The sequence below is a fragment of the Aeromonas sp. TECH754 genome (assembly GCF_056279295.1).
The window spans coordinates 2854442-2911483 of the sequence record NZ_JBWBRA010000001.1 but is presented as its reverse complement, the minus strand read 5'-3'; the positions used below and the strand labels follow the sequence as shown (position 1 = coordinate 2911483).

At 63.3% G+C, this 57042-nt stretch carries 51 protein-coding genes and 1 pseudogene (1 of these 52 running past the window's edge); 30 read left to right on the top strand and 22 right to left on the bottom strand.

Going from position 1 to position 57042, the window contains the following annotated elements; all coding sequences use genetic code 11:
* Nucleotide 1: 1 nt before the first annotated feature.
* From ACZ9IL_RS13090 to ACZ9IL_RS13015, 16 genes are all read left to right on the top strand, one after another.
* On the top strand, nt 2-715 hold the full coding sequence (locus ACZ9IL_RS13090; protein ID WP_476003901.1) for a beta-ketoacyl synthase chain length factor: 714 nt from the start codon (nt 2-4) through the stop codon (nt 713-715).
* Nucleotides 700-1458 carry a lysophospholipid acyltransferase family protein gene (locus ACZ9IL_RS13085; protein WP_476003900.1) on the top strand — a complete coding sequence of 253 codons (759 nt, stop codon included), beginning with the start codon at nt 700-702 and terminating at the stop codon, nt 1456-1458. Before ACZ9IL_RS13090 ends, ACZ9IL_RS13085 begins: the two co-directional genes overlap by 16 nt.
* Before the next feature lie 17 nt (nt 1459-1475).
* On the top strand, nt 1476-1730 hold the full coding sequence (locus tag ACZ9IL_RS13080) for a phosphopantetheine-binding protein (protein WP_476003899.1): 255 nt from the start codon (nt 1476-1478) through the stop codon (nt 1728-1730).
* Between the two features lie 26 nt (nt 1731-1756).
* Nucleotides 1757-2005 carry an acyl carrier protein gene (locus ACZ9IL_RS13075; protein ID WP_476003898.1) on the top strand — a complete coding sequence of 83 codons (249 nt, stop codon included), beginning with the start codon at nt 1757-1759 and terminating at the stop codon, nt 2003-2005.
* A 42-nt stretch (nt 2006-2047) separates the two neighbouring features.
* The gene (locus ACZ9IL_RS13070; protein ID WP_476003897.1) at nt 2048-2527 is read left to right on the top strand and encodes a COG4648 family protein; all 480 of its coding nucleotides are present in this window, start codon (nt 2048-2050) and stop codon (nt 2525-2527) included.
* An 84-nt stretch (nt 2528-2611) separates the two neighbouring features.
* A complete protein-coding gene (locus tag ACZ9IL_RS13065; RefSeq protein WP_476003896.1) occupies nt 2612-4375 on the top strand; it encodes an ApeI family dehydratase in 1764 nt (587 codons plus the stop codon).
* Nucleotides 4372-6057, top strand: coding sequence for a glycosyltransferase family 2 protein (locus ACZ9IL_RS13060; protein ID WP_476005351.1), 1686 nt, complete (start codon nt 4372-4374; stop codon nt 6055-6057). The genes ACZ9IL_RS13065 and ACZ9IL_RS13060 overlap by 4 nt, the downstream gene beginning before the upstream one ends.
* Nucleotides 6044-7648, top strand: a complete 1605-nt coding sequence (locus ACZ9IL_RS13055) for an HAL/PAL/TAL family ammonia-lyase (RefSeq protein ID WP_476003895.1) — start codon at nt 6044-6046, stop codon at nt 7646-7648. Before ACZ9IL_RS13060 ends, ACZ9IL_RS13055 begins: the two co-directional genes overlap by 14 nt.
* Nucleotides 7638-8063, top strand: a complete 426-nt coding sequence (locus ACZ9IL_RS13050; RefSeq protein WP_476003894.1) for an acyl-CoA thioesterase — start codon at nt 7638-7640, stop codon at nt 8061-8063. Before ACZ9IL_RS13055 ends, ACZ9IL_RS13050 begins: the two co-directional genes overlap by 11 nt.
* On the top strand, nt 8060-8689 hold the full coding sequence (locus ACZ9IL_RS13045; RefSeq protein ID WP_476003893.1) for an outer membrane lipoprotein carrier protein LolA: 630 nt from the start codon (nt 8060-8062) through the stop codon (nt 8687-8689). The genes ACZ9IL_RS13050 and ACZ9IL_RS13045 overlap by 4 nt, the downstream gene beginning before the upstream one ends.
* The gene (locus ACZ9IL_RS13040) at nt 8679-11024 is read left to right on the top strand and encodes an MMPL family transporter (RefSeq protein WP_476003892.1); all 2346 of its coding nucleotides are present in this window, start codon (nt 8679-8681) and stop codon (nt 11022-11024) included. Before ACZ9IL_RS13045 ends, ACZ9IL_RS13040 begins: the two co-directional genes overlap by 11 nt.
* Before the next feature lie 64 nt (nt 11025-11088).
* On the top strand, nt 11089-11643 hold the full coding sequence (locus ACZ9IL_RS13035) for a DUF3261 domain-containing protein (RefSeq protein WP_476003891.1): 555 nt from the start codon (nt 11089-11091) through the stop codon (nt 11641-11643).
* The gene (locus ACZ9IL_RS13030; RefSeq protein WP_476003890.1) at nt 11640-12890 is read left to right on the top strand and encodes a beta-ketoacyl-[acyl-carrier-protein] synthase family protein; all 1251 of its coding nucleotides are present in this window, start codon (nt 11640-11642) and stop codon (nt 12888-12890) included. The genes ACZ9IL_RS13035 and ACZ9IL_RS13030 overlap by 4 nt, the downstream gene beginning before the upstream one ends.
* Complete coding sequence (locus tag ACZ9IL_RS13025) at nt 12880-13338, top strand: hotdog family protein (RefSeq protein WP_476003889.1); 459 nt, start codon at nt 12880-12882, stop codon at nt 13336-13338. Before ACZ9IL_RS13030 ends, ACZ9IL_RS13025 begins: the two co-directional genes overlap by 11 nt.
* A gap of 80 nt (nt 13339-13418) precedes the next feature.
* Nucleotides 13419-14144, top strand: a complete 726-nt coding sequence (locus ACZ9IL_RS13020; protein WP_476003888.1) for a 3-ketoacyl-ACP reductase FabG2 — start codon at nt 13419-13421, stop codon at nt 14142-14144.
* 55 nt (nt 14145-14199) lie between these two features.
* Complete coding sequence (locus tag ACZ9IL_RS13015; protein ID WP_476003887.1) at nt 14200-15426, top strand: beta-ketoacyl-ACP synthase; 1227 nt, start codon at nt 14200-14202, stop codon at nt 15424-15426.
* Between the two features lie 69 nt (nt 15427-15495).
* On the opposite strand, the gene mog is transcribed toward ACZ9IL_RS13015, so the two are convergent.
* Nucleotides 15496-16026, bottom strand: coding sequence for a molybdopterin adenylyltransferase (gene mog / locus ACZ9IL_RS13010; RefSeq protein ID WP_476003886.1), 531 nt, complete (start codon nt 16024-16026; stop codon nt 15496-15498).
* A 400-nt stretch (nt 16027-16426) separates the two neighbouring features.
* On the opposite strand from mog, the gene ACZ9IL_RS13005 reads away from it, so the two are divergent.
* From ACZ9IL_RS13005 to proX, 7 genes are all read left to right on the top strand, one after another.
* The gene (locus tag ACZ9IL_RS13005; protein ID WP_476003885.1) at nt 16427-16765 is read left to right on the top strand and encodes a DUF3135 domain-containing protein; all 339 of its coding nucleotides are present in this window, start codon (nt 16427-16429) and stop codon (nt 16763-16765) included.
* A 212-nt stretch (nt 16766-16977) separates the two neighbouring features.
* The gene (locus tag ACZ9IL_RS13000) at nt 16978-17778 is read left to right on the top strand and encodes a threonine/serine exporter family protein (protein ID WP_476003884.1); all 801 of its coding nucleotides are present in this window, start codon (nt 16978-16980) and stop codon (nt 17776-17778) included.
* Between the two features lie 58 nt (nt 17779-17836).
* Nucleotides 17837-18304: a threonine/serine exporter family protein gene (locus tag ACZ9IL_RS12995; protein ID WP_476003883.1), complete on the top strand. Its 468-nt coding sequence runs from the start codon at nt 17837-17839 to the stop codon at nt 18302-18304.
* A 24-nt stretch (nt 18305-18328) separates the two neighbouring features.
* Nucleotides 18329-18823, top strand: coding sequence for a type 3 dihydrofolate reductase (gene folA / locus ACZ9IL_RS12990; protein WP_476003882.1), 495 nt, complete (start codon nt 18329-18331; stop codon nt 18821-18823).
* A 464-nt stretch (nt 18824-19287) separates the two neighbouring features.
* The gene (gene proV / locus ACZ9IL_RS12985) at nt 19288-20484 is read left to right on the top strand and encodes a glycine betaine/L-proline ABC transporter ATP-binding protein ProV (RefSeq protein WP_476003881.1); all 1197 of its coding nucleotides are present in this window, start codon (nt 19288-19290) and stop codon (nt 20482-20484) included.
* Entirely contained in the window at nt 20481-21665 is a 1185-nt protein-coding gene (gene proW / locus ACZ9IL_RS12980) for a glycine betaine/L-proline ABC transporter permease ProW (protein ID WP_476003880.1), read from the top strand. Before proV ends, proW begins: the two co-directional genes overlap by 4 nt.
* On the top strand, nt 21662-22648 hold the full coding sequence (gene proX, locus ACZ9IL_RS12975; RefSeq protein WP_476003879.1) for a glycine betaine/L-proline ABC transporter substrate-binding protein ProX: 987 nt from the start codon (nt 21662-21664) through the stop codon (nt 22646-22648). The genes proW and proX overlap by 4 nt, the downstream gene beginning before the upstream one ends.
* Nucleotides 22649-22767: 119 nt before the next feature.
* Here the strand turns inward: proX and ACZ9IL_RS12970 are convergent, their stop codons facing one another.
* Genes ACZ9IL_RS12970 through ACZ9IL_RS12960 form a run of 3 tightly spaced genes read right to left on the bottom strand, consistent with a single transcriptional unit; the run spans nt 22768 to nt 27081 of the window.
* Nucleotides 22768-23574 carry a phosphoadenylyl-sulfate reductase gene (locus tag ACZ9IL_RS12970; RefSeq protein ID WP_476003878.1) on the bottom strand — a complete coding sequence of 269 codons (807 nt, stop codon included), beginning with the start codon at nt 23572-23574 and terminating at the stop codon, nt 22768-22770.
* Complete coding sequence (gene cysI / locus ACZ9IL_RS12965) at nt 23564-25276, bottom strand: assimilatory sulfite reductase (NADPH) hemoprotein subunit (protein WP_476003877.1); 1713 nt, start codon at nt 25274-25276, stop codon at nt 23564-23566. Before cysI ends, ACZ9IL_RS12970 begins: the two co-directional genes overlap by 11 nt.
* Nucleotides 25276-27081 (bottom strand): assimilatory sulfite reductase (NADPH) flavoprotein subunit, encoded by a 1806-nt coding sequence (locus ACZ9IL_RS12960; RefSeq protein ID WP_476005350.1) that lies wholly within the window; start codon nt 27079-27081, stop codon nt 25276-25278. Before ACZ9IL_RS12960 ends, cysI begins: the two co-directional genes overlap by 1 nt.
* A gap of 186 nt (nt 27082-27267) precedes the next feature.
* On the opposite strand from ACZ9IL_RS12960, the gene ACZ9IL_RS12955 reads away from it, so the two are divergent.
* Nucleotides 27268-28074: a PhzF family phenazine biosynthesis protein gene (locus ACZ9IL_RS12955; protein ID WP_476003876.1), complete on the top strand. Its 807-nt coding sequence runs from the start codon at nt 27268-27270 to the stop codon at nt 28072-28074.
* 119 nt (nt 28075-28193) lie between these two features.
* Here the strand turns inward: ACZ9IL_RS12955 and lysS are convergent, their stop codons facing one another.
* A complete protein-coding gene (gene lysS, locus ACZ9IL_RS12950) occupies nt 28194-29732 on the bottom strand; it encodes a lysine--tRNA ligase (RefSeq protein WP_476003875.1) in 1539 nt (512 codons plus the stop codon).
* A 19-nt stretch (nt 29733-29751) separates the two neighbouring features.
* Nucleotides 29752-30850 (bottom strand): peptide chain release factor 2 gene (gene prfB / locus ACZ9IL_RS12945; protein ID WP_476003874.1). Its coding sequence is split into 2 segments (ribosomal slippage): nt 29752-30774 and nt 30776-30850, totalling 1098 coding nucleotides; the frame shifts between segments, so codons are not numbered across the junction.
* A gap of 248 nt (nt 30851-31098) precedes the next feature.
* Between prfB and ACZ9IL_RS12940 the strand changes: the two genes are divergently transcribed.
* The gene (locus ACZ9IL_RS12940; RefSeq protein ID WP_476003873.1) at nt 31099-32970 is read left to right on the top strand and encodes a methyl-accepting chemotaxis protein; all 1872 of its coding nucleotides are present in this window, start codon (nt 31099-31101) and stop codon (nt 32968-32970) included.
* 154 nt (nt 32971-33124) lie between these two features.
* Here ACZ9IL_RS12940 and gltS read toward each other — a convergent pair whose 3' ends face one another.
* Nucleotides 33125-34324 carry a sodium/glutamate symporter gene (gltS, locus tag ACZ9IL_RS12935; RefSeq protein ID WP_476003872.1) on the bottom strand — a complete coding sequence of 400 codons (1200 nt, stop codon included), beginning with the start codon at nt 34322-34324 and terminating at the stop codon, nt 33125-33127.
* A 465-nt stretch (nt 34325-34789) separates the two neighbouring features.
* On the opposite strand from gltS, the gene ansA reads away from it, so the two are divergent.
* Nucleotides 34790-35797 carry an asparaginase gene (gene ansA / locus ACZ9IL_RS12930; RefSeq protein WP_476003871.1) on the top strand — a complete coding sequence of 336 codons (1008 nt, stop codon included), beginning with the start codon at nt 34790-34792 and terminating at the stop codon, nt 35795-35797.
* A 253-nt stretch (nt 35798-36050) separates the two neighbouring features.
* Here ansA and ACZ9IL_RS12925 read toward each other — a convergent pair whose 3' ends face one another.
* Both ACZ9IL_RS12925 and ACZ9IL_RS12920 read right to left on the bottom strand, forming a co-directional pair.
* A complete protein-coding gene (locus ACZ9IL_RS12925) occupies nt 36051-36329 on the bottom strand; it encodes a YeaC family protein (protein WP_476003870.1) in 279 nt (92 codons plus the stop codon).
* A 37-nt stretch (nt 36330-36366) separates the two neighbouring features.
* Nucleotides 36367-37800: a glyceraldehyde-3-phosphate dehydrogenase gene (locus tag ACZ9IL_RS12920; protein WP_476003869.1), complete on the bottom strand. Its 1434-nt coding sequence runs from the start codon at nt 37798-37800 to the stop codon at nt 36367-36369.
* A 271-nt stretch (nt 37801-38071) separates the two neighbouring features.
* Between ACZ9IL_RS12920 and ACZ9IL_RS12915 the strand changes: the two genes are divergently transcribed.
* Entirely contained in the window at nt 38072-38626 is a 555-nt protein-coding gene (locus ACZ9IL_RS12915; protein WP_476003868.1) for an NUDIX domain-containing protein, read from the top strand.
* A 66-nt stretch (nt 38627-38692) separates the two neighbouring features.
* On the opposite strand, the gene sppA is transcribed toward ACZ9IL_RS12915, so the two are convergent.
* Nucleotides 38693-40537 (bottom strand): signal peptide peptidase SppA, encoded by a 1845-nt coding sequence (gene sppA, locus ACZ9IL_RS12910; protein ID WP_476003867.1) that lies wholly within the window; start codon nt 40535-40537, stop codon nt 38693-38695.
* 221 nt (nt 40538-40758) lie between these two features.
* Between sppA and ACZ9IL_RS12905 the strand changes: the two genes are divergently transcribed.
* Entirely contained in the window at nt 40759-42786 is a 2028-nt protein-coding gene (locus tag ACZ9IL_RS12905; protein ID WP_476003866.1) for an oxidoreductase, read from the top strand.
* Nucleotides 42787-42947: 161 nt separating this feature from the next.
* Nucleotides 42948-43496: an NAD(P)H nitroreductase gene (locus ACZ9IL_RS12900; RefSeq protein WP_476003865.1), complete on the top strand. Its 549-nt coding sequence runs from the start codon at nt 42948-42950 to the stop codon at nt 43494-43496.
* Nucleotides 43497-43819: 323 nt separating this feature from the next.
* On the opposite strand, the gene ACZ9IL_RS12895 is transcribed toward ACZ9IL_RS12900, so the two are convergent.
* The 3 genes from ACZ9IL_RS12895 to ACZ9IL_RS12885 form a co-directional block, all read right to left on the bottom strand.
* Nucleotides 43820-44383 (bottom strand): sugar O-acetyltransferase, encoded by a 564-nt coding sequence (locus ACZ9IL_RS12895; protein ID WP_476003864.1) that lies wholly within the window; start codon nt 44381-44383, stop codon nt 43820-43822.
* 378 nt (nt 44384-44761) lie between these two features.
* Entirely contained in the window at nt 44762-45640 is an 879-nt protein-coding gene (prmA, locus tag ACZ9IL_RS12890) for a 50S ribosomal protein L11 methyltransferase (RefSeq protein WP_043140108.1), read from the bottom strand.
* A 499-nt stretch (nt 45641-46139) separates the two neighbouring features.
* On the bottom strand, nt 46140-47156 hold the full coding sequence (locus tag ACZ9IL_RS12885; protein ID WP_476003863.1) for a zinc-binding alcohol dehydrogenase family protein: 1017 nt from the start codon (nt 47154-47156) through the stop codon (nt 46140-46142).
* A 100-nt stretch (nt 47157-47256) separates the two neighbouring features.
* Between ACZ9IL_RS12885 and ACZ9IL_RS12880 the strand changes: the two genes are divergently transcribed.
* Entirely contained in the window at nt 47257-48129 is an 873-nt protein-coding gene (locus ACZ9IL_RS12880) for a LysR family transcriptional regulator (protein WP_476003862.1), read from the top strand.
* 6 nt (nt 48130-48135) lie between these two features.
* On the opposite strand, the gene ACZ9IL_RS12875 is transcribed toward ACZ9IL_RS12880, so the two are convergent.
* The 9 genes and pseudogenes from ACZ9IL_RS12875 to torD all read right to left on the bottom strand — a co-directional run.
* Entirely contained in the window at nt 48136-49554 is a 1419-nt protein-coding gene (locus ACZ9IL_RS12875) for a PTS transporter subunit EIIC (protein WP_476003861.1), read from the bottom strand.
* Between the two features lie 88 nt (nt 49555-49642).
* Nucleotides 49643-51100 carry a sodium/pantothenate symporter gene (gene panF / locus ACZ9IL_RS12870; protein ID WP_476003860.1) on the bottom strand — a complete coding sequence of 486 codons (1458 nt, stop codon included), beginning with the start codon at nt 51098-51100 and terminating at the stop codon, nt 49643-49645.
* Between the two features lie 86 nt (nt 51101-51186).
* Nucleotides 51187-51435: a YhdT family protein gene (locus ACZ9IL_RS12865; RefSeq protein WP_476003859.1), complete on the bottom strand. Its 249-nt coding sequence runs from the start codon at nt 51433-51435 to the stop codon at nt 51187-51189.
* Between the two features lie 115 nt (nt 51436-51550).
* Entirely contained in the window at nt 51551-52891 is a 1341-nt protein-coding gene (gene accC, locus ACZ9IL_RS12860) for an acetyl-CoA carboxylase biotin carboxylase subunit (RefSeq protein ID WP_476003858.1), read from the bottom strand.
* Nucleotides 52892-52906: 15 nt separating this feature from the next.
* Nucleotides 52907-53368, bottom strand: coding sequence for an acetyl-CoA carboxylase biotin carboxyl carrier protein (accB, locus tag ACZ9IL_RS12855; protein WP_476003857.1), 462 nt, complete (start codon nt 53366-53368; stop codon nt 52907-52909).
* A gap of 36 nt (nt 53369-53404) precedes the next feature.
* The gene (aroQ, locus tag ACZ9IL_RS12850; protein WP_033132428.1) at nt 53405-53854 is read right to left on the bottom strand and encodes a type II 3-dehydroquinate dehydratase; all 450 of its coding nucleotides are present in this window, start codon (nt 53852-53854) and stop codon (nt 53405-53407) included.
* Between the two features lie 263 nt (nt 53855-54117).
* A complete protein-coding gene (gene acs / locus ACZ9IL_RS12845; RefSeq protein WP_476003856.1) occupies nt 54118-56064 on the bottom strand; it encodes an acetate--CoA ligase in 1947 nt (648 codons plus the stop codon).
* Between the two features lie 256 nt (nt 56065-56320).
* Nucleotides 56321-56690: pseudogene (locus ACZ9IL_RS12840) on the bottom strand (hypothetical protein).
* A 48-nt stretch (nt 56691-56738) separates the two neighbouring features.
* A protein-coding gene (torD, locus tag ACZ9IL_RS12835) for a molecular chaperone TorD (protein WP_476003855.1) crosses the window boundary here: on the bottom strand, nt 56739-57042 show its 3' end. It continues 365 nt past the right edge of the window; the window shows 304 of its 669 coding nt (coding positions 366-669); the start codon falls outside the window, past its right edge; it ends in the stop codon at nt 56739-56741.

Below are 57042 nucleotides of genomic sequence, written 5' to 3'. Positions count from 1 at the left end.
CATGCTCTCATTTTCACTCCTTGATGCACAGGCGCTTTCCCCCGGTCTGGATGACCTCGACCAGTGGCGGCAGTGGGCCGAGCAGGGGCACTGGCCCGCGACCAGTATGCTGCCAGCGACTCCGTTGCTGCCGATGATGATGGCTCGCCGCCTCAGCGCCGGTGCCCGGCTCGCGGTACAGCTGGGGTTGGCGATGCTGGCTCGTCATCCCATCGACAGCGTTATCTTCGTCAGTCGCCACGGCGAGCTGGCCCGCTCCATGAGCCTGCTGCAAGGGTTGGCGGCGGGCAAGCCGCTCTCTCCCACGGATTTTTCCCTGTCGGTGCACAACACGGCGGCCGGGATCTGCTCCATTCAGGGCAAGGCGGCGCTGCCCATGAGCTCGCTGGCCGCGGGGGAGGGCAGCCTGATGGCGGGGCTGACCGAGGCGATTGCCAATCTGCGCGTCAACTCTGGTCGTGTGCTGCTGGTGGCTTTCGAGGGAGAGATACCGGCCTTTCATCGGCCCTGGCTCCCGGCCACCCCCCCCTATGCGGTCGCGCTGCTGCTCGGTAACGGTCCGGCTGGAGAGCGCTGGCACTGCGAGCGCCAGCAGGCGACGGCCAAGCCTCCGGCGTTGGCCCAGCCGCTGGCATTCTGGCGAGCGCACCTGTTGCAACAACCGGAGTGTCTGCTGGGAGACGGGCGCCAGGAGTGGGCATGGCGGCGCGACTGAACCGGCTCTGGCGGCTGCTTGGTACCGCCCTCGGCTTCACCCTGTTTGGGCTGGGAGGGCTGCTGCTCAGCCTCTGCTGGTTCCCGCTGCTGGCGCTCTGCCTGCGGGGGGAGCGGCGTCGCACCCTGACCCAGGCGAGCATCAAACAGAGCTTTCGGCTGTTCATGGGGTTGCTCAAGGGGCTGGGGGTGCTCGACTACCGGGTGAGCGGCATGCCGCCTTCCCTGCACGGTGCCCTGGTGGTGGCCAACCATCCCAGCCTGCTCGACTACGTGATGCTGGCCGCCGAGCTGCCGGCGTGCGACTGCATCGTCAAGCAGGCTTTGTGGCATAATCCTTTCCTCGGTGGCGTGGTGCGCGCCGCCGGCTACATTCCCAATGTGGAGGCCGAGCGCCTGCTGCCGCGCTGTATCGAGCGGGTACGCCAGGGGGGTCTGTTGCTGGTGTTCCCGGAAGGTACCCGCACCACCCCGGGTCAGCCGCTCCGGCTGCAGCGCGGCGCGGCGCAGCTCGCACTGCGTGGACAGCTGCCGTTGCAGCCGGTGCGTATTCATTGCAGCGAGCGCTTCCTCACCAAGCAGGACAAGTGGTTCCAGACCCCGGCCAACAAGCCCTGCTTCACCCTGGAGTTTCTGCCGCAGATCGTTGCCGCAGAGGTGGTCGACGGCTCGCGACACAGTGCCCTGGCCGCCCGCCAGTTAACCCGATTTCTCACCAAGGTCCTGCAACCCGGGACCCAATGACAGCGTATGGAAGAGCAATGCAAGATCTGCAACAAGAGATAAAACAACTCATCATCGACAGCCTCAACCTGGAGGGGTTGACCCCGGACGACATCGACAGCCAGGCCCCCCTGTTTGGCGATGGCCTGGGGCTGGACTCCATCGATGCGCTGGAGCTGGGGCTCGCCATCAAGGGCCGCTACGGCATTGTGCTCTCCGCCGATGATGAGAATACCCGTCGCCATTTCGCCAGTGTCGATGCCCTGGTTGCGCTGATCCAGGCGCAAGCCTGATCCCGTCCCTTTTCGGAGAATCCCTGATGAACAGAGACGATATTTTTGTGCAAGTGAAGACGACCCTGGTCAACTTGTTCGAAGTGGATGAGGCCGCGGTCACCCCGGATGCCCAGCTCTACCAGGATCTGGAGCTCGACAGCATAGACGCCATCGATCTGGTGGTGCATCTGCAAAAGCTGACCGGCAAGAAGATCAAGCCCGAGGAGTTCAAGTCGGTGCGCAGCGTGGCCGACGTGGTCGACGCGGTCGAACGGCTGATGCAGGATGCCTGAGTTGTCTGTGCCCCGTGACACCACGCTCTGGCGGACACGGCCATGATGCGTCTGCTCTCCTTGCTGGCGGGCGGCCTGTTGCTGCTCTATCCCCTGGCGGTGTACTGGGGGCTGACCCATTGGGGCGGCTCCGCCCTGCTCATCCTCTTGCTGGTCACCTTCGCCCTGCGCCTGCTGCCCGGGGCTGCCCCGGTGCGCGAGTGGCTGCTGCTCGGTCGCCTGCTGGCCTGCATCGGTCTGCTGCTGACCGGCTTGAGTGCCCTCTTCTCGGCCCAGCACTGGCTGCTTTACTATCCCCTCGCCGTTTCCCTGGCGCTGCTCAGCCTGTTTGGCTGGAGCCTGGGCCAGCCCATGAGCCTGGTGGAGCGGCTAGCCCGCCTGACCGATCCCGGGCTGCCACCGGCCGGGGTGCGCTACACCCGCACCGTAACCCAGGTCTGGTGCGGCTTCTTCGTGCTCAACGGTTCGCTTGCCGCCGCCACCATCTGGCACTGGGGATCTCGAGCTCTGGAGTCTCTATAACGGCCTGATCAGCTACTTGCTGATGGGGCTGCTGATGGGCGGGGAGTACCTGGTGCGCCTGCGAGTCAAGCGGAGCTTTGCAGCATGAGCGAACCAACGAACCTGCTCGCCGCCATCTGGGCGCGGGCAGATGAAGAGGTGGTCGCCTTTGGCCCGGCGGGAGATCACCGCTTCGGTGAGCTCAGGCGCGGCGCCCAGGCGCTGGCGGCCCGGCTGGCGGCCCTGCCCGCCCGGCGCTGGGCGCTCTGTTTTGACGACAGCCTGTTGTTTGCCGAAGCGCTGCTCGCCTGCGCCCTGACCGGGCACGAGGTGGTGCTGCCGGGTCATCAACGCCCGGCCGCCCTGGCCGAACAGCGTGGTGACTTCGACGGGGTGCTGACCGACAGCCCGAGTCTGGGGGAGGGGAGCCCCGGCCTCTGGCTGCAACTGCCGCTGGTTGACACCCCGCCTCATGCTATGCCAGTCCATGATTGGCCGGCCCCGCAGGCTATGTCGCTGACCCTGTTTACCTCGGGCTCCACTGGGGTGCCCAAGGCGATCCCCAAGGCCTGGCACCAGCTCGAAGCCGAGTTGCGGGTGCTGATGGCGCTTTGGGGGGATAGGCTTGATGGCGCTCGTCTGCTGGCGAGCGTCAGCCATCAGCACATTTACGGCCTGCTGTTTCGGATCCTGCTGCCACTGGTGCTGCGGGTTCCCTTCGCCCGCACCCTGACCCTCTATCCGGAACAACTGCTGGAGCTGCCGGGCCGCTGGGCGCTGATCGCCTCGCCCGCTTTCCTCAGCCGGCTCGATCCCGGTCTTGAGACGGCGGGGTGCGGTCTCGTCGTCTCCTCCGGCGGCCCGCTGGCGCTGGCGGATGCGACGAGAGCCCGTCAGCTGTTGGGTCAGTTGCCCGTGGAGGTGTTTGGCAGCAGCGAGACCGGCGGCATCGCCTGGCGCCAGAGTGCGGCGCCAGAGATCCCCTGGCAGCCCATGCCGGGGATCCGGGTCGAAGTGGCGAGCGAAGCACGCTTGCTGTTGCGCTCCCCCTTCCTGCCCGATGCCGAGCCGTTGCTCTGCGCCGATCGCATCCGGCTGGCCGGGTCCGGCTTTCACCTGCTGGGGCGCGGGGATCGGCTGGTGAAGATCGAGGAGAAACGCATCTCCCTCGATGAGGTCGAAGCCAGGCTTACCGCCTTGCCCTGGGTGCAGGCGGCGGCCGTGCTGCCCCTGACCATGGCGTCCCGGCAGGCGCTCGGTGCCGTGCTGGTGCTGACTCTGGAGGGACAGAGTCAGTGGCAGGCCCTGGGGCCCGGCCGTTTTCTCATCGCCGTGCGCGAGCGGCTCAGACCCTGGCTCGAGCCGGTGGCACTGCCGCGCCGGGTACGGCAACTGCCAGCATTGCCCTTCAACAGCCAGGGCAAGCGGCCCTGGTCCGAGCTGAAGGCCCTGTTTGACGAGGCTCCTGTGGCGGGGACTGGCTGCCTTGCCGCATCGGCAAGAGAGGGAGCAACCCCCATGCCGATAACTGGGCTGCCCAGCCTACTCGAACAGAGCCAAGACAGCGACAGCCTGGTGCTACGCCTGCGGCTGGACCCCGAGTTGCCCTGGTTTGCGGGGCATTTTCCGGGAGCCCCCTTGTTGCCGGGTGTCACCCAGGTACATTGGGCCATGCACTATGGCCGCACGTTGCTCGGTCTGGAGGGCACCTTTGGTGGCATGAGCCAGCTCAAGTTCCAGCGCCCGCTGCGACCGGGGCAGGAGTGCAGCCTGCACCTGAGCTGGCAGGCCGACAAAGGCCAACTGCTGTTCAGCTATCGGCTCGCGGATGAGCCCGCCAGTAGCGGAAAGGTACGGCTATGCCCCTGACTCCTTGCATCCTCATCCCCTGCTACAACCACTCGGCCCCGCTGACCGGGGTACTGGCGCGATTAAAGCCCTTGGGGCTGCCCTGCCTGCTGATCGACGATGGCAGCGAGCCTGCCGCCGCCGCCATCCTCGACGCCTTGGCCGAGGAGCATGGGGACTGGCTCAGCCTGCTGCGCCACCCCAGCAACCTTGGCAAGGGGGCTGCGGTGATGACCGGGCTCAAGGCCGCCCAGGCTCAGGGTTTCAGTCATGGGGTGCAGATAGACGCCGATGGTCAGCACGATCTGGCCGATGTGCCACGGCTGCTGGCCGAGGCCGAGCGTCAGCCCGATGCCCTCATCTCTGGGCAACCCCTCTACGACGATTCCGTGCCCAAGGGGCGGCTCTATGGCCGCTATATCACCCATGTCTGGGTCTGGATAGAGACTCTGTCCTTGACCATCAAAGACAGCATGTGCGGCTTTCGGGTCTACCCGCTGGCGGCGAGCTGTGCCCTGCTTGAGACGGTGCGACTCGGCCGGCGGATGGATTTCGATACCGAGGTGATGGTGCGCCTCCATTGGCGCGGGGTGCCGATGCGCTTCGTGCCAACCAGGGTCATCTACCCCCAGGATGGCAGCTCCCACTTTCGGCTCTGGCAAGACAATCTGGCCATCTCCTGGATGCATACCCGGCTGGTGTGTCGCCTGCTCTGGGATCTCACCCGCAAGCTGGTGAGCTGGCCTGCCCGGCTCTGGCGCCAGAGCAAGGCACATTGGTCTCGTACGCCAGAACGAGGCAGCTTGCTTGGCCTGCAAATTATGCTGGCCAGTTATCGGCTGCTGGGGCGGAGCGGCTTCAAGGCGCTGCTGTACCCGGTGATCGGTTACTTCTGGCTGACCGGGCGTCGGCAGCGCGCCGCCTCGGAGCAATATCTGGCGCGGCTCGACGCCTTCGCGATCGCAGCGGGCGTCTCATTACCCCCGGAGCCCAGATCCAGCTTTCGCCACTTCCTGCGCTTTGGCGAGGCGGCGCTGGACAAGCTGGCGGGCTGGCGTGGCGACATTTCGCCGGAGCAGGTCGAACTGGTGGGACGCGAGCACCACGAAGCGGCCATCAACGGCGGCAAGGGTGTGCTGCTGCTCGGCTCCCATCTCGGGGATCTCGAACTGTGCCGGGCGCTGGGTACCCAGGCGGGCCAAGTCACCATCAATGCCCTGGTGTTCACCCGCCATGCGGCGCGTTTCAATGCCCTGCTCAAGCAGATCAACCCGGGATCCAGACTCAATCTCATCCAGGTACAGGAGATGGGGGCCGACACCGCCATCTTGCTCAAGGAGAAGATAGAGGCGGGGGAGTGGGTGGTGATCGTCGGGGATCGCACCTCGGTCACCAAGGAGAAGCGAGTGGTCTGGGCCGATTTTCTCGGTGTTCCTGCGCCTTTCCCACTGGGCCCCTTCGCCCTGGCAAGCGTCTTGGCCTGCCCCGTCTACCTGATGTTCGGCCTCAAGGAGCAGGGTCGGTTCCGGGTGCATTTCGAACCCTTTGCCGAGCGGCTGCTGCTGCCACGGGCGGAGCGGGAGGCGGCGCTGCGCCACTGGGTGCAGGCCTATGCCGACCGGCTGCAGCATCACTGTCTGCGAGCCCCCCTCGACTGGTTCAACTTCTTCGATTTCTGGCGGCTAACCCATGATAAACAGTGATTTGCACAGGTCCCACGAGCACAGGGCCGAGGTCGGCCTGGATCAGGTCATCTTCGGGGCTGCGCGGCTCACCATAGAGCAGGTTGTCGCCCTGGCCGAAGGGCGCGCCACACCCAGGCTGAACCCGGATCCCGCCTTCCTGGCCCGGATCCAGCGCGGCGCAGACTTTCTCGACAGGCTGTTGGCCGAAGAAGGCGTCATCTACGGGGTGACCACGGGGTATGGCGACTCAGTCACCCGGGCCGTGCCCCCCGCATTGGTGGCCGAGTTGCCGCTGCACCTGACCCGCTTTCACGGCTGTGGGCTGGGGGCCGATCTCGATGTAGCGGCCGGCCGCGCGGTGCTGGCGACCCGGCTCTGCTCTCTGGCGCAGGGGGTCTCCGGGGTCAGTCCGGCGCTGCTTGCGCGGCTCTGCTGGTTGCTGGAGCAGGATCTGATCCCGCGCATCCCCGAGGAGGGCTCGGTCGGTGCCAGTGGCGATCTGACGCCGCTTTCTTATGTGGCCGCCGTGCTGGTGGGGGAGCGCGAGCTCTATCGGGACGGCCGGCTAGAAAATACGGCCGAGGTTTATCAGGAACTCGGTGTCACGCCCTTGACCCTGAGGCCCAAGGAGGGGCTGGCGCTGATGAACGGCACTTCGGTGATGACGGCGCTCGCCTGCCTGGCCTATGCGCGCACCGAGTACCTGATGAAGCTGGCGACCCGGATCACGGCGCTGGTCAGCATCGCCATGGAGGGCAATGCCTTCCACTTCGATGAGCGGCTGTTTGCGGCCAAGCCCCACCCCGGCATGCAGGGCATCGCCGGCTGGCTGCGGGCCGATCTGCAAAGCGGCGAGCTGCCGCGCCACAGCGATCGCTTGCAGGATCGCTATTCCCTGCGCTGTGCCCCTCACGTCATCGGGGTGGTGGCCGACAGCCTGCCTTGGTGGCGCCAGCTCATCGAGAACGAGCTCAACAGCGCCAACGACAATCCGCTGATCGATGGCGACTTCGAACATGTGATGCACGGCGGCCACTTCTATGGCGGCCACATCGCCATGGCCATGGACAGCATGAAGACGGCGGTGGCCAATCTGGCCGATTTGCTCGACCGGCAGCTGGCCCAGCTGGTGGATACCAAGTTCAACGGCGGCCTGCCGAGCAACCTGTCGGGCGCCAGCGGTGAGCGGCGGCTGATCAACCACGGCTTCAAGGCGGTGCAGATCGGCGTCTCCGCCTGGACCGCCGAGGCGCTCAAGCTGACTATGCCCGCCAGCGTCTTCTCCCGCTCCACCGAGTGCCACAACCAGGACAAGGTGAGCATGGGCACCATAGCGGCGCGGGACGCCTTGCGGGTGCTGACCCTGAGCGAACAGGTCGGCGCCGCCTGCCTGCTGGCGGCGGTGCAGGGAGTCGAGCTGCGGCTCGGCCTGCAGCAACGGGGGCTGGCATCCTTGAGCCAGCCGTTGCAAGCGATGGTGCTGGCGGTGCGAGATCAGCATCCGCCCCTGACGGAGGACAGGCCGCTGGAGCAGGAGCTCAGGGCGCTGATCGCTCGCCTGCAGACCCACCATTACCCCCTCTATGAGGAGTGCCCGGATGCGAAATGAAGCCTGGATGATCAGTCACAGCATCGAGATCGAGATCCCGTTTCACGATGTCGACATGATGGCGGTGGCCTGGCACGGCCACTACGTGCGTTACATCGAGCTGGCTCGTTGTGCCCTGCTCGAGCAGATCGATTACAACTACCCCCAGATGGATGAGTCCGGTTACTTCTGGCCCGTCATCGACTTGCGGCTCAAATACATGGCGCCGCTGCGTTTTGGCCAGAAGGTGCGGGTCGAGGCCCGGCTCTGCGAGTATCAGAACCGGCTCAAGATCGAATATGAGCTGTTCGATGCCGGCAGCGGGGTGCGCACCAGCAAGGGCTACAGCATCCAGGTGGCGGTGTGCAAGGAGAGCGGCGAGATGTGCCTCGCCTCGCCCAGGGCGCTGCTCGACAAGCTGGGGGTCGATGAATGAGGCTGGCCTTGAGGGGGCGAATACGTGGCTGGCTCTGCGCCTGCCTGCTGTTGGGCGCGTTGCCGGGAGCGGTGCAGGCTGCGGCCATGACCCAAGCCGAGGTGCGCCAGCTGCTGAGCGAGCAACCGGCTCAGCGGGCCCGCTTCGTGCAGGAGAAACAGGTGGCCGGGCTGAGTCAGCCCCTGCGTGCCAGAGGCGAGCTGCTGCTGGTGCGCGGTCAGGGGCTTTGGTGGCATCAGCAGGCGCCCTTTGAGCTCGCCCTCAGCCTCACCGAGCGACGCATGAGCCAACAAGTCGGGCAGGGGGAGATTACGGTGATCGACAATCCCCAGTTGCTCGAATTCAGCAGCATGCTGCTGGCGTTGTTTGGCTCGGATGAGCAGGCGCTGGCCCGCTATTTCTCCCTCGACTTCCAGTCCGGCGAGCAGGGCTGGACTCTGACGATGACGCCGCTGGCGGCGCCGCTGGACAAGGTCTTCGCCCGGCTGACCCTGAGCGGCGGCGAACGGCTGGACAGGCTCGCCATCGCCGATCGGCAGGGGGATGAGACCCGCATCGACTTCTCCCACTGGCAGGCAGTGAGCCTGCCACTTTCCCCCGAGGAGCAGGTCCATTTTGCCCCCTGAGCATGACAACGAGGCCCCCCTTTCCCCCGCGGCAGGCCTGAGCGAGCGGGCCTGGCGACGGCTCAGCGGGCTCTGGTTGCTGCTCTGTCTGCTGGCACTGGCCCTGCTCGGCTGGCAGTTGTCCATCGGCCGGATCAACACCAGCCTGATGGATCTCTTGCCCCACGAGGAGCGCTCCGCACTGGATCCCGCCCTGCGCGGTGGCTTGTTGCGCCAGCTTGACCGGCAATTGGTGTGGATGCTGAGCCTGCCGGCGGGGCAGGATGGCCGCGCCGCGGCAGAGGCCTGGGCCAAGGCTCTCGAACGCTTGCCCGAGCTCAGTGCCGTGCGCGGTGCCCAGCCCGAACTGGCCGGCGCCTGGCAGGGCTATTTGCACGATTATGCCTGGCAGCGCCTCGATGAGGGCAGCCGGACCAGGCTGGCAGCTGGCCCCGAGGCCTGGAGCCAGTGGGTACTCGGCCAGATCTACAGCCCGTTCGGCGGTGTCTCCCGCGCCGAGTGGCAACAGGATCCGTTGCTGCTGACCCGCGCTGGGGTGCAGGGCCAGGCGGCCACGCCGCTGCGCCTCGACCATGATTGGCTGGTGAGTCAGGATGAGGCGGGACGGCGCTGGTTCATGCTGCGGGCCGAACTGGATCTCTCCGCCTTCGATCTCTCCCGCAACAGTGCCCTGCTGGCCCGGCTCGGCGAGGCGGAGCAGCAGCTCAAGGCTCAGTATCCCGGACTGGAGCTGCTGCGCCGCGGCACCCTGTTTTACAGTCAGCATGCCAGCAACCTGGCGCAGGCAGACATCTCCACCATAGGACTGGGCTCCATGCTCGGGGTGGTGCTGCTCATCTGGCTGGTGTTCCGCTCGGCCCGTGCGCTCTGGCTCTCCCTGCTGCCCATTGCGGTGGGGCTGGCCTGGGGGCTGCTGGCAGTACTGCTCTGGTTTGGCGAGGTGCACCTGTTCACCCTGGTGATCAGCACCAGCCTCATCGGCATCGCCATCGACTACGGGCTCCATTTCCTGACTGAGCGGCGCCTGCACGGGACGCAGGAGAGCCCGCACCAGACCCGGGCCCGCTTGTTGCCTAGCCTCTGGCTGGCCCTGCTCACCACCCTGATCGGTTATGGCCTGCTCTGGCTGGCCCCCTTCCCCGGACTGCAGCAGATGGCGCTCTGTGCGCTGGTCGGTCTGTTTGCCGCGCTGGTGACCGTGCTCTGCCTGTTCCCGCGCTGGCTGGGGCCCCTGCCGGCACGGGAGCCCCGCCTCCTGGCCCTGCTGGCGGTCTGGCTGACCTGGTGGCGCGAGCGACGCTGGCTGCGCTGGGGTCTGCCCCTGCTCTGGTTGTCGCTGGTGCTGGCGGGGCTGAGCCAGCTCAGGGTCGATGACGACATCGCTCGCCTGCAACCCCTGCCCACCGAGCTGCAGGCACAGGAGCAGCAGATCAAGCGTCTCACTGGTCAGCAGGGCGGCATGGCGGGTTTTCTGGTGACGGCGGCGGATGGCGAGACGGCGCTGCGCCGACTCGAAGCCCTGACCCGGCGGCTGACCGAGGCCAGGGCGCAGGGCCAATTGACACACTTCGTCTCGCTGGCGCAGTGGCTGCCCTCGCTGGCGCAGCAGCAAGCGGATCACGCCGCCCTCGCACGCCTGCTGCCCGAGGTGGTGGCCCGGCTCAATCAGGCTGGCGTGCCGGTCAAGGCTAAGCCCCAACCCTGGCGGCCGCTGACCCCGGCGCAGTGGCTGGTCAGCCCGGTCAGCGAGGGGAGCCGGTTGCTGTGGCACGGGTTGCCCGATGGCCGGGTGGCGCTCTGGCTGCCGGTGGCCGGGGTCACGACCAGCGATGCCATGACGGCGCTGGTGGGCGGGCATGAGGGGGTCTTCTGGCAGGATCAACGCAGTCAGTGGAGCCAGCTGTTTGCCCACTACCGCATCCAGCTGGCCGAACTGCTGGCACTGGCCATCGGGCTGGTGGCGCTGCTGCTGTGGCGTTTGCTCGGCTGGCGCAAGAGCGCGCGTATCCTGCTGGTCAATGGACTGGCGCTGGGCGCCGGGCTGGCCCTGCTCGCCGCCTGCGGCCAGCCGCTCACCCTGTTCGGGGTGCTGGCCCTGAGCCTCATCTTTGGCATCGGCATCGATTACGGGCTCTTCTTCGCCCATTGTGGCGAGGATCCCCGGCGTCAGCGCTCGACCCTGCTGGCCATACTGCTGGCCAATATGACCACCCAGCTGGCATTTGGCCTGCTGGCCCTGAGTCACACTCCGGCCATCGCGGGCTTCGGTCTGGTGCTCAGCGGCGGTATCTTTACCGCCTTCCTCTTGTCCCCTCTGGTACTCGACAGGCGATGACTCCATGACCCTTGACTCCCTCCGCCTGTCCGCACCATCCTTGCGGCTCACATTGAGGCTGTTTGTGTTGCTGCTCGCCGGTCTGCTGAGCGCTTGCGCCAGTCAGCCCAAGCCCGACAACCGGGCTTTTTTGACCCCGGACACCAGCCTGGTGCTGCCGGCGCCCGAGCGCGGCCAACCCCTCTATCGCCAGCAATTGCTGAGCGCCACGAGCAAGGGGGGCCAGCATCAGCTGCTGACCGTGCTGGAGGCTGACGGTCATCGGCTCACTCTGGTGGGACTGACCCCGAGCGGGATCCGGCTGTTTCGCGTGAGTTATGACGGCAAGCAGATCAATACCGAGCAGCTCTCCAGTTTGCTGGGGGGGGCGGCCTTGCCCCCGGTGGCCCAGGTGCTGGCCGATGTGATGCTCAGCTACTGGCCCATTGCCGCCTGGCAGCCGCAGTTGCCCAGTGGCTGGCAGCTGACAGATGAGGGCATGGTGCGGCGCCTGAGCGATCCCGGTGGCAAGCTGGTGAGCGAGATCTTCTACCAACAGATAGCGGGGGAGCGCGAACCGGTGCGGCTGGTGCAGCACGCCTTCGATTATCAGCTGCAAATGGAAAGGCTGGCACCATGAGTCAAAATCCGAACGACATCTCGCCCGTCGCCCCCTGCTACATCCAGGATTACGGATTGATCTGCGCCCTGGGGGAGGGCAAAGCGGCGGTGAGTGCCGCCCTGTCTGCCTGGCACGAACATGGCATCAGCCCGCTCGATATGCAGCACCAGGCCCTGAGCGATGGCAGGCTCACGCCGGTCGGCCGGGTGAGGGCCGAGCTGCCCCCGGTGCCTGATGCGCTGGCGGCCTATGCGTCGCGTAACAACCGCCTGTTGCTGGCGGCCCTGAGCCAGATCCAGCCTGGGCTCGATGCACTCAAGGCGCGGCTGGGACCGGATCGCATCGCCATCGTGCTGGGTACCAGCACCTCGGGGATCGCCGAGGCCGAGGCCGCAGTCGCCGCCGATCAGGCGGGCCAGCCGCTGCCCGCCGGGTTTGATTATCGCCAGCAGGAGCTGGGCTCGCCGAGCGAGTTTCTGGCTCGCCAGCTGGCGCTGACCGGCCCGGCCTACACCCTCTCCACCGCCTGCTCATCCAGCGCCCGCGCCTTCATCAGCGGCCAACGCCTGCTGGCGGCCGGGCTGGCGGATGCCGTCATCGTCGGGGGGGCTGATAGCCTGTGCGGCCTGACCCTCAATGGCTTCGACAGTCTGGAGTCCCTGAGCCTGAGCCGTTGTCGCCCTTTCGCGGCTCAGCGCCAGGGCATCAACATCGGGGAGGGGGCCGCCCTCTTCCTGTTGAGCCGAGAGCCTGCCGCACTGGCCTTGTTTGGCGCCGGTGAGTCGTCCGATGCCTGGCACATCTCGGCGCCCCATCCGGAAGGGATAGGGGCCGAGGCCGCGATGCGCATGGCGCTGCGCCAGGGGGGCATCGAGGCCAAGGCGCTCGATTACATCAACCTGCACGGCACCGCGACCCGCCTCAATGACGAGATGGAGAGCAAGGCCCTGGCCCGCCTGTTTGGCGAGGGGGAAATGACGGCGCCCTGCAGCTCCAGCAAGATGCTGACCGGCCACTGCCTGGGGGCGGCGGGCGCCATCGAGGCGGCGCTCTGCTGTCTGCTGCTGGAGCGCGAACTGGCGTCACCTTCGCAGGGGGAGCCGCAGGATCCCGCGCTCCCTCCCATCCAACTGGTGCCGCCAGGGGTGAGCCGCCGGCCGCTCGCCCGGGTGCTGTCTAACTCTTTTGCCTTTGGCGGCAATAACGTCAGCCTGTTGCTGGGTCGCCTGCCTGCTGCGCACAAAGGAACCCTTCATGAGAAATGAGATAGCCATCGCCGACCTGTTGCCCCATCAGGCCCCCATGCTGCTGCTGGACCGGCTGCTCGCCTATCAGGGGGCGCGGGTGCGCTGCGAGACGACGGTCGGGGATCGCCACCGTCTGCTGCTCGATGAGCAGGGCAATCTGCCCGCCTGGGTCGGCCTGGAGCTGATGGCCCAGACCATAGGCGCCTGGGCGGGGATGCGGGGTCGTGAGCGGGGCGAGCCGGTGCGCATCGGCATGCTGCTAGGCAGCCGCCAATACCAGAGTCAGCGGCCCAGCTTCGCGGCCGGAGAGCGGCTCGTCATCGAGGCCGAATGCCTGCTGGAAGATGGCGGCATGGCCAGTTTCGAATGCCGGATCCTGCACGGCGAGCAGCTCTGCGCCGAGGCGCGGCTCAGCACCTATCTGCCCGGCGATGCCGAGTTGACCACCTTGCTGGCACTGCCTTAGTTCTGCTCGCAAGGCATGGCCTGAGGGGCTGCGCCGATAGATGCGAGCGGCTTATCTGATCTGTTAGAGAAGGATTGATTATGAGTTCCACCGTATTGGTGACGGGCGCCAGCAAAGGCATAGGCCGCGCCATCGCCCTGAAACTGGCCGCCGATGGCTTTCACATCGTGGTGCACTATCACGGCGACCGTGCCGGGGCCGAGCGCACCCTGGCCGAACTGACGGCGGCGGGAGGGCAGGGACGGCTGATCCAGTTCGACATCAGGGACAGGGAACAGTGCCGCAGCCGGCTCGAGTCCGACATCGAGGCCCATGGCGCCTACTATGGTGTGATCAGCAACGCCGGCGTCATCCGGGATGGCGCCTTCCCGGCCCTGACCGATGAGGATTGGGACGGCGTACTGCACACCAATCTGGATGGTTTCTACAACCTGCTCAAGCCCTGCATCATGCCGATGATAGGGCTGCGCCGGGGCGGGCGCATCGTCACCCTGTCGTCGGTGTCCGGCATCATGGGTAACCGGGGACAGGTCAATTACAGCGCCGCCAAGGCGGGTATCATAGGGGCCAGCAAGGCGCTGGCGCTGGAGCTGGCCAAGCGCAAGATCACGGTCAACTGCGTGGCGCCCGGGCTCATCGACACCGGCATGGTCAACGCCGAGGTAGAGGCCGAGGCGATGAAGATGATCCCGCTCAAACGCATGGGACAGGCCGACGAGGTGGCTGGCCTGGTCTCCTACCTGATGTCGGACATCGCCGGTTACATCACCCGCCAGGTGATCTCGATCAACGGCGGCCTGATATGAGCCGCAGCATGGGACCTACGCCGCAAGTGAAGGATAAAGAGTGGAGAGCAACAGCATGAAGCGTGTCGTCGTCACCGGCATGGCCGGGGTGACTGCCTTTGGTAACGATTGGCAGAGCGTGGGGCCGCGCCTCAAGGCCGAGGGCAATGCCGTGCGCCAGATGCCGGAGTGGGCCGTCTATGACGGGTTAAATACTCAGCTGGCGGCCCCCATCATGGACTTCGTGCTGCCAAGTCACTATCCGCGCAAGAAGATCCGGGCCATGGGGCGGGTCTCGCAACTCGCGACCGTGGCGACCGAACTGGCCCTGATGCGTGCCGGCTTGCTGGATCATCCGGTATTGACCGGCGGGCGCACCGGCATCGCCTATGGCTCCTCCATCGGCAGCACGGCCCCCATCGGCGCCTTCGGCGCCATGCTTAACGACAAGAGCACTGCCAGCATCACGGCCACCACCTATGTGCAGATGATGCCGCACACGGCGGCGGTCAACACCGGGCTCTTCTTCGGCCTGCGCGGCCGTGTCATCCCCACCTCGAGCGCCTGTACCTCGGGCAGCCAGGGCATCGGCTACGCCTACGAGGCTATCAAGCATGGCTATCAGGATCTGATGGTGGCGGGGGGCGCCGAGGAGCTCTGCCCCTCCGAGGCTGCGGTGTTCGATACCCTGTTCGCGACCAGCCTCATGAATGACAGCCCGGCGCTCACCCCCAGGCCCTTCGATCGGAGCCGCGATGGGCTGGTGATCGGCGAGGGGGCGGGCACGCTGATCCTGGAGGAACTGGAGCATGCCCGCGCGCGCGGCGCGCACATCTTCGCCGAGCTGGTGGGCTTTGCCACCAATTGTGATGCGGCCCACGTCACCCAGCCTCAGCAGGAGACGATGCAGCACTGCATGGCACTGGCGCTGGCCGATGCCGGCTTGCAGGCCGAGGAGATTGGCTACATCAGCGCCCATGGCACCGCCACCGAGCGGGGCGACATTGCCGAAAGCCATGCCACCTCGGCACTGTTTGGCGACAAGACCCCCATCTCTTCCCTCAAGAGCTATTTTGGTCACACCCTGGGCGCCTGCGGTGCCATCGAGGCCTGGTTATCCCTCGAGATGATGGCCGAGGGCTGGTTTGCCCCCACCCTCAACCTGAGCGAGCCGGATCCCGCCTGCGCCGTGCTGGATCATATCCGCAGCGGCGGCCGAGCGCTGGCGGTGGAGTACCTGATGTCCAACAACTTTGCGTTTGGCGGCATCAATACCTCCCTCATCTTCAAGCGCTGGCCCTGACCGCGTGGGTTGCCGCTGACAAATAAACAAGGCGCCTGCGGGCGCCTTGTTTATTGTCGATGAACAGGCTTATTTCTTGGGACGAAATGGCTTGATGACACTCTCGTCGCACGCGAGATAGGGGCCGTCCATCAGGTCGATGCAATAAGGGATGGCGGGGAAGACGGCGTCCAGGCACTCGCGAATGGACTTGGGTTTACCCGGCAGGTTGACGATGAGTGAACTGCCGCGCAGGCCGGCGGTCTGGCGCGACAGGATGGCGGTGGGCACGAACTTGAGGGATTCCGCCCGCATCAGTTCGCCAAAGCCCGGCATCATGCGATCGCAGACTGCCTCGGTGGCCTCCGGTGTCACATCTCGCTTGGCCGGGCCGGTGCCACCCGTGGTGACGATGAGGCTGCAACCCTCCTCGTCGGCCAGCTGGATCAGGGTTCCTTCGATCTGCGCCTGTTCATCCGGAATGAGCCGGTAGACGGGCTCCCACTCCGAGGTCAGGTAGGCGTTCAGGGTGTCGATGATGGCCTTGCCGGACAGATCTTCATAGATGCCTGCACTGGCGCGATCGCTGACGGTGACAATGCCGATTCTTGCCTTGCTCATGCTGTGCTCGTTGTCGCTCGGGAAAGTGGTAAATAAAATAACATAATCAGTGAGATATGTTAAACGACCGGGAGCCGTTGCGGGGGGCAGGGCAATCTGATTCGAACGAACACAATGGGGCTCTTGTCGATGATTTGGGCATAAGGAGCAGAATATCAGTCAATAAAATTTATAAAAAAAACGACGCTGGCATTGTGTTGATAATCATATGATCCATAAAGAATAAGTCTTTTATTTCTTCGCTGTGCCTCCGTATTTTCGCAAAACCGGACTCCTGTGACGCGGTACAGCATGAACCAGATCCGCCGCCATCTTATATAACCTTCCTTACGGACGGTGAAATTATGTGCTGAACGTAGTCATGAAGTATCACACATGAGGCCTCTGGCCAGGAGGGCATATGGAGTTGCCTGATTTCGATACCCTGAAACATTGGGCCCTCGCCGAACCGGATCGGCTCGATGAATTGCTGCACCAGCAAATCGATGCCCTGATCGAGCAGGTGGGGCCTGATCGGCAACGGCGCCTGCGGGGGCTGCAATTTCGCATCGACTGTCAGCGCCGGCTGGCCAAGAACAATCTGGACAGTTGCATCCGGATCGCCAACATGATGCACGAGTCCTTCTTTGTCATGCGCAGTCAAATCAATCATCTTGGTGACGAGCCGCCCTTGGGGGGAGGTAATATGTCGTTGAGTAGCAATATTGTTCGGCTCTCCGATCACCGCAGAGATAAATAATTTATTGATATTTGCTCGTTATTTTCAGCGTTTTTTCAGAACTGGCCACCTCGTTGTTAACCAATGTGGTGGCTTGTTTTTTATTTGCTGAAAATACGCTGCTCTGGCTGGATTAATAATGGTTTTAATGGATGCTGTCGCTATTCCAGATGAAGGGAGTTAATGGTTGGGGTAATATACCGATACCTTTTATTTTACTACGACTCAAAGGAATGATGAGAAGTATCACACCAAGAAGGGTGCTGTCGCAGGAGCAACAGACAGAGATCACCCGGATCATCGTCAAGGTTGGCCAGTTGTTGGCCCAATATGGTGCCGAGGCACGCATCATAGAGCAGACCACGGTCAGGCTAGGTCTGGCATTGGGGCTGGAGAGCGTCGAGATGGCGCTTTCCTCCAGTGCCATAGTGCTGACCAGCCTCTATCAGGGGCATTGCGTCACCACCACCCGCCGGATACGGGATCAAGGCATCAACATGCAGGTAGTGTGCGAGGTCCAGCGCCTCTGCATCCTGGCAGAGAAGGAACTGGTCGGTGCGCGCGAGGTACGCCAGCGGCTCGATGCCATAGTGCCCTTCCACTATCATCCCTGGCTGGTGGTGCCCATGGTGGGGTTCTCCTGCGGCGCCTTCAGCCTGCTGTTTGGCGGCGACTGGCCGGTCTTCCTGGTGACTTTCGTTGCCTCCGCGGTGGCGATGCGGGTACGCCAGCTGATGGCGCGCCATCATCACAGCCCGCTCATCAACTTCGCCGCGACCGGTTTCATCGCCACTTTGCTCTCCTCCAGTGCCACCTTCTTCGGCTGGGGAGCTCAGCCCTACCTCGCCATGGCGGCCAGCGTGCTGCTGCTGGTGCCGGGCTTCCCGCTGATCAACGCGGTCTCCGACATGGTGAAGGGCTATTTCAACATGGGACTGGCCCGCTGGGGCACGGCGACCCTGCTCACCATCAGCGCCGCTATCGGCATCATTCTGGCCATGTCGGTTACCGGGATCTGGGGGTGGAAGGTATGACGACTTTGCAAAAGGCGCCGAGTACCATGCCGGCGATGTCGGTCAGGGGAGAAAAGGCATGATGGATCTGCTCTGGCTGCTGGCCAAGGATGCGTTCTGGTCGGCCATTCCGGCGGTGGGCTTTGCCATGTTGTTCAACGTGCCGCCGCGGATGCTGAAGTATTGCGCCATGGGCGGCGCCCTGGCCCACAGCCTGCGGACCCTGCTCATTCACTACGGCATGCCCATCGAGTGGGCCACCCTGGCGGCGGCGACCACGGTCGGTTTTGTCTGCGTCTATTGGTCACGCCGGCTGCTGGCGCCGCGCCCGGTGTTCAGCGTCGCCTCCATCATTCCGATGATCCCGGGCAGCTACGCGTTCAAGGCGATGATCGCGGTGGTGGAGCTCAACATCTCGGGTGTGACCATGGCGCTTATCCAGAGCGCGGTGGAGAACGGCCTCAAGGCGCTGTTTATCGTGGGAGCGCTCAGTTTCGGTTTGGCTATCCCCTCTCTGGTCGTGTACCGTAACCGGCCCATTGTCTGAGGTAGGGAACAAGAGGCTTATCCCATGAAAATTTCCATGATTGCCGCCATGGCCCAGGATCGCGTGATAGGCAAAGACAACCAGATGCCCTGGCATCTGCCCGCGGATCTGGCCCACTTCAAACGGGTGACCCTCGGCAAGCCGGTGCTGATGGGGCGCAAGACCTTCGAATCCATCGGTCGGCCGTTGCCCGGGCGCCGCAATCTGGTGATCAGCCGCAATCCTGACTATCGGGTGGACGGGGTGGAGGTGATCGATTCGGTCGAGACCGCGTTGGCGCTATTGGCGGAGGCTGAAGGGGTGGATGAGCTGATGGTCATCGGGGGCGGTCATCTCTATACCCAGTTGCTGCCGCGGGCGGATCGCCTCTATCTGACCCGAATCGATCTGGCGGTGGCAGGGGATACCCGCTTCCCTCTCTTCGACGAGGGACAGTGGCAGCGCATCGAGAGCGAATCCCATCCGGCCGACGAGAAGAACCCCCATCCCTATTGTTTCGAGACCTGGCAGCGCCGCTAGCCGCATCGAAGCCGACGAGCCCCTCCCATGACGAGGGGCTTTTTTTGCTCGGCTCCCGAATGATGAGGAGTCGTCCTGACTTCGCCCCAGCCCTTCTTGGCTCTCATCTTTGCAGCGCCTAAAATGGTTAGCTGTGTAACTATTTTTTTGAGTGTGCAGACACCGGATACCTTGGTGCATCCTGCCGTCATTTTCCGAACTCTCCCTTCCTATATTCCTTTCATTTTCATGGCTAATTAATTGAATTTACAATCGATAAGTCGGCCCTATATGGTCAATTTCAGTGTTTTGTTGAATTTTTTGCCTAAAAAATAGCCCTTAAAAATCAATGAATTATGGCGTGTTGGTTTTAGTGAGACTCTTGTGGTTCTTTTATTTTGTTTTGAAATTACTTAGTGTTGAAAGTAATTGGTTCGCGTTCGACGATTTGCCAGGCAAGCCGTCGGCCATGAAAAAAGGACAATATGACAGTCAAACTCGAAGTCAAATCACTCTATAAAATCTTCGGAGAGCAGCCGGAAAAGGCGCTCAAGCTGCTGGCGAAAGGGCATGATCGCGCCAGCATTCTGCAGAAGACCGGACAGACTCTGGGCGTGCAGGACGTCAACCTCGCCATCCACGAGGGCGAGATCTTCGTGGTGATGGGCCTGTCCGGCTCGGGCAAATCCACTCTGGTGCGGCTCTTCAACCGCCTGATCGAGCCGACCCGTGGTCAGGTGCTGATCGACGGTGAGGACATCGCCGCCATCTCGGACAGCGAGCTGCGCCAGGTGCGGCGCAAGAAGATCAGCATGGTGTTTCAGTCCTTCGCCCTGATGCCTCACCTGAGCGTGCTGGAAAATACCGCCTTCGGCTTGGAGCTGGCCGGGGTACCGCTGGCGGAGCGTCAGCAGAGTGCCCGTCAGGCTTTGCATCAGGTGGGTCTGGGTCAGTGGATTGACGCCTTCCCCGATGCCCTCTCCGGCGGCATGAAACAGCGGGTCGGCCTGGCCCGAGCGCTGGCCAATGACCCGGATATCCTGCTAATGGATGAGGCATTCTCCGCGCTTGACCCGCTTATTCGCACGGAAATGCAGGATGAACTGCTAAAGCTGCAGGCCAGTCAGCAACGAACCATCGTCTTCATCTCCCACGATCTGGACGAGGCGATGCGCATCGGCGATCGCATCGCCATCATGCAGGACGGCCAGGTGGTGCAGGTCGGCACCCCGGACGAGATCCTGAACCAACCCGCCAACGACTATGTGCGTGCCTTCTTTCGCGGGGTGGATCTCGCCAATGTGTTCAGTGCCCGCGATGTGGCCAGCCGCAAGCAGACACCGCTCATCAAGAAACACACCACCGACGGGCCGGGCAATGCCCTGCGTCAGCTCAAGGAGCTGGAGCGGGAATACGGCTACGTGGTGGATCGCAGCCGCCGCTTCATCGGGGTTGTCTCGGTCGAATCGCTGGGGCTGGCGGTACGCGACAAAGGCAGCCTGGAGCAGGCGCTGTTGGCCGATATCCAGCCCATCCTGGCCGACACCGCTCTCAACGAACTCATCAGCCAGGTGGCCGCCGCCCCTTGCCAGGTGCCCGTGGTCGAGCAAGATGGCACCTACCTTGGGCTCATCTCCAAGGGCAATCTGCTGAACACCCTGGACAGGAGTACCCCGGTATGAATCTCAACCCCCCTCATCGCCTGCTGACCGGCTTGCTGGCGCTGCTGTTGTTGGCGAGTGCGCCTGCCTGGGCCGACGAGACGGAGGCCGATCCCTGGGGCGCGGCCGCGACCGAGGTCGCCGGCGATAGCCAAGGCAGCACGGCGGCCGAGGCCGCGAATGATCCCTGGGGCAGCACGGCGACCGAGAGCGCAGACTGGCAGAACCAGATCGCGGCGGCGGATAGCGGAGCGACCATCGACTGGCTGGATCCCTTCTCGCAGGCGCTGGTACCGCTGGATGTCTGGGTCGAGGGCGGCATCGGCTGGCTGGTCGAGAACCTGCGGCCGGTGTTCCAGCTGATCCGGGCGCCGGTGGAGCTGGCCCTGGGCGGCATGACCCAGTTGCTGCAGGCGGTGCCGTCTGCCCTGATGATCGGCCTGCTGACGCTGGTTGCCTGGCAACTGGTCAACGGCCGGATGGCGCTCGGTACCCTGGTCTCCCTCATCGGGATCGGCCTCATCGGTGCCTGGTCCGATGCCATGGTGACCCTGTCGCTGGTGCTGACCTCGCTGTTCTTCTGCATCCTGATAGGCTTGCCGGTCGGCATACTGCTGGCCCGCAGCGAACGGCTGTCGAGCTGGACCCGGCCCCTGCTGGATGCCATGCAAACCACTCCGGCCTTCGTCTACCTCATCCCCATCGTCATGCTGTTCGGTATCGGCAACGTACCCGGGGTGGTGGTGACCGTCATCTTCGCCCTGCCGCCGATGATCCGCCTGACCATGCTGGGGATCCGCCAGGTGCCCACGGATCTGGTGGAGGCGGCCCATTCATTCGGTGCCAGCCCGTCCCAGCTGCTGTTCAAGGTGCAGCTGCCGCTCGCCATGCCCACCATCATGGCCGGGGTCAACCAGACCCTGATGCTGGCGCTCTCCATGGTGGTGATCGCCTCCATGATCGCGGTCGGCGGCCTGGGGCAGATGGTGCTGCGCGGCATAGGCCGACTCGACATGGGGCTCGCCTCCATCGGCGGCCTCGGCATAGTGCTGCTGGCCATAGTACTGGATCGCCTGACCCAGGCGATGGGGCAACCGGATCGCCGCCGCACCGGCCGCTGGTATCAGCGCGGACCCCTGGCCCTGCTGCTGCGACTGGGCGGTCGCGGCAAATCCATTCATTGCAAAGGAGCAACTTCATGAAAGCCATCATCACCAGCCTGACCCTGGGATCCCTGCTACTGAGCCCGATTGCCGTGGCCAGCACCGAACTGCCGGGGGAGGGCATCAAGGTACAACCCCTGCAGAGTTCGCTGCCGGAGGAGGCCTTCCAGAGCCTGCTGGTCAGCAAGCTGATGACGCGGCTGGGCTACGAGGTGCAACCGGCGCAGGAGGTGGATTACAACGTGGCCTATGCCTCGGTGGCACAGGGTGATGGCACCTTCCTGGCCTTTAACTGGATCCCGCTGCAGGACGACAAGTACGAACAGGCGGGAGGAGACAAGGTGTTCTTCCGTCAGGGGACCTATGTGGCCGGCGCGGCCCAGGGCTATCTCATCGACAAGCAGACGGCCACTCAATACGGCATCACCAACCTCGGCCAGCTGAAGGATCCCAAGCTGGCGGCGCTGTTTGACGGCGATGGGGATGGCAAGGCCGATCTGGTCGGCTGCAACCCGGGTTGGGGTTGCGAGGGGGCGATCAACCGCCATCTCGACGAGTTCGGACTGACCCCGACCATCACCCACAAGCAGGGCAACTACGCGGCCCTGATCGCCGATACCCTGGCCCGTTACCAGAGCGGCAAACCGGTGCTCTATTACACCTGGACCCCTTACTGGCTGAGCAGCGAGCTGGTGCCGGGGCGGGACGTGGTGTGGCTGGAGGTGCCCGCCGATGCCCCTGATGCGGACAAGACCCGGCTGCCGAACGGCAAGAATTACGGCTTTGCGGTCAACACCATGCACATAGTCGCGAACAAGGTGTTCACCGACGCGAACCCCGCGGCGGCCAGGCTGTTCAGCATCGTCAAGCTGCCGCTCAACGACATCAACATCCAGAACGGCTTGATGAACAAGGGGCAGAACAAACCGGCGGACGTGGAGCGCCATGCGGATGCCTGGCTCAAGGGGCATGAGGCTCTGGTCGACGGCTGGCTGGCCGAGGCCCGCGCCGCCGCGCAGTGAGCGACCAGGCGGCCGTGCCATCCCTGCGCATGCTGACCCGCTGAACCTCAACCATAAAAAAACGCCCGGCAACTGCCGGGCGTTTTTTTATTCTAGGGGCCGCGCGATGGCGGGCGACATCAGTTGCCTGAATTACCCTGATCGCCGCTCTCTTCATGCAGGCCGCATTCGCGCTTGAGGCCGAAGAAGCGGGTCTGTTCCTCGCTCATGCCCGGTTCCCACTTGGCGGTGGTGTGGACGTCGCCGACCGAGAGATAGCCCTGCTCCCACAGCGGGTGGTAGGGCAGATCGAACTCTTTCAGGTAGTAGTGCACGTCCTTGTTGCTCCAGTCGATGACCGGCAGGAACTTGAAGCGGCCGCGGGCGATGGCCAGCACCGGCAGCTGACCCCGGCTGCCGGACTGCTCCCGGCGCAGGCCCGAGAACCAGGTCTGGGCGCCAAGCTCCCGCAGCGCCCTGTCCATCGGCTCCACCTTGTTGAGCTGGTTGTAGCGGCTGATCCCCTCTACCCCTTGCTCCCACAGCTTGCCGAAGCGCGCCTCCTGCCAGGCGGGGGAGAGGGCGGCGCCGTATACCTTCAGATTCAACGCGAGTCGTTCGGTCAGCTCGTCGATGAAGCGATAGGTCTCGGGGAACAGATAACCGGTATCGGTCAGCACCACCGGCACATCGCTTCGCTCCCGGCTCACCAGGTGCAGCATCAGCGCAGCCTGGATGCCGAAGCTGGACGACAGCATGTGCTCTCCCGGCAGGTTTGCCAGTGCCCAGCGCACTCGCTCGGGGGCGCTCATGGCGTCCAGCTTGCGGTTGAGGGGGGCCAGCGCCTCGGTCTGCTGCTCCCGGCCGAGGGCCAGCAGCGCCTGCAGATCGAGCCGCCCGTCGGCGGTCAGCCCAAGGGCCCCGCCATCGGTCAGATCAAGCGGCATAGAAGTCCCTCGCGGAGTCGACGACCGGGGCCACGATACCGGCGCGGATCACGAAGTCACCGAAGCACTCGGCCCCGTTGCGCTCCTTGGCCCAGCGGCCGATAAGGCTGTCGAGCTCGGCTAGGATCTGCGGCTCGGTGATGTTCTCCTGATGCAGGCGCGGGATGCGGGTCCCCTCCAGATTGCCCCCCAGGTGCAGGTTGTAGCGGCCGGGTGCCTTGCCCACCAGACCTACCTCTGCCAGCATGGCGCGGCCGCAGCCGTTCGGGCAGCCGGTGACCCGGAAGATGATGGCGTCCTGTGCCAGGGCGTGTTTGGCCAGCAAGCCCTCGATGTCGGTGACGAAGGCCGGCAGCATACGCTCGGCTTCGGCCATCGCCAGCGGGCAGGTGGGCAGGGCCACGCAGGCCATGGATTGCTTGCGCTGCTCGCTCACGCCGTCATCCAGCAGGCCGTATTGGCGGGCGAGCTTCTCGATGCGTGCCTTCTCCTTGGCGGGGACGCCGGCGATGATCAGGTTCTGGTTGGCGGTCAGGCGGAAGTCCCCCTGATGCACGCGGGCGATCTCCAGCATGCCGGTCTTGAGCGGCTTATCCGGGAAGTCCAGCAGGCGGCCGTTCTCGATGAACAGGGTCAGGTGGTGCTTGCCATCAATGCCTTCCACCCAACCGAAGCGATCCCCACGGCTGGTGAACTCATAGGGGCGAACCGGACCGAACGGGATGCCGGCGCGGCTCTCCACCTCGGCCTTGAACGCCTCGACTCCCACTCGTTCGAGGGTGTACTTGGTCTTGGCGTTCTTGCGGCTGACCCGGTTGCCCCAGTCGCGCTGGGTGCTGACCACGGCGGCCGCCACCTCCAGCACGTGGGAGAGCGGGATGAAACCGAAATCGCTCGCCTTGCGCGGGTAGGTGCTGGTGTCGCCGTGGGTCATGGCAAGGCCGCCGCCCACCAGCACGTTGAAGCCCACCAGCTTGCCGCCATCGGCGATGGCCACGAAGTTCAGATCGTTGGCGTGGATGTCCACGTCGTTGTGGGGCGGGATCACGACAGTTGTCTTGAACTTGCGCGGCAGGTAGTTGGAGCCGAGGATGGGCTCCTCGTCCCCCCCGAGCTTCTCACCGTCCAGCCAGATCTCCACATAGGCGCGGGTCTTGGGCAGCAGGTGCTCGGAGATCTTCTTGGCCCACTCGTAGGCCTCCTGATGCAGCTCGGACTCCACCGGGTTGCTGGTACAGAGCACGTTGCGGTTCACGTCGCCGGCGGTGGCGATGGAGTCGATGCCGGTGCTGTTGAGGGTCTGGTGCATCAGCTTGATGTCGCGCTTCAAGACGCCGTGGAACTGGAAGGTCTGGCGAGTGGTGAGGCGGATGCTGCCGTACAGGCTGTGCTCCTCGGCGAACTTGTCGATCACCTGCCACTGGGCCGGGCTGATGATGCCGCCCGGCAGGCGGGCCCGCAGCATGACGTTGTGCAGCGGCTCCAGCTTCTGGGCGGCGCGCTCGGCGCGGATGTCTCTGTCATCCTGCTGATACATGCCGTGGAAGCGGATCAGTTGGAAGTTGTCACCGTTGAAGCCGCCGGTGAGGGGATCCTGCAGATCCTGGGCTATGGTGCCGCGCAGGAAGTGGCTCTCGCGCTTGAGGCGCTCGTTGTCGGCCAACGGTCCTTCAACCGGTCCCGGAATAAGTTGCTTGCTCATCAATAGACATCCCTTTGATAACGTTTGGCACGACGCAATTCGCTCAAATACTCTTCTGCTTCTTCACGGCTCTTGTGGCCATGCTCGGCAATCACATCCAGCAGGGCTTGCTGCACATCCTTGGCCATGTGGTTGGCGTCGCCGCACACATAGAAGTGGGCGCCGGCCTCCAGCCACTGGTAAAGCTCGAGGCCCGCCTCGCGCAGTCTGTCCTGCACGTAGATCTTGTGGCCCTGATCCCGGCTGAATGCCAGGGAAATTTTCGACAGCAGGCCGGATTTTACATAACGCTGCCATTCCACCTGATAGAGGAAGTCCTGAGTGGCGTGCGGATTGCCAAAGAACAGCCAGTTCTTGCCCTCGGCTCCCTGTGCCTCGCGCTCCTGCATGAAGGCGCGGAACGGCGCTATGCCGGTGCCGGGGCCCATCATGATGACGGGGGTATCGGGATTCGCCGGCAGGCGGAAGTTGTCGTTGTGCTCGACGAATACCCGCACCTCGGCCTCTTCGGGCAAGCGATCCGCCAGATAGGAGGAGGCACCGCCCGAGCGCAGGGCGCCGTCTGCTTGCGGATAACGCACCACCCCGACCGTGAGGTGAACCTCTTCCTCAACCTCGCTCTGGGCGGAGGCGATGGAGTAGAGGCGCGGGGTCAGCGGACGCAGCAGGCTGACCAGCTGGTCGGCACCGAGCTTGGCCGGGAAGCGTTTCAACACATCCACCACCTGGGCGGAGGCGACCAGAGCGTTGACCTGGGCCTTGTCCCCGGCCAGATCCTTCAGGGCCGCGTTGCCAGACAAGTCAGCGAGCCCGGTGATAAAGCCGCCGTGCAGCCGGGTCAGCTCGAAGTGACGGGTCAGAGCGGCGCGCAGGGGGCCCTTGGCGGTGGCTTCATCGCCACTCAGGCCGGTCAGAGCCAGCACCTCGCCCACCAGGCTGGCGTCGTTGTCGAACCAGATACCGAGGGCGTCGCCGGGCTGATAAGTGATGCCCGAATCTTCCAGGCTGATCTCGATATGGCGGATGTCCTTGGTGGAGTCGCGGCCGGTGATCTTCTGATTGACCGACAAGCGGGCCGGGAAGGGATTCTCCTTGTGATACTGGCTGTGGCCGACCGCAGTTTGCACGGCGCCAGCCAGGCTGGTTGCCGCACCGGTAGCACCGCTAGCTGACAGCGTGGTGGCGATGGCTTTCACTGCCTGCTCGCCCCAGATCTTGGCGGCCTCCTGATAGTCCACGTCCAGGCTCGCGAGCTCATAAATACGTTCGGCCCCTGCTTTGGCGAGGAAGCCGTCGAAGTCCTTGCCGGTCTGGCAGAAGAATTCATAGGAGCTGTCGCCCAGGCCCAGTACCGCGAATTTGAGGCCCTCGAGTTTGCCTATCTTGCCCTTCTTGAGCTGCTCGAACAGATCGACCGCGCTCTCCGGCGGCTCGCCCTCCCCGTAAGTGCTCACTACCACCAGCAGGTGGCTCTCTTTCTTGAGCTGCTTGGGTTTGTAATCGGCCATGGAGACCAGGGTCACGGGCAGGCCAAGGGCTTGCGCCTGCTGCTGGATGGTGGCAGCCGCGCCCTTGGCGTTGCCGGTCTGGGAGCCGTAGATGATGGTCAGGCTGCCGGCGGGTGCCGCGCCTGCGGTGGCTACCGGCTGGCCGGCAACCTGGCCAGTGGACTGGGAGAGGCCGTAGAGATAACCGCTCACCCAGGCCAGTTGCTGGGTGTTGAGGGTCGAGAGGACATGGTTCAGTTGGCGCTGCTGCTCATCGGAGAGCGGGCTCAGGTTGGGTAAAGGGGCTGTCAATTGCATCACACAGGTCTTCCATGGTCTGATTTTTAGTCAGGGTAAGGGGCCTGATGAATGACAACAAAGAATATAAACTTATTCTTTATGCTATTTATGAATTTAGAAAGTCATCAGCCTGCTCTGTGCCGGTGGCCTCATGTTATAAAAGAGCCGTAATGAATCCTTCATACCGCCTCACAGGATGTGCCGATGTCGACGACCACACTGTTTCATGTCAATGCCTTCAGCCAGCAACCCTTTGCTGGCAACCCGGCCGTGGTGGTACTGGGGCCGGAGCGGAGCGATGCCGAGCTGCAAGCCATGGCGGCCGAGTTCAATCTGTCGGAGACCGCCTTCCTCACGCCGTTAGGAGCTGCGCACTATCGACTGCGCTGGTTTACCCCGGTGGTGGAGGTAGATCTCTGTGGCCACGGCACCCTGGCGGCCGCCCATGTGCTGTGGCAGACGGGGGAGGTGGCACGCACCCAGGGCCTGCGTTTCGAGACCCGCAGTGGCCTGCTTGAGGCTAAGGCCGAAGGGGACTGGATCCGGCTCGACTTCCCGCGTATCCCGCTTGGCCCTCTGACGCTAGATCCGGCCTATGCCGCCGCGCTGGGTTGCAAGCCGTTGCAGACCCTGGCCGCCGGCGCCAAGTTCCTGCTGGAGTTGGCCAGCGAGGAGGAAATAGAGGCGCTGGCGCCGGATTTTAACGCCCTGCGTGCCTTGCCCGGTCGGGGGCTGATGGTGACGGCACCGTCCAGCCGTGGGGATGATGACTTCGTCTCCCGCTACTTCGCCCCCTGGGTCGGGGTGGATGAGGATCCGGTCACCGGTTCCAATCATTGCGCCCTGATGCCCTTCTGGGCCGAACGGCTTGGCAAGAGCCAGCTGAAGGCTCGCCAGATCTCGGCGCGAGGGGGGGAGCTGCAACTGCAGCTGGAAGGGGACAGGGTGCTGATGGCGGGTCAGGCGCTGACCCTGTGGCAGGGGGAGTGGTTGCTGCCACCCTCGGCATAAGCCGCGAGCCGGCGGGGCGCTCGATGCTCGCCACCGGTTGGTGTTCACCATAAAAAACGCCCCGCAGTTGCGGGGCGTTTTATTGTTATCGCGCGCTCGGGCTGGCCCGGGTGGGATGCTTATTTCTGTTGCGGACGCAGGGCCGGGAACAGGATGACGTCGCGGATAGTGTGACTGTTGGTGAACAGCATCACCAGACGGTCGATACCGATGCCCTGACCGGCGGTCGGCGGCAGGCCGTGTTCCAGCGCGGTCACGAAGTCGGCGTCGTAGAACATGGCTTCATCGTCACCGGCTTCTTTCTGGTTCACCTGATCCTGGAAGCGCTTGGCTTGGTCTTCCGCATCGTTCAGCTCGGAGAAGCCGTTGGCCAGCTCGCGGCCACCGATGAAGAACTCGAAGCGGTCGGTCACGTCCGGGTTAGCGTCGTTACGGCGCGCCAGCGGGGAGACGGCGGCCGGGTACTCGGTGATGAAGGTCGGTTGCAGCAGCATGTGTTCCACCGTCTCTTCGAAGATGGCGGTGATCACGTGGCCCAGTTCCCAGCCCTTCATCAGCTCGATGTGCAGGCGCTTGGCAACGGCCTTGGCGCTCTCCAGGGTAGCCAGATCGTCTAGGGTCACATCCGCGTTGAACTTCAGGATGGACTCGACCATGGTGAGGCGCTGGAACGGCTGACCGAAATCGATGGTCAGACCCTCTTCGCCCTCTTTGGCGTAACGGATCTTGGTGTCCCCCAGGATGTCCTGGGCCAGGGTGCGCAGCAGCTCCTCGGTCAGGTCCATCAGATCGATGTAATCGGCATACGCCATGTAGAACTCGATCATGGTGAACTCGGGGTTGTGACGCACCGAGATGCCTTCGTTACGGAAGTTGCGGTTGATCTCGTATACGCGCTCGAAACCACCGACCACCAGACGCTTCAGGTAAAGCTCGGGGGCGATACGCAGGTACATGTCGATGTCCAGCGCATTGTGGTGAGTGACGAACGGACGCGCGGAGGCACCACCCGGGATGACCTGCATCATGGGGGTTTCCACTTCCATGAAGCGCTTCTCGTTGAAGAACTTGCGGATGCCGGCGACCACCTGGGTGCGGATCATGAAGGTCTTGCGGGACTCTTCGTTGGCGATCAGATCCAGATAGCGCTGGCGGCAGCGGGCTTCCTGATCGGTCAGGCCCTTGTGCTTCTCGGGCAGCGGACGCAGCGCTTTGGTCAGCAGACGGATGGTGCCGACGTGCACGGAGAGCTCGCCGGTGTTGGTACGGAACAGGGTCCCTTCCACGCCGACGATGTCACCCAGATCCCACTTCTTGAACTGTTCGTTGTAGAAGCCTTCCGGCAGATCGTCACGGGTCACGTAGATCTGGATCTTGCCAGCCATGTCCTGCAGGGTCGCGAAGGAAGCCTTACCCATGATCCGGCGGGTCATGATACGACCGGCAATCTTCACCCGTTTACCCAGGGCCGCCAGCTCGTCGGCGCTCTTGTCGCCGAACTCGGCGTGCAGATCGCCAGACAGGCTGTCACGACGAAAATCGTTGGGGAAGGGGTTTCCCTGGGCGCGCAGGGCGGCCAGCTTGGAGCGACGCTCCTGCATCTCGTTGTTCAGTTCGAGAGTCTGGTCGACTGCCGGGGTGGTGGTTTGTTCAGACATGGTGATTCCTGCTGCTCTGTTACAGGCCTGATTTCAGGCTGGCTTCGATAAACTTGTCCAAGTCGCCGTCGAGTACCGATTGGGTATTTCGGGTCTCGATACCGGTGCGCAGATCCTTGATACGGGCATCATCGAGCACGTAAGAGCGGATCTGGCTGCCCCAGCCGATGTCGGACTTGGTCTCTTCGAGGGCTTGCTTCTCAGCGTTCTGCTTCTGAATTTCCAGCTCATAGAGCTTGGCCTTCAGCTGCTTCATACACTGGTCTTTGTTCTTGTGCTGAGAACGGTCGTTCTGACACTGCACCACCACCCCGGTCGGGATGTGGGTGATACGCACCGCGGACTCGGTCCGGTTGACGTGCTGACCACCGGCGCCGGAGGCACGGTAGACATCGATGCGCAGATCGGCCGGGTTGATGTCGATCTCGATGTCGTCATCGATCTCGGGGTAGACGAACACCGAGCAGAACGAGGTGTGACGGCGACCGCCGGAGTCAAACGGTGATTTGCGGACCAGACGGTGGACACCGGTCTCGGTGCGCAGCCAGCCGAAGGCATACTCGCCGGTGAACTTGACAGTGGCGGACTTGATGCCGGCCACGTCGCCGTCAGACAGCTCGATCAGCTCCGGCTTGTAGCCGTGGGCATCGCCCCAGCGCAGGTACATGCGCAGCACCATGTTGGCCCAGTCCTGGGCCTCGGTGCCGCCGGAACCGGACTGGATGTCGATGTAGCAGTCGGAGCCATCGTGCTGGCCGGAGAACATGCGACGGAACTCGAGATCCACCAGCTTGGCTTCGAGACCGTCGGCCTCGACCACGGCTTCGTTGAAGGTCTCTTCATCTTCCCCTTCGACGGCCAGGCTGACCAGCATCTCCACATCGTCGACACCCTGAGTCAGGGTATCTATGGTGCTGACCACGTTTTCGAGCGACACACGCTCTTTGCCCAGCGCCTGTGCGCGCTCGGGTTCGTTCCATACGTCCGGCTGTTCCAGCTCGGCATTGACCTCTTCTAGACGCTCTTTCTTGGCGTCATAGTCAAAGGTACCCCCTAAGCAGCTCGGTCCTCTCAGACAGCTCCTTAAGCTTGTTTAATACAGGATTGACTTCAAACATCGTGAAAACTCTCGGGGTCGATGTGATTTAAAAACGGGATATTCTAGCCAATTGCGGAAGGAATAAACAGGGTTGGTTGGTTCTGGTCGCTGACTGTCACCAATTTATGAGAGGACCTGCTCCGTTTCAGCAGAAAATGTCGCCGTTCCCGCCATTATCAGCTTCAGTTTTGTCCCCTCTAGCCGCTAACAGCACAGTGCCATGCACTTTCGAGCAATCCTGTTCCTGACCCACAAGAAGAACATACGATGAAGAACCTATCACTCAAGCAGAAGATACTGTTGTCTGTGGTGATCGCCCTCTCCCTGGTGATCCTGCTGCTCTCCTGGCAGAGCTATACCAGTCAGAAGTCCCTGTTGCTGCAAGGCAGTCAGGAGCAGGTGCAGCGCCTCGGCGGCCAGCAGGCCGAACGGATCAGCGACTGGCTCTCCGCCCGTCGCGACGTGATCCAGGCCCTCGGCAGCAAGGCCAGCCCCGAGCCCCTCAACGCGCTGCAACAGGCGCAAGTCTCCGGTCGCTTCCAGCTCACCTATTTCGGTGAGGGCAGCGGCAAGATGAACGACTCCGATCCCGCCATCAACCGTGACGGTTATGATCCCCGCTCCCGTGGCTGGTATCAGGAGGCCATGGGCAAGGGCGGTCTGATCGTGACCAAACCCTATCTGGACGTGGCCTACAACATCATGGTGGTGACCCTGGCCCAGCCCGCGCAGGGCGGGGTGGTCGGCGGCGATCTCTCCATTGCCTCCCTGGTGGAAGATGTCACCCGGATGAAACTGCCCGCCGACGGCATGGCCATCATGATGCACAAGGATGGCACCGTGATTGCGTACAAGGACGCGGCCAAGGCGATGAAGCCCGCCACCGAGATCGACAACGATCTGACCAACGTCCTGATCGAGCAGAGCAAGGCGAGCCAGAGTCTGGTGCCGGTCTACTTCGACAACGAAGGCCGTGACAAGCTGCTGTGGGCGGTGGACATTCCTGACACCGACTGGGAGCTGGTGCTGATACTGGACAAGGCCACCCTGGAGGCGCCGCTCTCCTCCCTGCTGCTGACCCAGCTCGGCCTGGCCCTGCTGGTCCTGGTGGGCAGCATCCTCGCCATCTCCTGGCTGGTGAGCCTGTTGCTCGGCCCGCTCGGCAAGGTCTCCCAGGCCCTGGCCCGCATCGCCGACGGTAATGGCGATCTGACCCAGCGCATCAAGATCGACGCCAACGATGAAGTGGGCCAGCTGGCCAACAGCTTCAACCGCTTCGTCGGCAGCCAGCATCAGCTGATCGGGAATATTCGCCAGCTTGCCAACGAGCTGAACGCCGACGCCGAGCGCAGTCTGGTGACCAACCAGGCCGCGGTGGAAGAGCTGCAGCGTCAACAGCAGGAGGTGACTATGGTCGCCACCGCGGTCACCGAGATGGCGAGCGCCACCATGGAGATCGCCGGCAACGCCGAGAACACCGCCGCCGCCGCCCAGCAATCCGCTCAGAGCAGCGAGCAGGGCAAGATGCTGGTGAACCAGACCCGCGCCTCCATCAACAACCTGGCGGAGGAAGTGGGGCAGGCCACCGGGGTGATTGGCGAGCTGAGCCGCCATGCCCAGGCCATCTCCGGCATCCTCTCCACCATTCAGGGCATTGCCGAGCAGACCAATCTGCTGGCGCTGAACGCGGCCATCGAAGCGGCCCGCGCCGGCGAGCAAGGCCGTGGTTTCGCCGTGGTGGCGGACGAGGTGCGGGTGCTGTCCCGTCGTACCCAGGACTCCACCCAGGAGATCCAGGCCACCATAGAAACGCTGCAGCAGACCACCGCCCGCGCGGTGAGCCTGATGCAGACCAGCCAGGGCTTGGCCGACAACAGCGTGAAAGACGCCGATGCCGCCGCCGCTGCGCTCGAAGAGATCACTCAGGCGGTCTCGCTCATCTCCGACATGGCGGGTCAGATCGCCACCGCCGCCGAGGAGCAGACCCAGGTGACCGGCGAGATCACCCAGAACACCACCGCCATCAAGGACGTGAGCGACGAGATCACCGCCGCGGCCATGCGCGACCTGGATCAGGCGCAGGGCCTCAAGGGCCGTGCCACCAACCTGAACCAGCAGGTCTCGACCTTTATTCTGTAAGCGATGGCCTCACGCCTACATGCAAAAGCCCCGCACCAGAGTGCGGGGCTTTTTCTTGGTGCGGTTTCTGCCTGGGGGTCGATGGCGGGGAGCCGAAATGAAAGAGCCCACCGTCAAGGTGGGCTCTGTTTCATGGTCGATCCGGCTTGGTGACTTACAGGAAGGGCATCGCCAGGAACAGCTTGATCACCATGGCGTTGATGATGTCGATGAAGAAGGCACCGACCATGGGCACCACCAGGAACGCCATGTGGGACGGGCCGAAGCGCTGGGTGATGGCCTGCATGTTGGCAATGGCAGTCGGGGTGGCGCCGAGGCCGAAGCCGCAGTGGCCCGCCGCCAGCACGGCCGCATCATAGTTGCTGCCCATGACCCTGAAGGTGATGAACGTGGCGTAGAGCGCCATCGCTATGGTCTGCACGGCCAGCAGGATGAAGATGGGCAGGGCCAGGCTCGCCAGATCCCACAGCTTCAGGCTCATCAATGCCATCGCCAGGAACAGCGACAGGCTGACGTTGCCGAGCAACGAGACTTCCCGATCGCTCACCTCGTGCCACTTGAGCAGGCCCAGCAGGTTGCGCAGCAACACGCCGGTAAACAGCACACAGACGAAGACCGGCAGCTCGAGGGTGCTTCCCTTGAGGAAGGTGGCGAGCAGCTCGCCGCCCTTCAAACAGATAGCGATCAGCGCCACTGTCTCGATCAGGCTGTAGGTGGTGATGGGACGTTCCATTTCCGGCATCTCGAAGCCTTGGGGAGCCTCGTCCCGGTTGTGCTCCTCACCGGGCACCTGCACCTTCTTCACCAGATGGCGGGCAACCGGGCCGCCGATGAGGCCGCCCAGCACCAGGCCGAAGGTGGCACAAGCCATGGCCAGCTCGGTGGCGGATTGCAGGCCGTACTTCTCGCTGAAGATGGCGCCCCAGGCCGCACCGGTGCCGTGACCGCCGGAGAGGGTGATGGAGCCGGCCAGCAGGCCCATCATCGGATCCAGGCCGAGCAGGGTGGCGAGACCCACCCCCAGTATGTTCTGCATCAGCAGCAGGCCGGTCACCACCAGCAGGAAGGTGAACACCGCCTTGCCGCCCCGCTTGAGGCTGCCCAGATCGGCAGAGAGGCCGATGGAGGCGAAGAAGGCCAGCATCAGCGGCGTCTGGAACGCGGTATCGAAGCGCAGCTCCACCCCCATGCTGGCGCGCAGCAGCACCAGTACCAGGGCGACCAGCAGGCCGCCAGCGACCGGTTTGGGGATGGTGAAGGTGCGCAGCACGTTGATCCGGTTGACCAGCGAACGACCGAGCAGCAGCACCAGGGTGGCTGCGACCAGAGTGGCGTAGGAATCAAGTTGTATCATTCGGTACTCCCATGTTGATTGGCTGTGTCTTCGGAGGCGAAGACGCACAGATTCAGCCGGGATGGAAAATAGTGTGGCTCAGTAGCCAATTCAGAAGGGGCGAGATGCCCGATCCCACGTAAAAATGGGAACTATGCGTGCCTGATATCTGCAGGCCTCGAGATGGGATTTATGCAAAATCCGGCGGATACTAGCAAAAAGCACCGCCTATATCCATATTCATCATATTAACGGTTATTCTTGTACTGTATTTCGGCGTTTAATACTACTGGCTGCCCCCCTCCTTCTCGTCGGATTTGTGATCTGGCGACTGTCATTCGGGGCATCAATCTCTATAATTCGCCGGTTTCCATGATCTGCCGGTATTCGGCCTATCCATATAGAGATATGAATGGGATCAGACGCGATTTACTGGTCCCTGACGATATTGATTTGCCGGTTTTTGGCCCACACAGAGGAGAGGGTGTGAAGAAGTCCATCTACATTGCCTACACAGGCGGTACCATAGGGATGCAGCGTTCCGACCACGGCTATGTGCCGATGGCGGGCTTCATGGACGATTGTCTGGCACGGATGCCCGAATTCCACCGGCCCGAGATGCCGTCCTACCATGTTCACGAATATGCGCCCCTCATCGACTCGTCCGACATGACCCCGGCAGACTGGCAGCGCATCGCCGAGGACATTCGCGACCACTACGACCAGTACGATGGCTTCGTGATCCTGCACGGCACCGACACCATGTCGTTCACCGCCTCGGCACTCTCCTTCATGCTCGAGGACCTGCACAAGCCGGTGATCATCACCGGCTCCCAGATCCCGCTCGCCGAATTGCGCTCGGACGGCCAGCAGAACCTGCTCAACGCGCTCTACATCGCGGCCAACTACCCGATCCACGAGGTGACGCTGTTCTTCAACAACCAGCTCTATCGCGGCAATCGCAGCAAGAAGGTGCATGCGGACGGCTTCCACGCCTTCGACTCGCCGAACTACCCGCCGCTGCTCAACGCCGGCATCGCCATCTCGCTGGAGGCGGGGGAGCTGGGTCAGCCATCCGATCGCGCCCTGGTGCTGCACGACATCACGCCGCAGCCCATCGGCGTGGTGACCCTCTATCCCGGTATCTCGAGCGAGGTGATCGCCAACATACTGCAGCAGCCGGTGCGGGCGCTGATCCTGCTCTCCTTCGGGGTGGGCAATGCGCCGCAGAACCCGGCCATGCTGGCGCTGCTGTCCGAGGCCTCTGCTCGCGGCGTCATCATCGTCAACCTGAGCCAGTGCCTGCACGGCAAGGTCAACATGGGAGGCTATGCCACCGGCAACGCGCTGTCCCGCGCCGGGGTCATCTCGGGTTTCGACATGACCGCCGAGGCGGCGCTGACCAAGCTGCACTTCCTGCTGAGCCAGGATTTGCCGGCCCCGCGCATCCGCGAGCTGATGCAGCAATCCCTGCGCGGTGAACTGACGCCCTGAGCATTGTGGCTCCTGCCCTCTCTCAGGGGCAGAGGGGACCGAGCTAGGGCCACAATGAGCATGGGCGAGGGATGCTTTGGCGACGGATTGGCTGCGATGCATTCACAGGTAACCGATCTGCTCCCTGCTCCCCTGGCGGAAGAAGGGTTGGGGATGAGGGGGATATCCTCACCCGGCATAGACAGGAAAAAAGAGGGGAGCCATGATGGCTCCCCTCTTTGCTATGGCGTGCGAGCCGGGCTCGCAGCTAGGCTCAGTGGCTGATCTCGATGCGGACTATCTCTTCCTCATCCCGATACTGGCGCTTGAGCTCGCTCTTGCTCTTCATGACGATCTCGCCGTCGCGGCCTATGTTCATGTGCTCGGGGTTCTCGAGGTGCATCGCCTGCCAGGCCATCACGGCCTGCAGCGAGGTGGCCTTCTGCTCCTCGGTGAGGGGCTGGCCGTCCGGCCACTTGCCGAGTTCGACCGCGGTCTTGAGCCGCTCGTACACTTCCTTGGGCATCTGCCCGATCACCTGTTGAAACGACATCCTGCCTCTCCTTGAACATTGAGCCATAAACCAGGGCTTAGGCGGGCAGATCCTGGCGTACCACGCCGGCCATCTGCTCCATCACCCGCACTACCTGACAACTGTACCCGAACTCGTTGTCATACCACACGTAAAGCACGCAGTGATCCCCCTCGGCGATGGTGGCCTGGGAATCCACTATCCCGGCGAAGCGGGAGCCCACCATGTCGGAGGAGACCAGCTCGGTGCTGGCGCTGAAATCAATCTGGCGATGCAGGGCCGAGCTCAGCGCCATCTGTTGCAGATAGGCGTTGAGACTGTCTCGGTCGGTCGCCTGCTCGAGCGACAGGTTGATGATGGCCAGCGAGACGTTGGGGGTCGGCACCCGGATGGCGTTGCCGGTCAACTTGCCCTTGAGCTCTGGCAGCGCCTTGGCCACCGCCTTGGCGGCGCCGGTGCTGGTCATCACCATGTTGAGCGCGGCGCTGCGGCCACGGCGTTCACCCTTGTGATAGTTGTCGATCAGGTTCTGATCGTTGGTGTAGGAGTGCACCGTCTCCACGTGGCCGTGGCGGATGCCGTACTTGTCCTGCATCACCTTGAGCACCGGGGTGATGGCGTTGGTGGTGCAGGAGGCGGCGGAGATGATGCGATCGTCCTGGGTGATCACCTCGTGGTTGACCCCGAACACCACGTTCTTCATCTCGCCCTTGCCGGGGGCGGTCAGCAGCACCCTGGCGGCGCCGCGGGCCTTCAGGTGTTCGCTGAGGCCAGTCTCATCGCGCCAGACCCCGGTGTTGTCGACGATCAGCGCATGGTCGATGCCGTAGGCGTGGTAGTCGATGTCCGCCGGGTTGTTCGCGTAAATGACCTGGATGAAGGTGCCGTTGGCGATGATGGCGCTGCGCTCGTTGTCCACCTCGATGGAGCCGTTGAAGGGGCCGTGTACCGAGTCACGACGCAGCAGGCTGGCGCGTTTCTCCAGATCCCCCTCGCGGCCGCCACGCACGACGATGGCACGCAGACGCAGGGAGTTGGCAGCGCCGGTGCGCTCGATCAGCAGCCGTGCCAGCAGGCGGCCGATGCGACCGAAACCGTACAGCACCACGTCGGTGGGGGCGGGCACGGTGCCCTGGTTCAGGGCCGGCGCCAGCTTGGTGCGCAGGTAGTCCTCGATGCCCGCCTCATCCTGGTGATCCTGCCAGTAACCGACGGTCAGCTTGCCGAGATCCACTTCGGCGGCGGTCGGGTTCAGCGCGACGATGGCGCACAGCAGGGGGAAGCTTTGCTGGATGGGGAGCGGGGCGCCCTGGTGGCGGCGAACGACTCTATGGGCCTTGAGGATGTCGATGGTGGAGGCATTTTGCAGAGGGCGTCCGAAGACGGTGATCTCTATCCCTTGCTGGCGATAGAGGCGGCCGATCAAGGGTTGCATGGCTTCGGCGAGCGCCTGGCTCTCCTGCCACGCCTGCAAGTAGTGCTCGTGGGTCATTAACCAGATCCTTTATTTCACGTTGTTGGGCAAATTGCTGGAAAAATAGAAATTCGTCGAAAGCAGATCAGTGTAGGGCTGTGTATTTCGTTATATTATTCTGCGGTCGCGGCCTTATATGGCGCGCGCATTGTAATGGATATGTAGCCGATTTGCTAGTTGGTGGTGGCCGTGGCGGGCGAGGCTTGTTATCAATCTGACGAGCCCCATGACCACGGTTTCACGGCGCCAGCCTTATTTTTCAACTCACGCGCGGGGCATACCGATCCTGATGAACCCTGTTCAGCCAGATGCCCAATGGGCCCATCCCTTCGATATCCGTCTCGTCCATGGCCAGGTCGCGTGCGACGGGCGGGTGCTCGAGCGCACCACGGTCCGGGCCGTGGTGCGGCGGGGGGATCAACTGCTGATGGTGCATTCTCGCGTCAACGGGGATCTGATGTTCCCGGGCGGCGGCATCGAGCTGGGGGAGTGTCACGGCAGGGCACTGGCCCGGGAGCTGCGAGAAGAGTGCGGTGCCGAGTTGCTGGCCGTGGGGGCCCTGCTCGGCGAGACGCGGGAGTTTCGCGCCGCCCGCGAGGCAGCCTACGACGCTTACTGTATTCACTCTTTCTACTATCTCTGCCAGCTGGGGGAGGCCTGGAGCGAACCGCGGCCCCAGCCCTACGAGCTGCGGCTCGGCTTCACCCCCGGCTGGTTCGCGCTGGATGAGGCGCTGCAGACCAACAAGACCCAGTTGGCCGGCCCCTGCCCGCAGTGGACGGCGCGCGAGACCCGAGTGCTGGCCGAGCTACAACACTGGGTCGAGGCCGGGCTGCTGATCTGAGCCGCGCTGGCTGCACGGCAATAAAAAAACCGCCAAACGGCGGTTTTTTTATTGTTCAGCCTCTCCTCAAGGGAGGCAGACCGGGCAGAAGGCATAGGTGCCTTGGGGATCGTTGAAGCGGATCAGCGGATCCAGCCCCTTGTTCACCTCGACCAGTGTCTTGCCAAATCCGGCGGGCAGCCAGCTCTGTACATGGGGGGCCAAGGCCCGGGCGCTGCTGTCAAACAGCTCGCGCAGGAACTTGTCTCTGGCCGACTCTTCCTGCTCGATGGGGGTCACCTGCCAGCTCTTGAGGTTGGCGAGATCGGCGGCGGCCTGCAGGGCATCATCCAGATTGCCGAACTCGTCAACCAGCCCAAGTTCCTTGGCGTCCTGACCGGTCCAGACCCGGCCTTCGGCGGCTTTCTCCGCCTCTTCCGGGCTCAGGCCACGGCCCTTGCCGACCAGGCCGACGAAGCGCTGATAGGTATCTTCCACGCCGAGCTGAATGGCCTGACCGACGTGTTCCGGCAGGGCCCGGGTCAGGCCGATGCCGACGAAGTCGGTGGTGCCGACGCCATCGGTGTGGACGCCGTACTGGGACAGTGCCTTGTCGATGGTGGCGAACATGCCGAACACCCCGATGGAGCCGGTAAGGGTGGTGGGGGAGGCGAAGATCTTGTCCGCATCGGCAGAGATCCAGTAGCCACCGGAGGCGGCGTAGCTACCCATGGAGATGACCACCGGCTTGCCTGCCTGTTTCAGGGCCAGCAACTCGGCGCGGATCTGCTCGGCGGCGAAGGCGCTGCCGCCCGGGCTGTCGACCCGCAGTACCACGGCCTTGACCTGATCGTCGCGGCGGGCATCGCTCAGCAGATCGGCGAGGCTGTCACCGCCTATGGTGCCGGCAGGCTGGACGCCATCCATGATGGCGCCGCTGGCGACGATCAGACCCACCTCATCCTTGCCGTTCTGGGGATACTGTTCGGGAATGGCGGCCAGATACTCCTTGAGGCCCACCCCTTTCCAGCCGTGATCCTTGTCTTCCCCGACCTCCTTGATGACCGCCTGGGTCATCTCGTCACGGGTGGCCAGTTCGTCCACCAGGCCGTTGTCGAGGGCGTAGCTGGCGGCATTGCCACCGGCCTTGCGCAGCAGTTCGAGGAAGCGATCCTTGCTCGGCGCGACGGCCTCGGGTTCGATTTCCCGCTCTTCGGCCACGTCGGCCACATAGGATTGCCACAGCTGATCCAGCCAGCGCTGGTTCGCCTCCTTGCTCTCCGGTGACATCTCATCCCGGGTATAGGGCTCGACGAAGGACTTGTAGGTGCCGACCTTGAACACGTGGGGGGTGACGTTGAGCTTCTCCAGCGCCGACTTGAAGTAGGTCTGGTAGACACCTAGCCCCTCGATCAGCACGGCGCCGCTCTGGTTGAGCAGCACGTGATCGGCATGGGCGGCGAGCAGATAGGGGCTTTGCGCATAGTAGTCGGCCATGGCGATCACCGGCTTGCCACTCTCCTTGAACTGGTCGATGGCGGCCGCCACCTCCTGCAGCTTGGAGAGGCTGGTGCCTTGCAGCCCCTGGGGCTTGAGCACCAACGCCTTGATGCGATCGTCATCCTTGGCGCTCTTGATGGCCCACAGCAGATCGGTGAGGACGATCTCGCTTGGCTGATCGTCGCTGCTGTCCACCTGCCGCAGCAGTTGCACGCTCGGGTCGGTTTGGGTGCGTTGTTCCACCAGCACGCCGGAGAGATTGAGGGTGAGGGCCCCTTCGATGGGGGTGCTTGGCGCCTCTTTCTGGCCGAAGGTGAAGACGATGGCCAGCACTATGATGAGAAACAGCAGATTGACCAGCATCAGCCGGGTGAAGTTGAGCAGACGCCAGAGGCTGCGAAACAGCCACCCCAGACCTTTGAAAATAGACATAGCCGCGTTATCGCCCTGTTAATGGGTAGAGAAACGCCATTATTAACCAGATGGAGTGCCAATTGCCATTTCCGCCTGGGTTCGATCGCCAGTGCAATCCCCTGTCCTTCCCTCGGAACACGACTGTTCGCCGAAAAAATGTCCAAACATTTGTTTGAAAAAGAATTTTCGATTCTTTACTCTAGCCTCAGTTTGATAACAAAAAATTAACTGGAGGCACCGTGAGCCACTACCCTACGCTTCTGACCCCCCTCGACCTCGGCTTTACCCAACTCAAGAACCGGGTATTGATGGGTTCCATGCACACCGGCCTCGAAGAGGAAAAGGGGGGCTTTGACAAGCTGGCCGCCTTCTATGCCGAGCGGGCCCGGGGCGGCGTCGGCCTCATCGTCACCGGCGGCATCGCCCCCAACCTGCGGGGGCGGCTGGTGCCTCACGGCTCCCAGCTGAGCTTCCCCTGGCAGGTCGCCAAGCACAAGAAGGTGACGGGCGCCGTGCATCAGGAGGGGGGCAAGATAGCGCTGCAGATCCTGCACGCCGGCCGCTACGCCTATCACCCGTTCAGCCTGGCGCCGAGTGCCCTCAAGGCCCCTATCTCCCCGTTCAAGCCCCGGGCCATGAGCGAGCGCCAGATCCGCAGCACCATCCGTGACTTTGCCACCACGGCCGCGCTGGCCAAGGCCGCCGGTTATGACGGGGTCGAGGTGATGGGCTCGGAAGGCTATCTCATCAACCAGTTCATCTGCGAGCGCACCAACCAGCGCAGCGATGGCTGGGGCGGCAGTGCCGACAACCGCATGCGCTTCCCGCTGTCGATCGTGCGCGCCATCCGCGAGCGGGTCGGTACCGACTTCATCATCATCTTCCGCCTCTCCATGCTGGATCTGGTGGAGAAAGGCTCTTCTCTGGAGGAGGTGATCGCCCTCGGCCAGGCGCTGGAGCAGGCCGGGGTCAGCCTCATCAACACCGGTATCGGCTGGCACGAGGCGCGCATCCCCACCATCGCCACCAGCGTGCCGCGCGGCGCCTTCAGCTGGGTGACGGCGGAGCTTAAAAAGCACCTCAAGGTGCCGCTTATCACCACCAACCGCATCAACACCCCCGAGGTGGCTGAGCGCATACTGGCGCAGGGCGAAGCGGACATGGTCTCCATGGCGCGCCCCTTCCTCGCGGATCCCGAGTTCGTCATCAAGGCGGCCGAGGATCGGGCTGACGAGATCAACACCTGCATCGCCTGCAACCAGGCCTGCCTGGATCATGTGTTCAAGCAGAAGCGCGCCTCCTGTTTGGTCAACCCCCGTGCCTGCTTCGAGACCGAGCTCACCTTCGGGCGGGTGCCCCAGCCCAAGAGGCTGGCGGTGGTGGGGGCGGGTCCCGCCGGGCTGGCGTTCGCCTGCTACGCCGCCGAGCGCGGCCATCAGGTGAGCCTGTTCGATCAGGCGCCGATCATCGGCGGCCAGTTCAACTTCGCCAAGCAGATCCCGGGCAAGGAGGAGTTCCACGAGACCCTGCGCTACTTCGCCAGACGGCTGGAGAAGTGCGGTGTCGAGCTCTATCTCGGTCAGCGCCAGAGCGCCGAGAGCCTGCTTGGCGGCGGCTTCGACGAGGTGATCCTCGCCACCGGCATCCGCCCGCGCACCCCCAATATCCCGGGGATCGAGCATCCCAAGGTGCTGAACTACCTCGACGTGCTGCGGGATCACAAACCGGTTGGCCAGAGGGTGGCGGTGATCGGCGCCGGTGGTATCGGCTTCGACGTGGCCGAATATCTGGTGGACAAGAAAGTGGAGGGAGACGCCGAGCATCACCGTGACCACTGGCTCAAGGAGTGGGGCATCGACAAGAATCTTGGCGAGCGCGGCGGCCTGATCAAGCCCGAGATAGACGCCCCCGAGCGCCAGATCTGGCTGCTGCAGCGCAAGGAGAGCAAGGTGGGGGACGGCCTCGGCAAGACCACCGGCTGGATCCATCGTACCGTGCTCAAGAACCGCAAGGTACAAATGCTGAGCGGCGTGCAATACCTGCGTATCGACGACGAAGGGTTGCACATCATGGTGGGGGAGACCCAGCAATGCCTGCCGGTGGATCAGGTGATCATCTGCGCCGGTCAGGAGCCCTTGCGGGAGCTGCAAGCCGGTCTGCAGGCGGCGGGCAAGCCGGTGCACATCATCGGCGGCGCCGACGTGGCGGCCGAACTCGATGCGAAACGGGCAATCCGCCAGGGCGCCGAGTTGGCTGCGGTGATTTAACCAAAATTGCAACGCATATAGTGATAAACCCCTGCCTGGCAGGGGTTTATTCTTTCTGGCCCCGGGCCGGTGCCGCCGGTCAGCGCCTTTGCGACGCCTCCCGGCTGTGCTAGGGTAGCGCCATCATTGCACCGCTTTCCCGCTACCACACGGAGTCGCCCATGGATGCCCTCACCCTGTTATTGAACCGCCACTCCTGTGGTCGCCTGACCACCCCGGCCCCCAGTGGCGAGGTGCTCGACAACATCCTCAAGGCGGGGCTGCGGGCGCCGGATCACGGCACCCTGACCCCCTGGCAGTTCATCCTGTTTGAGGGGGAGGGACGGGAGCGTCTCGGCAACCTGCTGGCCGAGGCGGCCCGCACCCGGGGCGAGGACGAGGAGAGCATCGAGAAGAGCCGCGCCGCGCCGCTGCGGGCTCCGCTGCTGGTGGCCGTGGCGACCCGCTATCAGGACCATCCCAAGGTGCCGAAGCTGGAGCAGGAGCTCTCCGCCGGTTGCGCCCTGATGGCGATGCAGATGGCGGCCCAGGCCCAGGGCTTCAATGGCATCTGGCGCTCAGGCTGGTTTATCTTCGATGAACAGATCAACGCAGGACTGGGGCTGGCCGAGGGGGATCAACTGGTGGGCTTCCTCTACCTGGGCACCCCCATGCTGGAGGCGCGCAAGCTGCGTGAATTGCCCCCGGCAGAATTTGTCCGCCGCTTCTGAAATGCCGTATTTTCTGAAAAAAGCCCTGATTTATCAGGGCTTTTTTTTTGGTGATATTCTCATCAGGCCGTACTGATAAATGGCGGCTTGCCAAGGGGGCAGGCGGTGTTGGCAGGGAATTTTTTGAATAGTGAGAGGCTGTTCTCAATCCTGGTCGATTACGCTACGTAAAACGTTTGCGCCCCGTTATTATTCCTTTGCCAGTTTAGAAGGTGACCCCTTCTAATATTCTGCGATGAGAGTCGCAATTCCGTAGCACCTTTTTACAGCCCAACGTCCTGGTGACATTGGGCTTTATTTTTTATGGGCCTTTTATGCGCCTGTTACTGTTGTGTGGTTTTTGCCTTGACGGGCAGGACCCGCGCCGGGTTGCCCACCACCCGGGCACCGGCCGGCACGTCTTTGGTCACGACTGAGCCCGCGCCTACGATGGCATCCCGTCCTATGGTGACGCCGGGCAGTATGATGGCGCCGCCACCGATCCAGACCCTGTCCTCTATGGTGACCGGCAGCGCCGTCTCCACCCCTTTGATGCGTTCATCGGCGTCCAGCGCATGAGCGGCGGTATAGATCTGCGCGTTCGGCCCTATCATGACGTTGGCGCCGATGCGGATCGGTGCGTTATCCAGGAAGGTGGCCCCCATGTTGATGTAGGTACCGGCGCCCAGACTGACATGACGGCCATAGGTGCAGTAGAACGGCGGGCAGATGAAGGCCCCTTCCGCCAGCTCGCCCAGCAGCGCCTGCAGCAGGATCTGCTGTTCCTCCTCCTCATCGGCCTTGTTGAAACGGCGATACAGGCGGGCCGTCTCCCGGCGTATCACATCCAGCTCGGGGGCCATGCAGTTATAGGGCTGGCTGCTGATCATTTTCTGATAGTTGCTCATGGCGATCTCTATGGTGATTGGCAGATTCGGCCTCTCAGGCCCATCGGGGAGAGCCATTTTACCCCCAGATGGCGGCAAGAAGAGTGAAGCTTCGCCCAGTACCGGCATTCTCTATGAGATGTCGTAGAGAAGAGGCTGGGGAGTCAGATCGGGGAGGCGTGAAAAAAAGTGTGAGAAACAACGAGGGCACCCTGGGGTGCCCTCGTTGTTGGAGCTGGCGCTTGGCTGCGCCGATGCTCAGCAGTGCTTGCGGCCCCGATATGGTAGCCGCCGTACCGATGATCAGCCGTGCTTGCGGCCCCGATGTGTCGGTAGCCGCCGTACCGATGATCAGCCGTGCTTGCGGCCCCGATGTGTCGGTAGCCGTCGCGCCGATGATCAGCCGTGCTTGCGGCCGGAGAGGCGGCACCACTCCTCTTTCACTGCGGTCTGGTCCATGTCGAACCACTGGCCGTAGATGGTTTCCAGCTCCGGGGCCTGACTTTCCAGCACGCCGGAGAGCGCCATCAGGCTGCCCGCTTTGCCGTGGCCGGCGATGAGTGGGGCCAGCTCACGCAGCGGGCCGGCCAGGATGTTGGCCACTACGACGTCCGCTTCCACCCCTTGCGGCTGATCCGCCGGCAGATAGAGTTCGATCTGGCCGGCGACGCCGTTGCGCTCGGCGTTGTCATGGCTGGCCTGGATGGCCTGGGGATCGATGTCGATGCCGATGACCCGGGCGGCGCCGAGTTTCAGGGCGGCGATACCGAGGATGCCGGAGCCGCAGCCGAAGTCGACCACCGTCTTGCCGGCCAGATCCAGCCCGTCCAGCCACTGCAGGCAGAGCGCCGTGGTGGGGTGGGTGCCGGTGCCGAACGCCAGGCCCGGATCCAGCATGACGTTGACCGCATCCGGGTTCGGTACATCGCGCCAGCTCGGGCAGATCCAGAGCCGCTCGCCAAACTGCATGGGGTGGAAGTGGTCCATCCACTCGCGCACCCAGTCCTTGTCCTCCAGTTGCTCGACCTTGTAGCCGACATCTTCACCGAAGATCTGCTGGAAGAAGGCGATGGTGGGCGCCGGATCGGTTTCGGCATCGAACAGCCCCATCACCTCGGTCTCGCCCCAGAGCGGTGTCTCACCGGGCAGCGGCTCGTAGACGGGCACATCCTGGGCATCCATAAAGGTCACCGCCTGGGCTCCACGCCCCAGCAGCATGTTGCTCACCTTGTCTGCTGTCTTGGCGGTGGCGTTGATTCGAATTTGTATCCAGGGCATGGGGTCGACTCTTCATAAATGTGAAACCGCGAGATTCTATCATCATGGGCCTGTGCTGTCGTGGTTTGCCCATGATGGCGTGGGGGAGGGAGGCAACTCTGCCAAGTTGGCACGGTTAATGTATTCCTCCTTGGGTGACGGGAAGCAACTTGTTCCCGCTGAATGCTTTGCTCTATGAAAGTTCCGTCATCTTTTCAGCCACCCTCGGGTGGCTTTTTTTATTTGGCGGGAAATTGCGATGAACAGGGAGAATTTTGCGGGGAAAAGCGGAGTTTGGCACGCAAGCTGCAAAAGCGATGATGTCCTGCAGAAGGATATGTGTGTGATTGTTATCCCAACGTTCAGGTATTCAGGGCCATCCCGGCGGGATGGCCTCTTTTTATGCGCGTTGATGGCGGGGCTCGGTGATGAGGCGCGGCGGCTCGCCCGGGCTGTGCACTGTTGGGGCTTGCCACTGGTGAGTTCCCCCCATGATGGTGCAGATTTTACCCCTAAGGGATTAGTCCGCGAAGCCGCTCATGTCGATCACCAGCTTGCCCACCATGTTGCCGGCCTCCACCTCGCGATGGGCCTGGGCCAGGCTCGTCGGTGTCAGCGCGGGGATCGTCTTGGTGAGCGTGGTCTTGAGCACGCCCTCATTCAGCAGCGCCGCGACCCGGCCCAGCAGATCGTGCTGACCAATCATGTCCGGGGTCTGGAACAGGGAGCGGGTGAACATGAACTCCTGGCTGAAGGTGACGCTCTTGGGCTTGAGCAGGCCGAGATCCCAGGGTTCTTTCGACTCGGCGATGGTGCAGATGTGGCCGAAGGGACGAATGAGGTTCGCCATGGCGCTCCAGTGCTGCTCGGTGGCGTTGGTGCAGAAGATGGCATCGAGCTGGCTGATGCCGAGCTCGGCAAGATCCGCCTGCAGGCGGTGGTGGCTCACCACCTGATGGGCCCCCATCGCCAGGCACCATTCCCGGGTCTCTGGCCGCGAGGCGGTCGCTATCACCTCCATGCTGGTGAGCTGACGGGCGAGCTGGATGGCGATGGAGCCCACCCCGCCGGCACCACCGATGATGAGCAGCCTGCCTTCGGACTCCCGGCTCAGGCCGATGCGATCGAACAGGGCTTCCCAGGCGGTGATGGCAGTGAGCGGCAGGGCGGCGGCCTCCACATCGCTCAGGCTGGTCGGAGCGAGGGCGGCGATGCGCTCATCCACCAATTGCAGGGCGCTGTTGCTACCGGGGCGGCTGATGTCGCCGGCATACCAGACGCGGTCACCGGCCTTGAACAGGGTAACCTCGCTGCCCACGGCAACGACCTCCCCCACCGCATCCCAACCCAGCACCCGAGGGCTTGGCTCTACCTTGGCCTTGGGGGCGCGCACCTTGGTGTCGACCGGATTGATGGAGGTGGCCTTGACCCGCACCAGCAGATCTCGCGGGCCCGGGGTCGGGGTGGGCAGCTCGGCCTCGATGAAGCAGTGGGGGTGGCTGCTTGGCAGGTAGTGGGTCAGGGCGATGGCTTTCATGGCAATTCCTTTCGAATCGGGATGAGTGGGATTGCCAGAGAGTCTAGTCTGGTTAATTATTCCGATTAAGATGGGTAATTGGTAAAGACTGTTTGCATATATGAACAATGTCGAGCTGGAGTTGATGGGGCTGTTCGCCACCGTGGTGGAGCAGGGCAGCTTCACCGGGGCGGCCGAGGTGCTCGGCATGCCCAAGTCATCGGTGAGTCAGAAGATCTCGCGGCTGGAATCCCAGCTCGGGGTGCGGCTGTTGCAGCGCACCACCCGCAGGCTCAGCCTGACCCCGCAGGGGGAGCTCTATGTGGAGCATTGTCAGGGGCTGCTGGCGCTGGCCCGCAGCGCTAACCTGGCCATGGCCAGGCTGCGCACTGCCCCGGCCGGCCGGGTGCGGATCACCGCCCCCGAGGCCACCGGCACCCTGCTGCTTGGCAAGATCCTGGCCGAGTTTCGCGCCCTCTATCCCGAGGTTGTGCTGGAGCTGACCCTGAGTGACGAGCAGCTGGATCTGGTGGGGGAGGGTTATGATCTGGCGCTGCGGGCGGCGCCGCTCAAGGACTCCAGCCTCATCTGCCGGCGCATCGGCCAGGTGCCCCGTCATCTGGTGGCGGCACCGGACTATCTGGCCCGGCATGGCGCGCCTCAGCATCTGAGCGAGCTGGGGCGACACGCCTGTCTAGTGCACTCGGCGCTGCCGGTGTGGCCACTGCAGGAGGGGGGCTGGCGCCCACGGGGATCCTGCATCAGCAACAGCCTGTTGGCGTTGCGGGAGCTGGCCCTCAACGGCGGCGGCATAGCGCTGTTGCCGGATCACGTCTGTCAGGAGGATCTGATCAAAGGAACGCTGCAGAAGGTGCTGCCGGGTCACCCCATCCCGCCCAATCCGTTCTACCTCATCTATCCAAGCCGGGAGCACCTGGCCCCCGCCCTGCGTTCGCTGATGGACTTTGTCGCCGACCGCCTGCCCTTCGCCTGAGGCCTGTCAGAGGCTGAGGGGGGCCTTGCCGGGCTCGAAGCCGAGCGGTACCGACTGACGATCGGCCAGCATGCGCAGCTGCCCCTCGACCAGGCCGGCATTGGGTCCTAACACCAGTACCAGCTGATGCTCGTTCAGGGCGATCCAGGAGAGGCAACCCAGGCTCGTCAGACGGAGTTGATCCACCAGCGCCATGTCACGCACCCGCAGGCTGAGGCGGGTGAGGCAGACGCTCATGGCCTGCAGGTTGTCCATCCCCCCCAGCACCTTGAGGTACTGGATCGCCAGCATCTGCGGATCCGTGGGGGCCACGCTTGCCAGCCGTGGCAGCTCCTCGGCGAGGGGTCTGCTCGGCAGGCTGAGGGGGGCGTGTTCCAGCAGTTGAGAGAACAGCAGGGCGTAGGCGACGAAGAACAGGATGCCGAGGGGGATGAGCCAGAAGCTATGCTCGCCGGTGGAGTAGCTGAGCACCAGATCCAGCAGTCCGGCGGAGAAGTAGGTGCCCACCTTGATGCCCAGCCCGCTGCAGATGGCCAGCGACAGCCCGGTCAGCAGGGCGTGGGCCAGAAACAGCCAGGGGGCGGTGAAGGCGAACAGGAACTCGATGGGTTCGGTGATCCCCACCAGCGCCGAGGTGAGGGCCAGGGTCAGCAGCAGGCCCCCCTGTGGCAGTCGGTGCATGCGCTGGCGATGGAGCCAGATGGCGAAACAGGCCCCCGGCAGACCGAACATGATGACGGGATAGAGTCCCGCCACATAGCCTTCGTGCAGCGGCTGGGCGGCGGCGAGGGCCTGCAGGTTGCTCTCGCCGAGGCCCACCAGGCTACCCAGCACCTGGTGCAGGCCGAGGGGGATCAGCAGCCGGTTCAGCACGCCATAGCAGAAGGCGCCCAAGGGGGTGGTGAGCAGGTCCGAGGCGATCAGGCTGATGCCGTTTTCCAGCAGTGGCCAGAGCAGGGCAAGGGGAATGACCAGCAGCAGGCAGGCCAGGGCCGAGAGCAACAGTCCGGGAAGTTCTTCCGGCAGTGGCCGCAGCCAGTTCGGGAGAATCAGGCCGCGGGTCCAGGAGCAGGTCAGCGCCGTGGTCAACCCCGCCAGCAGGCCGCAGATCATGTCCGCATGCAGGCCGGGGGAGAGGGTGCCCAGCGCCGAGCTCAACAGCAGGAAGTTGACCGCCCCGGCCATGGCCTGCGCCCCTTGGCCCTGCCTGCTCAGCCCGAAGGCGATGGCCACCGCGTAGATGAGTGGCATCTGGCTGAACAAGGCCTGCCCGGCGAGGGAGAGCACCGCCAGATCCAGTACATCCGGCTGGCCGAGCCGATAGAGCAGGGCGGCCAGCGGCAGGATGGAGACCGGCAGCAGCAGGGCATAGCCGAGCCGTTGCAGGGACTGGGTCAGGATCTTTCTGGCGTTCTGAACGGGCATGATCGCAGGACTTTTTGTGACGTGGCGCACAGTTTACCCGCAAGGCACCCATTTTGGGATAGGAAAGATCCCTTTATTGCTCTCTTTGTTATTTCTGATCAAATAATCGGCGAACGGCCTGATCCGGTGGCGGGGTCAGCAGGCTCACAAGCACGAAGGCCACCAACCCCAGTCCCAGGCTCGGCACTATGGCGTGCAGGCCGGCTGGCTTGATCTCCCACTGACTCAGCAGGCCGTAACAGAGGATGCCGGAGACCATGCTGGCCAGGGCCCCCGGGCCGTTGGCCCGCGACCAGTAGAGGCCGAGCACCAGCGGCCAGAGGAACACCGCCTGCAGGCCGCCGAAGGCGAGCAGGTTGAGCCAGATGATCATCTCGGGGGGCTGCAGCGCCGCCAGCAGCACCAGGGTCCCGAGGATCAGGGTGCAGAGCAGGGAGAGACGCGGCACCCGCACCTCCAGCTTCTCCTGCTTCGGATTGAGGTAGTTGAGGTAGAGATCTTTCACCAGGGTCGCCGAGGCCTGGATCAGCTGGGAGTCGATGGTGGACATGATGGCCGCCATGGGGGCCGCCAGGAAAACCCCCGCCAGCCAGGGCGGCAGTACCTCCATCATCAGCGAGGGCATGATCTTGTCCGGGCTGTCCATGCCGGGCAGGATGGCGCGGCCGAGCGCCCCGGCCAGGTGCATGCCGAACATCAGCAGGGCGCTGACCACGGTGCCGATCAGGATGCCGCGGTGCAGCGCCTTGCTGTCCCGGTAGCCGAAGCAGCGCAGGGCCGAGTGGGGCAGCCCCACCACCCCGACGCAGACCAGCACCCAGAAGCTCAGCATGAACGGCTGGGTCAGCATGTCGCCTGCCCCCTGCGGGCTCACCAGCTTGGGATCGATCTCCTTGAGTTGATGGATGAGGTTCGGCAGGCCGTCGCCGGCCACCAGGATCCCGGCCAGCAGGGCGCCTGTGCCGATCAGCATGATGATCCCCTGCAGGGCATCGGTCATGACCACCGCACGAAATCCGCCGATCACGGTATAAAGCAGTACGCAACTTGCAAAAAGTAGCAGGCCCTGCTGATAACTCAGGCCGGTGGCGGTCTCCAGCAGGCGTGCCCCGCCGATAAATTGCACCACCATGGTGGCGATGAAGGCCAGAATGATGGTGACCGAGCCCAGTACCACCACCCACTTGCTGCGATAACGGGCCCACAGCATGTCGTTGATGGTCACCGCGTTGACCCGGCGGGCGATGATGGCGAACTTCTTGCCAAGAACCCCCAGGGTGAGCCAGACGGTGGGCAGCTGGATCATCGCCAGCAGCACCCAGCCGAGGCCAATCTTGTAGGCGGCGCCCGGCCCGCCGATGAAAGACGACGCCGAGGTATAGGTGGCCACCAGGGTCATGGCCAGCACCAGGCCACCCATGCTGCGGTTGCCGATGAAGTACTCCTGCACGAAGTCCCCGTTGCTGCGATGGCGGCTGGCCCAGAAGCCAACCCCCAGCACCAGTACCAGGTAGATGACGAGGGGGAACATCAGTTCAATATTCAAGGGAGTGATCCTCACTAGCCTGGGTGCTTGCGGCCAACAGAGGGCAGGCCAGGAGACGGCGGACGCTGCTGGCGTCTCTCATTGGCTCAAGACTCATGGGGTGGCTCCTCGGTATCGAGCGGGATGTCGATGAAGAGGCGATCCACCATCAGCGCGCAGAGGCCGATAAACAGCAGTGGCATCAGGATGCAGCTGAGCAGGAACCAGAGCGGCATGTCCCAGAGCTCGAGCTCCTCGGGGACGAAATAAGCCGAGCCGTACCAGGCGGCGAAATAGAGCAGGGTGAGCAGCAGGCAGAGGGCTGCTTCCCGACGGGCGAGTGCGAAACGGTTCACCTTGGCCTCCAACCATTTTGAGGGGCGCAAGGATAACAAAAAAGGGCCATGTCGCCATGGCCCTTTTTCAATTGCAGATCCTGTCTGGACCCGAGATTCTCTTGCAGAGAGCCTCTTACAGACCCAACTTCTTGTGCAGGTAGTGGATGTTGGTGCCACCGTGCTGGAAGTTTTCGTCCTTCATGATCTCTTTTTGCAAGGCGATGTTGGTCTTGATCCCTTCCACCACCAGCTCGTCCAGCGAGTGACGCATGCGGGCGATGGCGATGTCGCGGTTCTCACCGTAACAGATCAGCTTGCCGATCATGGAGTCGTAGTATGGCGGCACTTTATAGCCGGCATAGATGTGGGACTCCCAACGCACGCCCAGACCACCCGGCGCATGGAAGCGCTGGATCAGGCCAGGAGAGGGCATGAAGGTGGCCGGATCCTCGGCATTGATCCGGCATTCGATGGCATGGCCACGGATGCGGATGTCCTGCTGGGTGATCGACAGGGGCTGACCGGCGGCGATGCGCAGCTGCTCCTTGATCAGATCCACGCCGGTAACCATCTCGGTGACCGGGTGCTCGACCTGGATCCGGGTGTTCATCTCGATGAAGTAGAACTCGCCGTTCTCGTACAGGAACTCGAAGGTCCCCGCACCGCGGTAGCCTATTTCGAGACAGGCGCGCACGCAGCGCTCACCGATGAACTTGCGCATCTCTTCGGTGATGCCGGGTGCCGGCGCCTCTTCCACGACCTTCTGGTGGCGACGCTGCATGGAGCAGTCTCGCTCACCCAGGTAGAGGGCGGTACCCTGACCGTCTGCCAGCACCTGGATCTCGATGTGGCGCGGGTTCTCGAGGTACTTCTCCATGTAGACCATGTCGTTCTTGAAGAACTGGCCTGCTTCGGATTTGGTCAGCGCGATGGCACCGGCCAGTTCGGCCTCGTTGCGCACCACGCGCATGCCACGACCACCACCGCCACCGGCGGCCTTGATGATCACGGGGTAGCCGATCCGCTTGGCGATGGTGGCGTTGCGCTTGGCATCGCTGTCCACCGGACCGTCGGAGCCGGGCACGCAGGGCACGCCTGCCTTCTTCATCGCCTCGATGGCGGAGACCTTGTCACCCATCAGGCGAATGGTCTCGGCGCGCGGGCCGATGAAGATGAAGCCGGATTTCTCGACCACTTCGGCAAAGTCGGCGTTCTCGGAGAGGAAGCCGTAACCCGGGTGAATGGCGACGGCCCCGGTCACCTCGGCGGCGGCGATGATGGCCGGCACGTTGAGGTAGGATTCGCCGCTGGCGGGTTTGCCGATGCAGATGGTTTCGTCGGCCAGGAGCACATGCTTGAGCTCCCGATCGGCGGTGGAGTGAACGGCCACTGTCTTGATCCCGAGCTCTTTGCAGGCGCGCAGGATCCGCAGGGCAATTTCACCTCGGTTGGCGATGACTACTTTGTCCAACATGGGTGGTGTTTTCCCTTATTCGATGATGAACAGCGGCTCGTCGAATTCGACGGCCTGACCATTTTCAACCAGGATCGCTTTGATCACACCGGCCTTGTCGGACTCGATTTGGTTCATCATTTTCATGGCTTCGACGATGCACAGGGTATCGCCGACATTGACGTGCTGACCGACTTCCACGAAGGCCTTGGCTTCCGGGCTGGAGGAGCGGTAGAAGGAGCCCACCATGGGGGAGCGCATCAGATGACCGCTCGGGGTGGTGTCGGCTGCGGCAGGCGCGGCGGACTGAGCGGCAGCGACCGGGGCGGCAACTTGCTGCATCGGAGCCTGCTGCATCATCATCTGCGGTGCGACGCTAACCTGGCCAGAGAAATTGCGGCTGATGCGAACGGACTCTTCCCCTTCGGAGATTTCCAGCTCGGCGATGCCGGACTCTTCAACCAGTTCAATCAGCTTCTTGATTTTGCGGATATCCATTAGCATTCTCTTTCTTCTTTATCTGATCAGTGATTATCAAGCCGCGCGCAATTGATGCACGGCTGCGGTTAAAGCGAATTGGTAGCCATCGGCACCCAGCCCGCAGATCACCCCCTTGGCGACATCAGACAGATAGGAGTGATGACGGAAAGGCTCCCTGGCATGGACGTTTGACAGGTGAACCTCGATGAAGGGGATGGCCACGCCCAGCAGGGCATCGCGCAGGGCGACGCTGGTGTGGGTGAAGGCGGCCGGGTTGATGATGATAAAATCCACCTGGCCCATGGCCTGATGAATGCGGCCGACCAACTCATGTTCGGCATTGGATTGCAGGTGTTCCAGGGTGGCACCGAGTTCGCCGGCACTTTGCTGCAGATCGGCGACGATCTCATCGAGCGTCTTGCTGCCGTAGATGCCCGGCTCCCGCTTGCCCAGCAGATTCAGGTTGGGACCGTTGAGCAGGAGGATTCGGTGATGTTGCGACATATTGAGTGCATCCTCGATGATAATGCTGCTATCTATCAGCTATCTGTGGACTACCAGAAATCTAGCCATTTTCTGCGCAATTCGGTGTGCCCTGGCACACAGATTTCGCAATTATATTGATTTCGTGAAAATTAGCAGCATTTTACTGGTCTAATCTCTACATCTGTGTGTTTTTTAATCGGTTGGTTCGCGAGGTGCAACCTCGGATGCCAGAGATGACAAAGCCGGCGCAAGGCCGGCTTTGTGGAGGGCTGTGACAGGACTCAAGCTGCTTCCGACTTCTCGCGGATGAGCTTGTCGACCACGCCCGGATCCGCCAGGGTGGAGATATCCCCCAGGCTGTCGGTCTCGCCGGTGGCGATCTTGCGCAATATACGGCGCATGATCTTGCCGGAGCGGGTCTTGGGCAGCCCCTCGGCCCAGTGGATCACGTCCGGCGTGGCGATGGCGCCTATCTCCTTGCGCACCCACTCCTTCACCTCTTTGTGCAATTCGCGGCTCGGCTCTTCGCCGGCGATCAGGGTGACATAGGCGTAAATGCCCTGGCCCTTGATCTCGTGGGGCACCCCCACCACCGCCGCCTCGGCGATCTTCGGATGAGCCACCAGTGCCGACTCGATTTCGGCGGTGCCCATGCGATGACCGGAGACGTTCAGTACATCATCGACCCGACCGGTGATCCAGTAGTCACCATCCTGATCGCGACGGGCACCGTCGCCGGTGAAGTAGCGGCCGGGGAAGGTGGAGAAGTAGGTTTGCTCGAAGCGCTCGTGATCGCCGAACACGGTGCGCATCTGGCCCGGCCAGGAGTCGGTGATCACCAGATTGCCCTCGGTGGCGCCCTCCAGCGGCTCGCCCAGGTTGTCTACCAGCGCGGGTTGCACGCCGAAGAAGGGGCGGGTGGCCGAACCTGGTTTGAGTGCGGTCACGCCGGGCAGGGGGCTGATCAGGATGCCGCCGGTCTCGGTCTGCCACCAGGTGTCGACGATGGGACAGCGTTCGTCGCCTATGGTGCGGTAGTACCACTCCCAGGCTTCCGGGTTGATGGGTTCACCCACGGAGCCCATGATGCGCAGGCTCGAACGGGAGGTGCCTTCGATGGCGTCTCGGCCCTTGGCCATCAGGGCGCGGATCGCGGTCGGCGCGGTATAGAGGATGCTGACCTGATGCTTGTCCACCACCTGGCTCATGCGGTTGGTGGCCGGGTAGTTCGGCACCCCTTCGAACATCAATGTGGTGGCGCCGTTGGCGAGCGGGCCATAGACCAGATAGGAGTGACCGGTGACCCAGCCCACGTCGGCGGTACACCAGTAGATGTCCTCTTCGTGGTAGTCGAACACGTATTTGAAGGTGAGGGCGGCATAGACCAGATAGCCGCCGGTGGTGTGCAACACCCCCTTCGGCTTGCCAGTGGAGCCCGAGGTGTAGAGCACGAACAGCGGATCCTCGGCGCCCATGGCCTCGGCCGGGCAATCCGGGCTGGCGGCGGCGACGGCGTCGTGCCACCAGATGTCGCGATGGTTGTGCCAGGCGACCTGGCCACCGGTGCGTTTGAGCACGATCACCTTGTTGACCCGAGTCTCCGGGTTGGTGAGCGCCTCGTCCACGTTCTTCTTGAGGGGGATGGGGCGACCGCCGCGCAGCCCTTCATCGGCGGTGATGACGACCGAGGAGCCAGAATCGATGATGCGGCCGGCCAGGGCCTCCGGCGAGAAACCACCGAAGACGATGCTGTGCACGGCACCGATGCGGGTACAGGCCAGCATGGCGACGGCGGCTTCCGGCACCATGGGCATGTAGAGGCAGACCATGTCACCGCGCTTGACCCCCTGGCTCTTGAGCACGTTGGCAAACTTGCACACTTCGCTGTGCAGCTCGCGATAGGTCAGCTTGCGATCCTCGGCCGGGTTGTCCCCTTCCCAGATGATGGCGACCTTGTCGCCACGCTCTTGCAGATGGCGATCCAGGCAGTTGGCCGAGACGTTGAGCAGGCCGTCCTCGTACCACTTGATGGAGACGTGGCCCGGATCGTAGGAGGTGTTCTTGACTCGGGTGTAGGGTTTCATCCAGTCGAGGATCTTGCCCTGCTCACCCCAGAAGGCGTCCGGATCCTGCACCGATGCCCGGTACATGGCCTCATAACCTTCCTTGTCCAGCAGGGCGCCGTTGCCGATGTGGGCCTTGACCGGGTAGACCTTGTGCTCGCTCATCTCTCACTCCTGTGAATACATTTCTGTAATGTTTGAGTAACAACTTATACCTTTGGTGCCCGAGGGCAATTAGACTTTTGGATAGCGACGAGGGGGAATGATGGCCGGTGATGGGGCAGGGCATGTGACAAGGGAGAGGGAGCCGGCGGCTCCCTTTTTCGTGCCGTGGAGGCGGCACCATGGCGGTCGTTGTCATCTGGACGTGACACTGAACCATAGGGGGAGCTAGCCAGAGAGTGGCGCTAGATACAGTAGGTCAGCCTTTCTGGCGACCGAAGGCCTGCACGCCGCGCACCAGTACCAGCATGGCCAGCACGAGAAAAGGCAGGGCGAAGGCCATCAGCGGCAACCAGTGCGCATCGCTGCCGCTGCTGTGAATGAAATCGATCCAGGCTACCAGCAAGGCCAGCATGCCGGCTATCTGGAAGCGGCGGGCGCAGCACCACCTCCACCCCGAGATTCGCGAGGTAGAGGGTGAGCAGTATGCCGGCGAAACCGGTGAGCTGAGCGGCACCGTAGAGTTCCCTGTCCGGGTTGAACAACAGGGCTGCCAAGGGGAGCAAGCCCTGTTCCATCGGAATGAAGCTGAGCAGCCAGCAGGCGATCAATAACAGGGCTGTTTTCATGGCATCGACAGCCGGCAGTTGATAAGCAGCAAGGCTGTTTTCATCGGATCAGTCGGCGGCAGGGGCCGGTTTGACCAGGTTGAGGTAGTTTGCGTCCATGTGGAGGAAGACCCCCAGCAGACGGGCGCTGGCGCCGTAGAAACCGAATTTGTCGGCCTGGCGGCACGCCTGCTCGAAGCGTTCGAACCAACCGAGCAGATGCTGGTGCAGCAACGCTTCCTGCTCCTGCAACCACTGCGCCCGCTCATCCGCGGTGCCGGCCTCGGCGGCGCGGATGATGAGATTGCCCATCAGATCCAGCTCGATGGCCAGGTGGTCGGCCGGCTCCTTGAATTTGTCACTCACATCGATG

Coding starts and splice junctions, on each gene's coding strand:
- ACZ9IL_RS12900 (WP_476003865.1), top strand. CDS start 42,948: ATGGATGCCCTCACCCTGTTATTGAACCGCCACTCCTGTGGTCGCCTG.
- ACZ9IL_RS12925 (WP_476003870.1), bottom strand. CDS start 36,329: ATGTCGTTTCAACAGGTGATCGGGCAGATGCCCAAGGAAGTGTACGAG.
- ACZ9IL_RS13055 (WP_476003895.1), top strand. CDS start 6,044: ATGATAAACAGTGATTTGCACAGGTCCCACGAGCACAGGGCCGAGGTC.
- ACZ9IL_RS13050 (WP_476003894.1), top strand. CDS start 7,638: ATGCGAAATGAAGCCTGGATGATCAGTCACAGCATCGAGATCGAGATC.
- proW (WP_476003880.1), top strand. CDS start 20,481: ATGAATCTCAACCCCCCTCATCGCCTGCTGACCGGCTTGCTGGCGCTG.
- aroQ (WP_033132428.1), bottom strand. CDS start 53,854: ATGTCGCAACATCACCGAATCCTCCTGCTCAACGGTCCCAACCTGAAT.
- proX (WP_476003879.1), top strand. CDS start 21,662: ATGAAAGCCATCATCACCAGCCTGACCCTGGGATCCCTGCTACTGAGC.
- ACZ9IL_RS13030 (WP_476003890.1), top strand. CDS start 11,640: ATGAGTCAAAATCCGAACGACATCTCGCCCGTCGCCCCCTGCTACATC.
- accC (WP_476003858.1), bottom strand. CDS start 52,891: ATGTTGGACAAAGTAGTCATCGCCAACCGAGGTGAAATTGCCCTGCGG.
- ACZ9IL_RS13080 (WP_476003899.1), top strand. CDS start 1,476: ATGCAAGATCTGCAACAAGAGATAAAACAACTCATCATCGACAGCCTC.
- ACZ9IL_RS12895 (WP_476003864.1), bottom strand. CDS start 44,383: ATGAGCAACTATCAGAAAATGATCAGCAGCCAGCCCTATAACTGCATG.
- ACZ9IL_RS12995 (WP_476003883.1), top strand. CDS start 17,837: ATGATGGATCTGCTCTGGCTGCTGGCCAAGGATGCGTTCTGGTCGGCC.
- gltS (WP_476003872.1), bottom strand. CDS start 34,324: ATGATACAACTTGATTCCTACGCCACTCTGGTCGCAGCCACCCTGGTG.
- ACZ9IL_RS13085 (WP_476003900.1), top strand. CDS start 700: ATGGCGGCGCGACTGAACCGGCTCTGGCGGCTGCTTGGTACCGCCCTC.
- ACZ9IL_RS12885 (WP_476003863.1), bottom strand. CDS start 47,156: ATGAAAGCCATCGCCCTGACCCACTACCTGCCAAGCAGCCACCCCCAC.
- ACZ9IL_RS13090 (WP_476003901.1), top strand. CDS start 2: ATGCTCTCATTTTCACTCCTTGATGCACAGGCGCTTTCCCCCGGTCTG.
- prmA (WP_043140108.1), bottom strand. CDS start 45,640: ATGCCCTGGATACAAATTCGAATCAACGCCACCGCCAAGACAGCAGAC.
- ACZ9IL_RS13025 (WP_476003889.1), top strand. CDS start 12,880: ATGAGAAATGAGATAGCCATCGCCGACCTGTTGCCCCATCAGGCCCCC.
- ACZ9IL_RS13015 (WP_476003887.1), top strand. CDS start 14,200: ATGAAGCGTGTCGTCGTCACCGGCATGGCCGGGGTGACTGCCTTTGGT.
- ACZ9IL_RS13075 (WP_476003898.1), top strand. CDS start 1,757: ATGAACAGAGACGATATTTTTGTGCAAGTGAAGACGACCCTGGTCAAC.
- mog (WP_476003886.1), bottom strand. CDS start 16,026: ATGAGCAAGGCAAGAATCGGCATTGTCACCGTCAGCGATCGCGCCAGT.
- sppA (WP_476003867.1), bottom strand. CDS start 40,537: ATGTCTATTTTCAAAGGTCTGGGGTGGCTGTTTCGCAGCCTCTGGCGT.
- ACZ9IL_RS12960 (WP_476005350.1), bottom strand. CDS start 27,081: ATGCAATTGACAGCCCCTTTACCCAACCTGAGCCCGCTCTCCGATGAG.
- ACZ9IL_RS13065 (WP_476003896.1), top strand. CDS start 2,612: ATGAGCGAACCAACGAACCTGCTCGCCGCCATCTGGGCGCGGGCAGAT.
- cysI (WP_476003877.1), bottom strand. CDS start 25,276: ATGAGCAAGCAACTTATTCCGGGACCGGTTGAAGGACCGTTGGCCGAC.
- ACZ9IL_RS12940 (WP_476003873.1), top strand. CDS start 31,099: ATGAAGAACCTATCACTCAAGCAGAAGATACTGTTGTCTGTGGTGATC.
- ACZ9IL_RS12970 (WP_476003878.1), bottom strand. CDS start 23,574: ATGCCGCTTGATCTGACCGATGGCGGGGCCCTTGGGCTGACCGCCGAC.
- ACZ9IL_RS13000 (WP_476003884.1), top strand. CDS start 16,978: ATGATGAGAAGTATCACACCAAGAAGGGTGCTGTCGCAGGAGCAACAG.
- ACZ9IL_RS13045 (WP_476003893.1), top strand. CDS start 8,060: ATGAGGCTGGCCTTGAGGGGGCGAATACGTGGCTGGCTCTGCGCCTGC.
- folA (WP_476003882.1), top strand. CDS start 18,329: ATGAAAATTTCCATGATTGCCGCCATGGCCCAGGATCGCGTGATAGGC.
- accB (WP_476003857.1), bottom strand. CDS start 53,368: ATGGATATCCGCAAAATCAAGAAGCTGATTGAACTGGTTGAAGAGTCC.
- ACZ9IL_RS12920 (WP_476003869.1), bottom strand. CDS start 37,800: ATGACCCACGAGCACTACTTGCAGGCGTGGCAGGAGAGCCAGGCGCTC.
- ACZ9IL_RS13070 (WP_476003897.1), top strand. CDS start 2,048: ATGATGCGTCTGCTCTCCTTGCTGGCGGGCGGCCTGTTGCTGCTCTAT.
- ACZ9IL_RS12955 (WP_476003876.1), top strand. CDS start 27,268: ATGTCGACGACCACACTGTTTCATGTCAATGCCTTCAGCCAGCAACCC.
- acs (WP_476003856.1), bottom strand. CDS start 56,064: ATGAGCGAGCACAAGGTCTACCCGGTCAAGGCCCACATCGGCAACGGC.
- ACZ9IL_RS12875 (WP_476003861.1), bottom strand. CDS start 49,554: ATGCCCGTTCAGAACGCCAGAAAGATCCTGACCCAGTCCCTGCAACGG.
- ACZ9IL_RS13020 (WP_476003888.1), top strand. CDS start 13,419: ATGAGTTCCACCGTATTGGTGACGGGCGCCAGCAAAGGCATAGGCCGC.
- ACZ9IL_RS12880 (WP_476003862.1), top strand. CDS start 47,257: ATGAACAATGTCGAGCTGGAGTTGATGGGGCTGTTCGCCACCGTGGTG.
- lysS (WP_476003875.1), bottom strand. CDS start 29,732: ATGTCTGAACAAACCACCACCCCGGCAGTCGACCAGACTCTCGAACTG.
- ACZ9IL_RS12915 (WP_476003868.1), top strand. CDS start 38,072: ATGAACCCTGTTCAGCCAGATGCCCAATGGGCCCATCCCTTCGATATC.
- ACZ9IL_RS13005 (WP_476003885.1), top strand. CDS start 16,427: ATGGAGTTGCCTGATTTCGATACCCTGAAACATTGGGCCCTCGCCGAA.
- proV (WP_476003881.1), top strand. CDS start 19,288: ATGACAGTCAAACTCGAAGTCAAATCACTCTATAAAATCTTCGGAGAG.